Origin of the sequence: Paeniroseomonas aquatica (genome assembly GCF_030409335.1) — a bacterium.
GTDB lineage: Bacteria > Pseudomonadota > Alphaproteobacteria > Acetobacterales > Acetobacteraceae > Belnapia > Belnapia aquatica.
In genome coordinates this window covers 1-55038 of the sequence record NZ_JAUFPN010000205.1, presented here as the reverse complement: position 1 = coordinate 55038, position 55038 = coordinate 1, and the positions used below count along the sequence as shown (strand labels likewise).

51 protein-coding genes and 2 tRNA genes (1 of these 53 only partly in view) are annotated in these 55038 nt (G+C 72.2%); 23 read left to right on the top strand and 30 right to left on the bottom strand.

Annotated features, from left to right (window positions below):
• Window positions 1-846 carry the 5' portion of an oxygen-dependent coproporphyrinogen oxidase gene (gene hemF, locus QWZ14_RS28110; protein WP_408903753.1) on the bottom strand. It extends 90 nt beyond the left edge of the window, so the window shows 846 of its 936 coding nt (coding positions 1-846); the start codon lies at window positions 844-846; its stop codon lies off the left edge, out of view.
• 249 nt (window positions 847-1095) lie between these two features.
• Here hemF and petA point away from each other — a divergent pair, with 249 nt between their 5' ends.
• From petA to QWZ14_RS28095, 3 genes are read left to right on the top strand one after another with little or no spacing between them, the layout of a single operon-like run.
• On the top strand, window positions 1096-1659 hold the full coding sequence (gene petA, locus QWZ14_RS28105) for a ubiquinol-cytochrome c reductase iron-sulfur subunit (RefSeq protein ID WP_290320362.1): 564 nt from the start codon (window positions 1096-1098) through the stop codon (window positions 1657-1659).
• Between the two features lie 10 nt (window positions 1660-1669).
• The gene (locus QWZ14_RS28100; RefSeq protein ID WP_290320361.1) at window positions 1670-2941 is read left to right on the top strand and encodes a cytochrome b; all 1272 of its coding nucleotides are present in this window, start codon (window positions 1670-1672) and stop codon (window positions 2939-2941) included.
• Complete coding sequence (locus QWZ14_RS28095; RefSeq protein ID WP_290320360.1) at window positions 2941-3723, top strand: cytochrome c1; 783 nt, start codon at window positions 2941-2943, stop codon at window positions 3721-3723. Before QWZ14_RS28100 ends, QWZ14_RS28095 begins: the two co-directional genes overlap by 1 nt.
• 78 nt (window positions 3724-3801) lie before the next feature.
• Here QWZ14_RS28095 and QWZ14_RS28090 read toward each other — a convergent pair whose 3' ends face one another.
• Window positions 3802-3942: a hypothetical protein gene (locus QWZ14_RS28090; protein ID WP_290320359.1), complete on the bottom strand. Its 141-nt coding sequence runs from the start codon at window positions 3940-3942 to the stop codon at window positions 3802-3804.
• Window positions 3943-4091: 149 nt separating this feature from the next.
• Here QWZ14_RS28090 and QWZ14_RS28085 point away from each other — a divergent pair, with 149 nt between their 5' ends.
• The 3 genes from QWZ14_RS28085 (at window position 4092) to QWZ14_RS28075 (ending at window position 7187) form a co-directional block, all read left to right on the top strand.
• On the top strand, window positions 4092-4979 hold the full coding sequence (locus tag QWZ14_RS28085) for an S-methyl-5'-thioadenosine phosphorylase (protein ID WP_290320358.1): 888 nt from the start codon (window positions 4092-4094) through the stop codon (window positions 4977-4979).
• Window positions 4980-4996: 17 nt separating this feature from the next.
• A complete protein-coding gene (locus QWZ14_RS28080) occupies window positions 4997-5977 on the top strand; it encodes an aldo/keto reductase (protein ID WP_353959354.1) in 981 nt (326 codons plus the stop codon).
• Between the two features lie 235 nt (window positions 5978-6212).
• Window positions 6213-7187: a glycosyltransferase family 2 protein gene (locus tag QWZ14_RS28075; protein WP_290320357.1), complete on the top strand. Its 975-nt coding sequence runs from the start codon at window positions 6213-6215 to the stop codon at window positions 7185-7187.
• On the opposite strand, the gene QWZ14_RS28070 is transcribed toward QWZ14_RS28075, so the two are convergent.
• Together QWZ14_RS28070 and rpsD are read right to left on the bottom strand one after the other, a co-directional pair.
• Complete coding sequence (locus tag QWZ14_RS28070) at window positions 7175-7933, bottom strand: hypothetical protein (RefSeq protein WP_290320356.1); 759 nt, start codon at window positions 7931-7933, stop codon at window positions 7175-7177. The two genes, QWZ14_RS28075 and QWZ14_RS28070, sit on opposite strands and share 13 nt — an antisense overlap.
• A gap of 92 nt (window positions 7934-8025) precedes the next feature.
• Window positions 8026-8643: a 30S ribosomal protein S4 gene (gene rpsD, locus QWZ14_RS28065; RefSeq protein ID WP_290320355.1), complete on the bottom strand. Its 618-nt coding sequence runs from the start codon at window positions 8641-8643 to the stop codon at window positions 8026-8028.
• Between the two features lie 191 nt (window positions 8644-8834).
• On the opposite strand from rpsD, the gene QWZ14_RS28060 reads away from it, so the two are divergent.
• Entirely contained in the window at window positions 8835-9050 is a 216-nt protein-coding gene (locus QWZ14_RS28060; protein ID WP_290320354.1) for a hypothetical protein, read from the top strand.
• Here the strand turns inward: QWZ14_RS28060 and QWZ14_RS28055 are convergent.
• The 5 genes from QWZ14_RS28055 to QWZ14_RS28035 form a co-directional block, all read right to left on the bottom strand.
• A complete protein-coding gene (locus QWZ14_RS28055; RefSeq protein ID WP_290320374.1) occupies window positions 9047-9805 on the bottom strand; it encodes an RNA methyltransferase in 759 nt (252 codons plus the stop codon). The two genes, QWZ14_RS28060 and QWZ14_RS28055, sit on opposite strands and share 4 nt — an antisense overlap.
• Before the next feature lie 332 nt (window positions 9806-10137).
• Window positions 10138-11562, bottom strand: coding sequence for a cysteine--tRNA ligase (gene cysS, locus QWZ14_RS28050; RefSeq protein WP_290320353.1), 1425 nt, complete (start codon window positions 11560-11562; stop codon window positions 10138-10140).
• A 137-nt stretch (window positions 11563-11699) separates the two neighbouring features.
• Window positions 11700-13046: a glutamate--tRNA ligase gene (gene gltX, locus QWZ14_RS28045; protein ID WP_290320352.1), complete on the bottom strand. Its 1347-nt coding sequence runs from the start codon at window positions 13044-13046 to the stop codon at window positions 11700-11702.
• Window positions 13046-13360, bottom strand: coding sequence for a hypothetical protein (locus QWZ14_RS28040; protein WP_290320351.1), 315 nt, complete (start codon window positions 13358-13360; stop codon window positions 13046-13048). Before QWZ14_RS28040 ends, gltX begins: the two co-directional genes overlap by 1 nt.
• On the bottom strand, window positions 13357-13776 hold the full coding sequence (locus tag QWZ14_RS28035) for a hypothetical protein (RefSeq protein WP_353959353.1): 420 nt from the start codon (window positions 13774-13776) through the stop codon (window positions 13357-13359). Before QWZ14_RS28035 ends, QWZ14_RS28040 begins: the two co-directional genes overlap by 4 nt.
• A 230-nt stretch (window positions 13777-14006) precedes the next feature.
• Here QWZ14_RS28035 and QWZ14_RS28030 point away from each other — a divergent pair, with 230 nt between their 5' ends.
• Window positions 14007-14780 carry a class I SAM-dependent methyltransferase gene (locus tag QWZ14_RS28030; protein ID WP_290320349.1) on the top strand — a complete coding sequence of 258 codons (774 nt, stop codon included), beginning with the start codon at window positions 14007-14009 and terminating at the stop codon, window positions 14778-14780.
• Between the two features lie 14 nt (window positions 14781-14794).
• Here QWZ14_RS28030 and QWZ14_RS28025 read toward each other — a convergent pair whose 3' ends face one another.
• The 5 genes from QWZ14_RS28025 to QWZ14_RS28005 form a co-directional block, all read right to left on the bottom strand.
• Window positions 14795-15982 (bottom strand): beta/alpha barrel domain-containing protein, encoded by a 1188-nt coding sequence (locus QWZ14_RS28025; protein ID WP_290320348.1) that lies wholly within the window; start codon window positions 15980-15982, stop codon window positions 14795-14797.
• 1 nt (window position 15983) lies between these two features.
• A complete protein-coding gene (locus QWZ14_RS28020; protein ID WP_290320347.1) occupies window positions 15984-17363 on the bottom strand; it encodes a class II 3-deoxy-7-phosphoheptulonate synthase in 1380 nt (459 codons plus the stop codon).
• Window positions 17364-17433: 70 nt separating this feature from the next.
• On the bottom strand, window positions 17434-18810 hold the full coding sequence (gorA, locus tag QWZ14_RS28015; protein ID WP_290320346.1) for a glutathione-disulfide reductase: 1377 nt from the start codon (window positions 18808-18810) through the stop codon (window positions 17434-17436).
• Between the two features lie 76 nt (window positions 18811-18886).
• Window positions 18887-20119 (bottom strand): YeeE/YedE family protein, encoded by a 1233-nt coding sequence (locus QWZ14_RS28010; protein WP_290320345.1) that lies wholly within the window; start codon window positions 20117-20119, stop codon window positions 18887-18889.
• 144 nt (window positions 20120-20263) lie between these two features.
• Window positions 20264-21742 (bottom strand): NAD-dependent succinate-semialdehyde dehydrogenase, encoded by a 1479-nt coding sequence (locus tag QWZ14_RS28005; protein WP_290320344.1) that lies wholly within the window; start codon window positions 21740-21742, stop codon window positions 20264-20266.
• 113 nt (window positions 21743-21855) lie between these two features.
• Between QWZ14_RS28005 and QWZ14_RS28000 the strand changes: the two genes are divergently transcribed.
• Together QWZ14_RS28000 and QWZ14_RS27995 are read left to right on the top strand one after the other, a co-directional pair.
• Window positions 21856-22644 carry a cyclase family protein gene (locus QWZ14_RS28000; RefSeq protein ID WP_290320343.1) on the top strand — a complete coding sequence of 263 codons (789 nt, stop codon included), beginning with the start codon at window positions 21856-21858 and terminating at the stop codon, window positions 22642-22644.
• Window positions 22645-22915: 271 nt separating this feature from the next.
• A complete protein-coding gene (locus QWZ14_RS27995) occupies window positions 22916-24244 on the top strand; it encodes a BamA/TamA family outer membrane protein (RefSeq protein ID WP_290320342.1) in 1329 nt (442 codons plus the stop codon).
• 6 nt (window positions 24245-24250) lie between these two features.
• Here QWZ14_RS27995 and glmS read toward each other — a convergent pair whose 3' ends face one another.
• Entirely contained in the window at window positions 24251-26074 is a 1824-nt protein-coding gene (gene glmS, locus QWZ14_RS27990) for a glutamine--fructose-6-phosphate transaminase (isomerizing) (RefSeq protein ID WP_290320341.1), read from the bottom strand.
• A 5-nt stretch (window positions 26075-26079) separates the two neighbouring features.
• Complete coding sequence (gene glmU / locus QWZ14_RS27985) at window positions 26080-27387, bottom strand: bifunctional UDP-N-acetylglucosamine diphosphorylase/glucosamine-1-phosphate N-acetyltransferase GlmU (RefSeq protein ID WP_408903752.1); 1308 nt, start codon at window positions 27385-27387, stop codon at window positions 26080-26082.
• Between the two features lie 213 nt (window positions 27388-27600).
• Between glmU and QWZ14_RS27980 the strand changes: the two genes are divergently transcribed.
• Window positions 27601-28299 (top strand): HAD-IA family hydrolase, encoded by a 699-nt coding sequence (locus QWZ14_RS27980; protein ID WP_290320339.1) that lies wholly within the window; start codon window positions 27601-27603, stop codon window positions 28297-28299.
• Here QWZ14_RS27980 and QWZ14_RS27975 read toward each other — a convergent pair.
• Window positions 28231-29085 (bottom strand): DUF3108 domain-containing protein, encoded by an 855-nt coding sequence (locus QWZ14_RS27975; RefSeq protein WP_290320338.1) that lies wholly within the window; start codon window positions 29083-29085, stop codon window positions 28231-28233. The genes QWZ14_RS27980 and QWZ14_RS27975 overlap by 69 nt on opposite strands.
• A gap of 36 nt (window positions 29086-29121) precedes the next feature.
• Entirely contained in the window at window positions 29122-30453 is a 1332-nt protein-coding gene (locus tag QWZ14_RS27970; protein WP_290320337.1) for an LLM class flavin-dependent oxidoreductase, read from the bottom strand.
• 219 nt (window positions 30454-30672) lie between these two features.
• On the opposite strand from QWZ14_RS27970, the gene QWZ14_RS27965 reads away from it, so the two are divergent.
• The 5 genes from QWZ14_RS27965 to QWZ14_RS27945 all read left to right on the top strand — a co-directional run bounded on the left by QWZ14_RS27965 (window position 30673) and on the right by QWZ14_RS27945 (window position 35834).
• Window positions 30673-30747 (top strand) — tRNA-Val (locus QWZ14_RS27965).
• 172 nt (window positions 30748-30919) lie between these two features.
• Window positions 30920-32053, top strand: a complete 1134-nt coding sequence (locus QWZ14_RS27960) for a thiolase family protein (RefSeq protein ID WP_290320336.1) — start codon at window positions 30920-30922, stop codon at window positions 32051-32053.
• 12 nt (window positions 32054-32065) lie between these two features.
• Entirely contained in the window at window positions 32066-32488 is a 423-nt protein-coding gene (locus QWZ14_RS27955; RefSeq protein WP_290320335.1) for a Zn-ribbon domain-containing OB-fold protein, read from the top strand.
• Entirely contained in the window at window positions 32485-35055 is a 2571-nt protein-coding gene (locus QWZ14_RS27950) for a CaiB/BaiF CoA transferase family protein (protein ID WP_290320334.1), read from the top strand. The genes QWZ14_RS27955 and QWZ14_RS27950 overlap by 4 nt, the downstream gene beginning before the upstream one ends.
• Window positions 34998-35834: a metallophosphoesterase family protein gene (locus tag QWZ14_RS27945; protein WP_353959355.1), complete on the top strand. Its 837-nt coding sequence runs from the start codon at window positions 34998-35000 to the stop codon at window positions 35832-35834. The genes QWZ14_RS27950 and QWZ14_RS27945 overlap by 58 nt, the downstream gene beginning before the upstream one ends.
• Here the strand turns inward: QWZ14_RS27945 and QWZ14_RS27940 are convergent, their stop codons facing one another.
• Window positions 35835-36710: a TauD/TfdA dioxygenase family protein gene (locus QWZ14_RS27940; RefSeq protein ID WP_290320333.1), complete on the bottom strand. Its 876-nt coding sequence runs from the start codon at window positions 36708-36710 to the stop codon at window positions 35835-35837.
• Between the two features lie 65 nt (window positions 36711-36775).
• Window positions 36776-37813, bottom strand: coding sequence for an amidohydrolase family protein (locus QWZ14_RS27935; RefSeq protein WP_290320332.1), 1038 nt, complete (start codon window positions 37811-37813; stop codon window positions 36776-36778).
• A gap of 260 nt (window positions 37814-38073) precedes the next feature.
• Here QWZ14_RS27935 and QWZ14_RS27930 point away from each other — a divergent pair, with 260 nt between their 5' ends.
• The gene (locus QWZ14_RS27930; protein ID WP_290320331.1) at window positions 38074-39045 is read left to right on the top strand and encodes a Bug family tripartite tricarboxylate transporter substrate binding protein; all 972 of its coding nucleotides are present in this window, start codon (window positions 38074-38076) and stop codon (window positions 39043-39045) included.
• Window positions 39046-39058: 13 nt separating this feature from the next.
• Here QWZ14_RS27930 and QWZ14_RS27925 read toward each other — a convergent pair whose 3' ends face one another.
• The 8 genes from QWZ14_RS27925 to QWZ14_RS27890 all read right to left on the bottom strand — a co-directional run bounded on the left by QWZ14_RS27925 (window position 39059) and on the right by QWZ14_RS27890 (window position 46853).
• Window positions 39059-39580, bottom strand: coding sequence for a DinB family protein (locus QWZ14_RS27925; protein WP_290320330.1), 522 nt, complete (start codon window positions 39578-39580; stop codon window positions 39059-39061).
• Window positions 39581-39586: 6 nt separating this feature from the next.
• A complete protein-coding gene (locus QWZ14_RS27920) occupies window positions 39587-40576 on the bottom strand; it encodes a GNAT family N-acetyltransferase (protein WP_290320329.1) in 990 nt (329 codons plus the stop codon).
• The gene (locus QWZ14_RS27915; RefSeq protein WP_290320328.1) at window positions 40573-41775 is read right to left on the bottom strand and encodes a pyridoxal phosphate-dependent aminotransferase; all 1203 of its coding nucleotides are present in this window, start codon (window positions 41773-41775) and stop codon (window positions 40573-40575) included. The genes QWZ14_RS27920 and QWZ14_RS27915 overlap by 4 nt, the downstream gene beginning before the upstream one ends.
• Before the next feature lie 5 nt (window positions 41776-41780).
• Complete coding sequence (locus QWZ14_RS27910; RefSeq protein WP_290320327.1) at window positions 41781-42983, bottom strand: pyridoxal phosphate-dependent aminotransferase; 1203 nt, start codon at window positions 42981-42983, stop codon at window positions 41781-41783.
• Between the two features lie 63 nt (window positions 42984-43046).
• Complete coding sequence (locus QWZ14_RS27905) at window positions 43047-43859, bottom strand: ABC transporter permease subunit (RefSeq protein WP_290320326.1); 813 nt, start codon at window positions 43857-43859, stop codon at window positions 43047-43049.
• Window positions 43856-44707 (bottom strand): ABC transporter permease, encoded by an 852-nt coding sequence (locus QWZ14_RS27900; protein WP_290320325.1) that lies wholly within the window; start codon window positions 44705-44707, stop codon window positions 43856-43858. Before QWZ14_RS27900 ends, QWZ14_RS27905 begins: the two co-directional genes overlap by 4 nt.
• On the bottom strand, window positions 44707-45753 hold the full coding sequence (locus tag QWZ14_RS27895; protein WP_290320324.1) for an ABC transporter ATP-binding protein: 1047 nt from the start codon (window positions 45751-45753) through the stop codon (window positions 44707-44709). Before QWZ14_RS27895 ends, QWZ14_RS27900 begins: the two co-directional genes overlap by 1 nt.
• A 2-nt stretch (window positions 45754-45755) precedes the next feature.
• Complete coding sequence (locus QWZ14_RS27890) at window positions 45756-46853, bottom strand: extracellular solute-binding protein (protein ID WP_290320323.1); 1098 nt, start codon at window positions 46851-46853, stop codon at window positions 45756-45758.
• A 255-nt stretch (window positions 46854-47108) separates the two neighbouring features.
• On the opposite strand from QWZ14_RS27890, the gene QWZ14_RS27885 reads away from it, so the two are divergent.
• The 4 genes from QWZ14_RS27885 (at window position 47109) to QWZ14_RS27870 (ending at window position 51362) form a co-directional block, all read left to right on the top strand.
• Window positions 47109-47711, top strand: coding sequence for a hypothetical protein (locus QWZ14_RS27885; protein WP_290320322.1), 603 nt, complete (start codon window positions 47109-47111; stop codon window positions 47709-47711).
• Between the two features lie 121 nt (window positions 47712-47832).
• Window positions 47833-50589: a glycosyl hydrolase family 28-related protein gene (locus QWZ14_RS27880; protein WP_290320321.1), complete on the top strand. Its 2757-nt coding sequence runs from the start codon at window positions 47833-47835 to the stop codon at window positions 50587-50589.
• Between the two features lie 43 nt (window positions 50590-50632).
• Window positions 50633-50935: a hypothetical protein gene (locus QWZ14_RS27875; protein ID WP_290320320.1), complete on the top strand. Its 303-nt coding sequence runs from the start codon at window positions 50633-50635 to the stop codon at window positions 50933-50935.
• 52 nt (window positions 50936-50987) lie between these two features.
• Window positions 50988-51362 carry a phage tail fiber protein gene (locus QWZ14_RS27870; RefSeq protein WP_290320319.1) on the top strand — a complete coding sequence of 125 codons (375 nt, stop codon included), beginning with the start codon at window positions 50988-50990 and terminating at the stop codon, window positions 51360-51362.
• A 53-nt stretch (window positions 51363-51415) separates the two neighbouring features.
• Here QWZ14_RS27870 and QWZ14_RS27865 read toward each other — a convergent pair.
• Window positions 51416-51490 (bottom strand) — tRNA-Thr (locus QWZ14_RS27865).
• A 114-nt stretch (window positions 51491-51604) separates the two neighbouring features.
• Window positions 51605-52033, bottom strand: coding sequence for a PaaI family thioesterase (locus tag QWZ14_RS27860; protein ID WP_290320318.1), 429 nt, complete (start codon window positions 52031-52033; stop codon window positions 51605-51607).
• Window positions 52034-52309: 276 nt separating this feature from the next.
• Here QWZ14_RS27860 and QWZ14_RS27855 point away from each other — a divergent pair, with 276 nt between their 5' ends.
• Window positions 52310-53653 carry a glycosyltransferase gene (locus tag QWZ14_RS27855; protein ID WP_290320317.1) on the top strand — a complete coding sequence of 448 codons (1344 nt, stop codon included), beginning with the start codon at window positions 52310-52312 and terminating at the stop codon, window positions 53651-53653.
• The coding region (locus QWZ14_RS27850) for a beta-ketoacyl [acyl carrier protein] synthase domain-containing protein (RefSeq protein WP_290320316.1) at window positions 53650-55038 on the top strand (1389 nt) is incomplete at its 3' end. The genes QWZ14_RS27855 and QWZ14_RS27850, both read left to right, overlap by 4 nt.

Genomic DNA, 55038 nt, shown 5'->3' with positions numbered 1-55038 from the left:
CAGCAGGTTGAACTCGACGTAGCGGCCGCGGCGGATGAGCTGGTGCTCCCGCTCGGCCGCCGTCCAGGGCTCGCGCATCCGGTCGGCGACGATGCCGGCGTAGCTCTCGAGGAAGGCGAGGCCGACATCCTTGGTGAAGGCGAAGTCGGCATCGGCGCCGTGCCCCGGGGTGCGGTCGCCCAGCCAGTCGTAGAAGATCCCGCCGAGGCCGCGGGTTTCCCCGCGGTGCGGCAGGTAGAAGTACTCGTCGCACCACTGCCTGAAGCGGGGGTAGTAGGCCGGGTCGTGGCGGTCGCAGGCCGCCTTGAAGCCGGCGTGGAAGCGGGCGGCATCGGCCAGCGACTCGGGCGCGTCCATGGCCATCGGCGTCAGGTCGCCGCCGCCGCCGAACCAGGCGCGGGAGGTCGACAGGAACCGGGTATTCATGTGGGCGGCCGGGACGCGGGGGCTGCGGAGGTGGGCGACCAGCGAGATGCCGGTCGCGAAGAAGCGCGGGTCGGCCTCGGCGCCCGGGATGTTGCCGCGGAACTCCGGGGAGAACTCGCCGTGGACCGTGGAGCAGTTGACGCCCACCTTCTCGAAGACCCGGCCCTTCATGACCGCCATGGTGCCGCCGCCGCCGCCATCCCGCTGCCAGGGGGTGCGGATGAAGCGGCCGGGCGGCATCCCGGCGTGGGGACCGGTGTCGCAGGCGTCCTCCAGGGATTCGAACGCGCTGCAGATGCGGTCGCGCAATTCCTCGAACCAGGCCCGGGCCGGGGCGGCGAGGCGGTGGTCGCCAGGGGGGGGGCCGATGGGGGCGGCACCCTGGGCTGCCGGGGATGGGCTCTCTTGGGGCTTGGTCACGCGATCCTCCGGGGGTGGCGGCGGCCGCCGGGCTTGGCCGGGGCGAAGGCCGCCGGAAAGATACAGCTTGATTGCGGCCCCGGCGGATTGCCACCCCGCATAGCGTACCTTTATATGCGGCGCGGCGCGTGAGGGAGCGCAGGTTCGGCCTTGGCCGGGCTGGTGGAACCTCGCCGCAGCAGTCGCATATCGGCCCCCGCCCGTCCCGCCCCGGGATGATGGCGTGGCCGCGATCAGGGACGATGAGGCATGGCCGACAGTCTGGCGCCAACGGCGCCGCAGCATGGGGCGCCGCAGGACGGCGAAACCCGCCGGGATTTCCTGCAACTGGTGGCCGGCTCCTTCGCCGCGGTGGGCGTCGGCGCCATGGTCTGGCCGTTCATCAATTCGATGAACCCGGCGAAGGACGTGCTCGCCGTCTCGACCACCGATGTCGATCTGAAGCCGATCGCCGCCGGCGCCGCCATCACGGTGGTCTGGCGGGGCAAGCCGGTCTTCGTCCGCAGCCGGACCGAGGCCGAGATCAAGGCGGCGCGCGACGTGCCGATGTCCGAGCTCAAGGACCCGCAGGCCGACCAGGACCGGGTGAAGAAGGACCAGTGGCTGGTGCTGATCGGCATCTGCACCCACCTGGGGTGCATCCCGCTCGGCCAGAAGGCGACCGATGAGCGTGGTCCCTTCGGCGGCTACTTCTGCCCCTGCCACGGCAGCGCCTACGACACCTCCGGCCGCGTCCGCCAGGGGCCGGCGCCGCTGAACCTGCCGGTGCCCACTTACGCCTTCACCTCCGATACGCAGATCCGGATCGGCTGAGGAGCCATCGATGTCCATCGGCCTTCACAAGAGCGATTTCGCCAACCCGGTCATCCGCTGGGTCGACAGCCGTCTGCCGATCTTCACCATGATGCAGAAGGAGTACGGGACGTTTCCGACGCCCCGTAACTTCAACTACTTCTGGAATTTCGGCGCGCTGGCCATGATCAACCTGCTGATCATGATCGCCACCGGCATCTTCCTGGCGATGAACTACACCGCCCATACCGGCATGGCCTTCGATTCCGTCGAGCGCATCATGCGGGACGTGAACTACGGCTGGCTGCTGCGCTACGCGCATGCGAACGGCGCCAGCATGTTCTTCATCGTGGTCTACATCCACATCTTCCGCGGCCTCTACTACGGGTCCTACAAGGCCCCGCGCGAGCTGCTCTGGATGCTGGGCGTGGTCATCTTCCTGCTGATGATGGCGACCGCTTTCATGGGCTACGTGCTGCCCTGGGGCCAGATGTCCTTCTGGGGCGCGACCGTCATCACCAATCTCTTCAGCGCCTTCCCGCTGGTGGGCGAGACCATCGTCACCTGGCTCTGGGGCGGCTTCTCGGTCGACAACCCGACCCTGAACCGCTTCTACAGCCTGCACTACCTGATGCCCTTCGTGATCTTCGGCGTCGTGTTCCTGCACGTGGCGGCGCTGCACATCACCGGGTCCAACAACCCGCTCGGCATCGACCCGAAGGGGCCGCAGGACACCCTGCCCTTCCACCCCTACTACACCGCCAAGGACAGCGTCGGCATCGTCGCCTACCTCGCGGTCTTCGCGCTGATCGTGTTCTTCTTCCCGAACGCGCTGGGCCACCCGGACAACTACATCCCGGCCAACCCGCTGGTGACGCCGCCGCACATCGTGCCGGAATGGTACTTCCTGCCCTTTTACGCGATCCTGCGGGCGGTGCCGGACAAGCTCGGCGGCGTGCTGATGATGTTCGGCTCGATCGCCATCCTCTTCGTGCTGCCCTGGCTGGACACCTCCCCGGTGCGCTCGATGCGCTTCCGCCCGCTGGCCCGGCCCTTCTTCGCGGTCTGGGTGGTCTCCTTCTTCGTGCTGCTCTGGTGCGGCGGCAAGCCGGCCGAGGAGCCCTACGTGACCATCAGCCGCGTCGCGGCGGCCTACTACTTCCTGTACTTCCTGGTGATCCTGCCGCTGCTCGGGCGGCTGGAGCGGCCGCTGCCGCTGCCGGAGAGCATCTCGCTTCCGGTGCTGCGCGGCGGCGGGCCGCTGCCCGCCGGCGCCATGAGCAAGCCGATGGAGAAGGCCTGATGGTCGGTTTTCGCAGCCTGAAGGCCCTGGTTCTCGGCGCCGGCCTGGTGGCCGGCCTCGGGGTCCAGGCCCCGGCCCTCGCCGCCGGCGGGGAGATCCACCTGCCGGATACCCGCTTCTCCTTCGATGGCCTGTTCGGCCACTTCGACCGCGCCTCGGCGCAGCGGGGCTTCCAGGTCTACAAGGAGGTCTGCTCCTCTTGCCACGGCATGCACCAGCTGTCGTACCGCAACCTGCGTGACCTCGGCCTGTCGGAGAACGAGGTCGCCGGCATCGCCGCCACCGTGCAGGTGATGGACGGGCCGAACGACGAGGGCCAGTTCGTCGAGCGCGCGGGCCGGGCCTCGGACCGCTTCCATGCGCCCTTCCCCAACGAGAAGGCGGCCCGGGCGGCGAACAACGGCGCCTATCCGCCCGACCTGTCGGTGATCGCCAAGGCCCGGGAGGGCGGGGCGGACTACCTCCATGCCCTGCTGGTGGGCTACGAGGAGCCGCCGGCCGGCATGCAGCTCGGCGCGGGGATGCACTACAACAAGTACTTCCCGGGTCACCAGATCGCCATGCCGGCGCCGCTGAACTCCGACGGCCAGGTGGAATTCCACGACGGGACCAAGTCGACCATCGACCAGATGGCCCGCGACGTGTCCCAGTTCCTCACCTGGGCGGCCGAGCCGGAGCTCGAGCAGCGCAAGGCGATGGGGGTGAAGATCATCCTCTTCCTCACCGTGCTGGGCGGCCTCGCCTATGCGGTGAAGCGCAAGGTCTGGGCGGACGTCCACTAGCCCCGCCGGCACCGCATTATCGGCAGGAGCCGCCCTCGGGCGGCTCCTTTCAATTCCGGCGTCGGCCGGGCGGGCGGCTCAGCGGGGCGCCGCAAGCCCGGGCGGCGGCAGCGCGGTGCCGCGCTCGACCCGGCTGCTCTCGACCGGGGCGACGGTCGGCGAACAGGCGAGCAGGGCGGCCCCCAGCAGGGGCAGCAGGAGGGCAAGTCGGGGGATCATGGCGGGCTCCGGTCAGGCGTCCCGCCCAGTCGCGGCACCGGGCCAGGATGCGCGCTCCGGCCGGCACTGGCCATCGCCCTGCCGCCGCCTGCGGTTGATCCCGGCGCCACCGTGTTCCAAAAGCCGCTGAACGCCCGCAGGAGCACCGCATGTCCGCGCTTATCGAACCCGTCATCGGCCTCATCGGCGGCTCCGGCCTCTACGACATCGACGGCCTGGAAGACCGTGCGTGGCGGAAGGTGGAGACGCCCTGGGGGAATCCCTCCGACGAGCTGCTGTTCGGCCGGCTCGGCGGGGTGCGCTGCGTCTTCCTGCCGCGGCACGGCCGCGGGCATCCGACGCCGCCCTCGGCCCTGAACTACCGCGCCAACATCGATGCGCTGAAGCGCTCGGGCGTCACCGAGATCCTGTCGCTCTCGGCCGTCGGCTCGCTGAAGGCGGAGCTGCCGCCGGGGCATTTCGTCATCGTCGACCAGTTCATCGACCGCACCTTCGCCCGGGAGAAATCCTTCTTCGGCTGCGGCTGCGTCGCGCATGTCTCGGTGGCGCATCCGGTCTGCTCCCGCCTCGGCGATGCGCTCGAGGATGCGGCGCGCGGCCTCGCCCTGCCGGTCACCCGCGGCGGCACCTACCTGGTCATGGAGGGCCCGCAGTTCAGCACCAAGGCCGAGAGCGAGCTGTACCGGTCCTGGGGCTGCAGCGTCATCGGCATGACCAACATGCCGGAGGCCAAGCTCGCCCGTGAGGCGGAGCTCTGCTACGCGACCGTCGCCATGGTCACGGATTTCGACTGCTGGCACCCCGACCACGACCATGTCACCGTGGACCAGGTGGTGAAGGTGCTCTTCGCCAATGCCGACAAGGCGCGGGCGCTGGTCAAGGCGGTGGTGCCGAAGCTGGCCGCGCCGCGCGGCCCCTGCCCGGCCGGCTGCGACCGGGCGCTGGACCATGCGCTGATCACCGCGCCCGAGAAGCGCGACCCGGCGATGCTGGCGAAGCTGGATGCGGTGGCCGGGCGGGTGCTGCGGGCCGCCTGACCCGACAGGAGAGAGCGATGGCGACCATCCCGAAGCGCAACCTCGGCGGCCTCGCGGTCGGCACCATCGGGCTCGGCTGCATGTCGCTCTCGGGCGTCTATGGCGATGCCGACGATGCCGCCTCCGAGGCGCTGATCCGGGATGCCGTCGCGCTCGGCGTCGACCACTTCGACAGCTCCGACATGTACGGCTGGGGCCACAACGAGGGGGTGCTCGGCCGGGCGCTGCGCGGGCTGCGGGACCAGGTCGTGCTGGCGACCAAATTCGGCCAGGTCCGGAACCCCGGCGGCCCGAACGGGGTCGATGGCTCCCCGGCGCATGTGCAGGCGGCCTGCGAGGCCTCGCTCGAGCGGCTCGGGGTCGAGGTGATCGACCTCTACTACCAGCACCGGGTGGACCCCGGGGTGCCGATCGAGGAGACCGTCGGCGCCATGGCGCGGCTGGTGGAGCGGGGCCTGGTGCGCTTCCTCGGCCTGTCCGAGGCGGCGCCGGAGACCATCCGCCGGGCGCATGCGACCCATCCCATCGCCGCGGTGCAGACCGAGTATTCCCTGCTGTACCGGCAGGAGGCGGAGGAGACCCGGGCCACCACCCGGGCGCTCGGCATCGGCTTCGTCGCCTATGCCCCGCTCGGCCGCGGCTTCCTGACCGGGGCGATCCGGGATCTCGCCCAGGTCGACGGCCGCCGCGCCGCGCATCCCCGCTTCCAGGAGGCGAATTTCGCCGCCAACCGGGCGCTGGCGGCGCAGGTGGAGGCGATGGCGGCGGCCAAGGGCTGCACCCCGGCGCAGCTCACCCTCGCCTGGCTGCTGGCGCAGGGGGAGGATGTGGTGGCCATCCCCGGTACCCGCTACCTGCCGCGGCTGCAGGAGAACCTCGGCGCGCTGGCGGTGACGTTGAGCGCCGAGGAGGTGGCGCGGATCGGCGCCGCGGTGCCGGCAGGCGCGGCCGCCGGCACGCGGTATCCGGCAGGGGGCATGAAGGGCGTCTACCTGTGACGCAGTGTTGAAGGAAAGGTTGAGGCGGCTTCGCCGCCTTAAGCGCCTCCACCAAGGGCCGAGGCCCTTTGCAGCCCAGGTGTTAACCCCTTGGTTTCCAAAGGCCCTTCGGCCTTTGGTCGGGAGAGCCCGAGAGGGGCAAAGCCCCTTTCGGCCTTTCATGGCCGACCGCCCCCACCCCGGCAGCACGCGCCCGTGACCCCACCACAACCCCAGCCCATGGCACCCCCGCGCGATGATCCGTGACCTGGCAACGCCGGCGCCCGCCGTCTCCATCCTCACCCCGGCCTATGACGTCGCCCGCTTCATCGGCACGGCGGTCGACAGCGTCCTGGCCCAGAGCTATCCCAACTGGGAGATGCTGGTGGTCGACGACGGCTCGCGCGACGGCACCGCCGAGCAGGTCACCGCCCGGCAGGACCCGCGGCTGCGGCTGCTGCGGCAGGACAACCAGGGCGTCTCGGCCGCCCGCACCCGGGCCATGGCGGAAGCCCGCGGCGAGGCGGTGGTCTTCCTCGATGCCGACGACTGGCTGGCCCCCGATGCGCTGGAGCGGATGGTGACCGCCCTGGCCGGGATGCCGCAGGCGGTGGGCGCCTATGGCGCCTATGCCGTCATGGCCGAGACCGCCGTGCCCGACGACCTGCCGCTGCGCCGCAAGGCCGGCCCCTTCGCCAGCGGCGACCTGCTGGAGCGGCTGCTGATCCAGAACCTCTTCGTCAACGGCGGGCACCTGCTGCTGCGGCGGGATGCGCTGCTGCGGGCCGGACCCTTCCTCGCCAAGCTGCGCTACGGCGAGGATTGGGAATACTGGATCCGGCTGGCGCTGCAGGGCCCCTTCGTGGCGATCGAGGGGACCGAGCCGCTGCTCTACGTGCGGGAACGCCAGGGCAGCGCCTACCGGCGGATGGCGCATGATCCGGCGGCCTTCGCCCCGGCCATGGCAGCAATCTACGGCAACCCGGCACTGGCGGACCGGCTCGGCGCCGGGCGGCTGGCCCGGATGCGGCGGCGGGCCGAGGCGGAGAACGCCTGGATCGTCGGGCGGGAGCTGATCCGCCACGGCGAGCGGGCCAGCGGGCTGGAGCGGCTGCGGGCCTCGGTGGCGGCGGCGCCCTCGCCGAAGCGGGCGCTGCTGCTGGCGGCGGCGCATGCCATGCCGCTGCTGCCGCGGCCGCTGCACGGGCCCTTCGCCGCCTACCCGGGATAGCCCTCGGGCGGCTGCCGCCCGGCGAGGAAGCTGGCCACGGCGACCATGACCATGCCGAGGCCGGCGACCAGGGCCACGGCCGGGTCCGGCGCCCGGGCGGCCGCCTGGGCCACGACGATGGCGGCCAGCGCCCAGAGCACGGCGCCGGCGTACCAGCGGTCGCCACGGGTGCGGCGAAGCACGGCGGTGGCGATCCAGGCGGCGACCAGCACCAGGCCCATGGCGACGAAGCCGGGGGCGATGCCGAACCACGCGAAGCCCTCGGCCGCGGCGGCGCCGGAGAGGTTCACCACCGCCGCCGCCGAGATCCAGCCCGCGAGCAGCCCAAACAGCGGCCTGACGATCCAGCGCCAGCCGGCGGTGGCCGCCGGCAAGGCGACGGCCCGGGTACAGGCCAGCAGCGCGGCCGCCAGCAGGGCGAGCATGATGGCCAGCAGGTGCCAGCCATTGGGCGTGAGCTGGGCCGCGACCATCCAGGCGAGCATCAGCGCGAAGGCCGCCGCCGCCGGTCCGCGCAGCCGCGCCACCCGCGGCTCGGCCCGCTGCTGCGCCGGCCGCGCCTGCCAGAAGCCCCAGGCCAGGGCGAGGGCGAAGATCGGCCCCCAGATGCTGAAGGCATAGGGCGCCGGCACCACCAGCGTCCGCACTCCCGGCATGGCCCAGAGCGGATGGCCGATGCCGAGCAGGCTGGAAAGGACGCCGGCGACCGGCAGCAGGGCGGCAAGGAGCAGGTTGAGCAGGCGCATGCCGCCGAGATGGCCCGGAGGCGCCGGGCCGCCAAACGAAAAACGCCGGCCCCTTGCGGGGCCGGCGCTGTCCGGTCGGCGGTGCGGCCGATCTAGCGGGAGTAGAACTCGACCACCAGGTTCGGCTCCATCTGCACGGGATAGGGCACATCGGCCAGCTTCGGCGCGCGGAGGTAGCGGCCGCGCATCGCGCGATGGTCGATCTCCAGGTACTCCGGCACGTCGCGCTCGCCGCTCTGGGCGGCATCGAGCACGGCGGTGAGCTGCTTCGACTTCTCCTTCACCTCGATCAGGTCGTTGTCCTTGACCTGGTAGGAGGGGATGTTGAGCCGCTTGCCATTGATGGTGACATGGCCGTGGTTGACGAACTGCCGCGCGGCGAAGGGCGTGACGGCCAGCTTCATGCGGTAGATGACGCAGTCCAGCCGGCGCTCGAGCAGGGCGATCAGGTTCTCGGAGGTGTCGCCCTTGCGGCGCACGGCCTCCTCGTAATACTTGCGGAACTGCTTCTCGCCAATGTTGCCGTAGTAGCCCTTGAGCTTCTGCTTCGCCATCAGCTGCACGCCGAAGTCGGTCGGCTTCTGCTTGCGGCGGGCGCCGTGCTGGCCGGGGATCGTCTCACGCTTGTTGATCGGAGACTTGGCGCGGCCCCAAAGGTTGACGCCGAGGCGGCGGTTGATCTTGTACTTGGATTCAGCGCGCTTGGTCATACGGTTCGTTGTGCCGTGCCGGTTTGCCGGTGCGGCCCCTCATCGCAATGTTGTCCCGGTAGGCCCAAGCCCCGAACAGGCAAGGACGGGCGCACGGCCCGAAGCCGCGTCCACGTTCCCAGGAAGAGGCGGGCCTATAGAAGGCAGCCGGTGGCTTGTCAAACCGCGCCACCGGCGCCTAATCCCCGGGCATGGTGACACGCGAAGAGATCCTGGTGCTCGGCCTGACGGCGGGGGTGGTGGGCAGCCTGGTCGGCGGGCTGATGCTCGGCGTCGGGCTGGGGCTGGTGGTGAACAACGTCCATGTCGGCTGGCTGCTGGTGCTGCCGGCCGGGCCTGTGGCCGGGCTGCTGGGCTACGCCCTGGCGCGGAAGCTGGCGAAGAAGCTGGCGCCCACGCCGCGCTAATCGGGGCGGCCGCGCCGCATCCGGCCGACCGACAGCTCGGTCACCACCCCATGGAGGGTGCGGAGCTCCTGCTCGGTCACCTCGCCGCGCTCGAACCAATGGCGCAGGTTGCGGACCATGTTGGCCCGCTTCTTCTCCGGCTCGAGGAAGCCGGAGGCATCCAGTTCGCTGACGAGGCGGTCGAGGAAGGCCTCGAGCAGGCCCTTGGTCGCCACCGGCGTGCCGTTGGTGATGAGCTTGCGGGCCGGGGTCGGCTCGGTCGCGGTCCACCATTCATAGGCGAAGATCATCACCGCCTGGGCCAGGTTCAGCGACATGTGGGCGGGGTTGAGGGGGTAGCGGACCAGCGTGTCGGCATGCGCCATGTCCTCGGCCTCGAGGCCGGCGCGTTCCGGGCCGAACATGACGGCGCAGCGCAACCCGCGGCCGTTGATCTCGCGGGTATCCTCGGCGGCGGCGCGGGCGGTGCGCAGCGGCTTGATCATGTGGCGCGGCCGCGGGCAGGTGGCGAAGACCCGGTGGCAATCGGCGAGGGCGCTGGGGACGTCGGGGAAGACCTCGGCGGCCTCGAGGATGGCGTCGGCGCCGGAGGCGGTGCGCCAGGCGCGGTCCTGCGGCCAGCCGTCGCGGGGCGCCACCAGCCGCAGGTGGAACAGCCCGCCATTGGCCATGGCCCGGGCGGTGGTGCCGATGTTCTCGGCGAGCTGCGGCCGGACCAGCACGACGATGGGGCTCTCGCCCGGCGCCGGCTGCAGCCTGGCCGCCTCCTTGCCGCCGCGGGTCCAGGCATCCGGCACCACGCGGTGGATGCCCAGCGCGAAGGCGAGCGGGGTGCGGAGGCGCCAAGCCTCCCCTGCCCTTTCGGCCAGCAACGCGATCGGCGGCGAAGGCAGGTCGACGTCCAGTGCCACGGCAAATTCGGCGGCCAGCGCATGGTAGTCGCCGATGGGCTGGCCGGCGGCTTCGGCCAGGGCTGCCTCGGTCGCGGTGCAGTCCGGCGCGTCGAGATGGGCGCGGAGCCAGGCCCGCTTCGGGTCGGTCAGGGCGATGCGCTTGAGCGCATCCATCCAATCCTCGGCGGTCTGGCTCACGCGCGGCGCCAGGTGGTTCCCTGCGGACCGTCCTCGAGGATGATGCCCTTGGCGGTCAGCTCGGCACGGATGCGGTCGGCCTCGGCGAAATCGCGCGCCTTGCGGGCGGCGAGGCGGGCGGCGATGGCGGCCTCGACCCAGGCGTGGTCGTCGCCGCCGCGCAGCCAGGCCTGCGGCTCGGAGGCGGCGAGGCCGAGCACGCCGGCGACCTCGCGGAAGGCGCTGGCGGCGAGGCCCGGGACCACCGGCCAGGGCTTGCCGGCGCGGGCGAGCACGGTCGCGGCGCTGCCGCCGACGCTGGCGACATTCTCAAGCGTCCGGAGGTCGCGCAGCCGGGTCAGCGCCAGGGCGGTGTTGAGGTCGTCGTGCAGCGGCTCCAGCGCCCAGGCCACCATCTCGGCGCGGGGCACCTCGAGGTCGGGCGCGGTCACGGCGCGGGCCAGCATCGCATAGTCGTCGTCGAGCTCGGCCTTGGCCTCTCTAAGCAAGGGAAAATTGAAGTCCAGATCTTGTCGGTAGTGCGTCTTCAAGACCAACAGGCGGAAGGCCTCGCCGGCCCACGAACCGAGCTTCAAGATATCTCGCACCGTGAAAAAGTTTCCGAGCGACTTCGACATCTTCTCGCCGCCGACCCGCAGCATGCCGTTGTGCAGCCAGGTCGTGGCCATGGCGGCGGTGCCGAAGGCGCAGCGGCTCTGCGCCACCTCGTTCTCGTGGTGCGGGAAGAGCAGGTCGTGGCCGCCGCCGTGGATGTCGAAGACCTCGCCCAACGCCTGCCAGGACATGGCGGAGCATTCGATGTGCCAGCCCGGGCGGCCGCGGCCCCAGGGGCTGTCCCAGCCGGGGGTCGCCTCGTCCGAGGGCTTCCACAGCACGAAGTCGCCGGCGTCGCGCTTGTAGGGCGCGACCTCGACGCGGGCGCCGGCGACCAGCTCGTCCGGGGTGCGGCCGGAGAGGGCGCCGTACTCCGGGTAGGAGGCCACGCTGAACAGCACGTGGCCTTCCGCCGCATAGGCATGGCCCCGGTCGATCAGCTTCTCGATCAACGCGATCATCGGCGCGATGGCGGCGGTGGCGCGGGGCTCGGCCGTCGGCGGCAGGTTGCCCAGCGCTTCCATGTCGGCGTGGAAATCCGCCGTGGTGCGGGCGGTGATGGCGGCGATGGGCTCGCCGCTCTCGGCCGCGCGGGCGTTGATCTTGTCGTCCACGTCGGTGATGTTGCGGATGTAGCTGACCCGCGGATACAGCCGCCGCAGCAGGCGGAAGACCAGGTCGAAGACGATGACCGGCCGGGCATTGCCGAGGTGGGCCAGGTCGTAGACCGTCGGGCCGCAGACATACATCCGCACATGCGCGGGGTCGATCGGCGCGAAGGCTTCCTTGGCGCGGGTCAGGCTATTGTGGAGCAGAAGGTCGGGCATCGGGGCATCCATGGCGCTTGGTCGCAACGGGCACGCGGCTGGGCGCGCGGGTCAGGCCCGCGCGCGGGGTGAGATCAGCAGCGGCAGCGACAGCCCTGGAACATGGCTGACATTCTACGCAGCTTGGGGGCGGAAACTCAAGCCTCGGCGCCGAGCCTGAGGCGCAGCGCCGCCCGCTCCCGGCCGATCAGCGGCAGCAGGGCCTTGAGGTCGGGGCCATGGTCCTCCCCGGTCAGGGCCAGGCGCAGCGGCAGGAACAGCGCCTTGCCCTTCCGGCCGGTGCCGGCCTTCAACGCCTCGGTCCAGGCGCCCCAGGTGGTGGCATCCCAGGGCTCGGCCGGCAGGGCGGCCAGGGCGGCGTGGAGGAACTCGGCCTCGCCCGGCTGGACTGGCGGGACCACGGTGCCGTTCGTGACCTCGAACCAGCCCTTGGCCTCGCCCAGCAAATCGAGGTTGCCGCGGACGACCTGCCAGAACGCCTCGTCGGCGCCCTCCGGCAGATGCGCCCGCACCGCCTCGAAAGGAGCCGCATGCAGGTGCTTGCGGTTTAGCGCCAGCAGCTGCTGCACGTCGAAGCGGGCCGGCGAGTGGGAGATGGCGGTCAGCGCGAAGCCGGGGACCAGCGCGGCCGGCATGCCGACCACCGGGTCCTGCGAGGTGCCGAGCGCGGCGAGGTAACCGGCCAGCGCCGCCGGCTCCACCCCGTCGCGGCGGAGCTGGCGGAGCGAGAGGCTGCCGAGGCGCTTGGACAGCGGCCCGCCATCGGCATCGGTCAGCAGCGGCAGATGGGCGAAGGACAGCGCCGTGGCCCGGATGTCCTTCGGCCCGGCGAGGGCTTCCCAGATATCGAGCTGGACGCCGGTATTGGTGACATGGTCCTCGCCGCGGATGATGTGGGTGACCCTGCTGTCGAGGTCGTCCACCACCGAGGTGAAGGTATAGAGCGGCGAGCCGTCGGCGCGGATCAGCACCGGGTCGGACAGGCTGGGCAGCTTCACCCCGCGGCGGCCGAGCACGCCGTCCTGCCATTCCACCGTGCGGTTGTTCAGCTTGAAACGCCAATAGGGCGACTTGCCGTTGGCGACGGCCTTGGCGAACTGCTCCGGCGTCATCTTCAGGGCGCCGCGGTCATAGAGCGGCGGGCGGCCCTGCTTCAGGCGCAGCTCCCGCTTCACCCGCAGCTCGTCCTCGGATTCGAAACAGGGGTAGAGGTGGCCGCTGGCCTTCAGCCGCTCGGCGGCGGCGGCATAGAGCGGCAGCCGGTCGGACTGGCGGAAGCTCTCGTCCCAGTCGAGGCCCAGCCAGCGCAGATCCTCCTCCAGCGCCTGGGCATATTCGGCCTTGGAGCGTTCGAGGTCGGTATCGTCGAGACGCAGCAGCACGGTGCCGCCGCGCTGCCGGGCGAACATCCAATTGACCAGGGCGGCGCGGGCATTGCCGACATGCAGCAGGCCGGTCGGCGACGGGGCGAAGCGGAGCTTCATCACGCCCGCCCCCGCGGCTCGGCCGCGGCATAGTCGACCTCGGCCTTGCGGCCGGCCGGCGTCGCGATGCAATGGGCGACCCAGGCCGCGTGGTCGAGCCCCGCGGCGAAGGCGTATTCGCCGAAGCGGAAGTACATGGCTCTCAATTCCTCGGCGGTGCCGGCCTCGGCCCGCAAATCCTCGATCTGGGCGCGGACGAAGCGGCGGGCATATTCGGCGGCGGCCTCCGGGCTGGGGAAGCCCTCGACGGTCCATTCCTCCTCCGCATCGCCGAAGTCGGCGTAGTCGCCGCAGCGGACCGCGTGGCGGGTCACTCTCCCTCCTCCTCCGCCGGATCCCCGGGCGGCGCGTCATCCTCGTCGCGGCGGGGGTCGAGGGCGCGCCAGTTTCGATCCTCGGCGTCGCGCACCGGCTGGCCGGCGAAATCGGCCAGCTCGCTGCCGCTGGTCCAGGCATGCTCGCCGGCGCCCTCCACCGTGGCATCCTCGCCGAAGGCGAACCAGGTGGACATCACCTCCTCCGGCTTGAGGCCGGGGGCGCGGCAGCGCTCGACGCTGTCCCGGACGTAGCGGCGGGCGAAGGCATTGGCGTGTTCCAGGGTGCGGAAGCCGGTCACGGTCTCGACCGGCTCGGCGCCGTTGGCGCCCGAGAGGTCCATGATCCGTACCGAGAGCCCGGCCTGCAGGAAGGGGTTGGGCTGGAAGATCGGATCCTCGTCGTCATCGCTCACGATGGCAGCCCCGCATGGCAGTTGATGGTGGGATGGGGCCAGCCAGGCCCCGAGGCGCGCGGCCGGATGGCGTGCGCGGGTTGTATTCGGCGCGGTCCATCCGGGTCAACGCAGGCGGCCCGGCACGGGCGGCGGCGACCAGGCGTGACGCGCCACGCCTGGACCTTCCGGCACAACGCATGATAGCAGCAGGCTTCAGCAATTCACCGCCCTGACCCGCCGGAGCGCGCATGAGTACCCAATTCCAGTACGTGCAGAGCTACGCGGCCATGGTGCGGGCCTACCTGGCCGCCTTTCCGGAAGACGAGGCGGTGGCCCGGTCGGTCGGCGGCGCCTTCGAGCATTTCGGGGTCCTGGAGCACAGCCTGCTGCTGCAATACGGGCTGCAGCCCGACAGCCGGGTCATCGATGTCGGCTGCGGCGCCGGGCGGCTGACCAAACAGCTGGTGGGCTACCCGAAGCTGCAGTACATCGGCCTCGACGTGGTGCCGGAACTGCTGGACTACAACCGGCGGAAGGCGGCCCGGGCGGACTTCAGGCTCGAGCAGGTCGCCGGCAACACCATGCCGGCCCCCGACGGCTGGGCCACCCTCGTCACCTACTTCTCGGTCTTCACCCATCTGCTGCACGAGGAATCCTACGCCTACCTCGAGCAGACCTACCGGGTGCTGGCGCCGGGCGGGCGGGTGGTCTTCTCCTTCTTCGAATTCGCGGTCGAGGATCAGTGGAGCGTCTTCGAGGGCAACGTCGACTGGGTGCGCAAGCGTTCCTACCTCGGCCACATCAACGTCTTCATGCATGCCGGCGACATCGAGATCTGGGCCCGGCGGCTGGGCTTCCGGGTCGTCGCCATCAGGCGCGGCGACGAGCCCTCCATCCAGGTGACGCCGGAGACGGCGACCGAGGCGGTGCCGGCCGGGCTGCATGTGCTGGGCCAGTCCTACTGCGTGCTGGAGAAGCCCCGGCCGCCGGCGGCCGAGCCAGCCGCCGTGCCGCCGGGCTGACCGGCGCCCGGGCTTCAGCCCGGCGCGACGGCCCCGGTGCGCTTGCGCTCGCCGTTGCGGCGCAGCAGGAATTCGCGGCCGAGCTTGACCCGCGGCACCCCGTCATAGGCGACGATATCGGCGGTGGCATAGGTCTCGGACCAGGTGTCCGGGATGAAGCTGCCGGTGCCGACCACGTCGATCGGCGCGCGGGCCTCGGCCATCACCCGGCACTTCTGCACGCCGAAGCCGGAGGAGGCGACGATGCGGACCTTGGGGAAGCCGGCGGCGTCGAGCGCCTCCCGCATCTTCCAGACGGCGGCGGCGGAGACGCCGGTGCCGACCAGGTGGCGCAGCTCGGTCTCCGACCGGTAGCGGCGGATGGCGCCGGGGGCATGGCGTTCGAGCACGGCATAGCTCTCGGCCGGATCGAGCCCCTCGAGGAAGCGGCCGCCATGGGTGTCCAGCCGGAAGGCCAGGCGGCCGGCGGCGCCCAGCTCGGGGAAGCGCTGGCAGACGCCGAGCGCATCGGTCACCTCCCGCCCGAAGTAGTCGACCAGGACGGTGAGGTTCTCCTCCGGGTAGTTGGCATGGAACATCTCGGCGGCGCGGAGGGTGCTGCCGGCATAGCCGATCAGGGCATGCGGCATGGTGCCGAAGCCGCGCGAGGCGCCGAACCAGTGGGCGGTCGCGTCGGTGGCATTGCCGACGAAGCCGCGGGCCCCTTCCCGCTTGGCCGCCTCGCTGCCGACGCTGGCGGCATAGGCCATCATGTTGGCCATCTCGGCCCCGGCGCAGTGCCGGGCATCCATCGCCAGGAAGGCGACCGCCGGCAGTTCCAGGCACATCTGGTAGGCATTGTGCGCGGCGACGCAGGGCGGGCCGAGCTTCTGCAGATACAGGGTCTCGAGGTCGGCGAGCTGGGCGAAGGAGCCGGTGAGGTAGAGGATCGGATCGCCCGCCCCCACCCAGGTGCCCTCGGGGTGCATCACCTCGATGCCGAACTGGGTGCCGCGGTCCCGCGCCACGCCTTCCAGCCATTCGAGCATCAGCCGCGGCGCGCTGACCACCGGGCGGCGGAGGAAGACCGCATAGGTGACTTGGCAATCGCCGAAGCGCTGGACGATCGCCCGGGTGCGGTTGAAGTAGACGTCGGTATGGCTGGTGATCGCCGCATCCGGGCCTTCCGGTGGCGGGTCGCCCGGGGGAGGCAGCGCGTCCATGCTACTGCGCGGCCTGGGCCGGCAGCGAGGCGCTGGGCGCGCGCCGCGCCTTCAGCTCCGCCGCGATGAGGAAGGCCAGCTCGAGCGACTGCTCGGCGTTCAGCCGCGGGTCGCAGAAGGTCTGGTAGCGCAGCGCGAGGTCGGCCTCGGACAGGCGATGGGCGCCGCCGAGGCATTCGGTGACCTCCTGCCCGGTCATCTCGACATGCACGCCGCCGGGCTGGGTGCCTTCGGCCGCATGGGCGTCGAAGAAGCGGCGGACCTCGGTCAGCACCGCGTCGAAGGGCCGGGTCTTGTAGCCGCCGACGGTGGTGGTGTTGCCGTGCATCGGGTCCGAGAGCCAGACCACGTTGCGGCCGGCCCGCTTCACCGCGCGCAGCAGCGGCGGCAGCTTGGCCTCCAGCTTGTCGGCGCCCATGCGGGTGATGAGCGTGAGGCGGCCCATGGCATTGGCCGGGTTCAGGATCTCGGTGAGCTTCACAAGCTCATCCGCTTCCATGCTCGGGCCGACCTTCATGCCGATCGGGTTCTTCACCCCGCGCAGGAACTCGACATGGGCGCCATCAGGCTGGCGGGTGCGGTCGCCGATCCAGAGGAAGTGGGCCGAGCAGGCGTAGCTATCGCCGGTGGTGCTGTCGACCCGGGTCAGCGCCTGCTCGTAGGGCAGCAGCAGGCTTTCATGGGAGGTGTAGAAGTCGGTTTCCCGCACCTGCGGGCTGTCCGACATGCCGCAGGCCTGCATGAAGCTCAGCGTCTCGTCGATGCGCGAGGCGAGGTCCTGGTAGCGGGAGGCCAGCGGGCTGCGCTCGACGAAGCCGAGGTTCCAGCGATGCACCTGGTGCAGGTCGGCGTAGCCGCCGGTGGCGAAGGCGCGCAGCAGGTTCAGCGTGCCCGCCGACTGCATGTAGGCGAATTCCATCCGCGCCGGGTCGGGCAGCCGCGAGGCGGCGCTGAACTCCGGGCCGTTGATGATGTCGCCGCGGTAGGAGGGCAGGCTGACGCCGTCGACGGTTTCGGTATCGGAGGAGCGCGGCTTGGCGAATTGTCCCGCCATGCGGCCGAGCTTCACCACCGGGGTGCCGCCGCCGAAGGTCAGCACCACCGCCATCTGCAGCAGCACCCGGAAGGTGTCGCGGATGATGTTGGCGGTGAAGTCCTCGAAGCTCTCGGCGCAATCGCCGCCCTGCAGGACGAAGCCCTGGCCATGGCCGGCACGGGCCAGCGCGGCCTCGAGCCGCCGGGCCTCGCCGGCGAAGACCAGCGGGGGAAAGCGGGCGAGACGGGCCTCGACCTCGGCCAATTTCGCCATATCGGGGTAATCCGGCACCTGCCGGATCGGCATGTCCCGCCAGCTACCGGGGTGCCAACCGCGCGCGACCATTACTGCTTTCTCCCTTGGAATTGGCCAGCCTAGCCCATGCCGCGGCCCGGGTGAACCCAGGCGCGGGCCGCTATTCCGCCGCGGCCTGCAGCCCGGCCTGCCGGGTGCGGGTGCGCAACGTCACGAATTCCTCGGCCGCGGTCGGGTGGATGCCGATGGTGCGGTCGAAATCCTCCTTGGTCGCGCCCATGACTACGGCGATGCCGATGCCCTGCATGATCTCGGCCGCATCCTCCCCCAGCATATGGGCGCCGAGGATCTTCCGGCTTCGCTGGCAGACGACCAGCTTCATCAGGGTCTTGCGGCCTGGGCGACCGGTCATGACGTGCCGCATGGTGTTGAAGCGGGTGAGGTAGATGTCGACCGGGCCATGGATGACGGCATCCGCCTCAGTCAGCCCCACCGTGCCGATCGGCGGCGAGGTGAAGACGGCGGTGGGCACGTTCTCGTAGCTCGCCCGGCGCGGCATGTTGCCGAAGAGGGTATCGGCCAGGGCGTGGCCGACGGCGGTCGCCATCGGGGTCAGGTTCAGCTTGTCGGTCACGTCGCCGATCGCCCAGATGTTGGGGGCGGTGGTGCGGTGGTCGTCGTCGATCTCGACCGCGCCGAGGGCGGTGCACTCGACCCCGGCGGCGGCCAGGTTGAGACCCCGGGTATTGGGCGCCCGGCCGGTGGCAAACAGCACCGCATCGGCCTCCAGGCTGGCGCCGCCGAGCAGGCTGAGGCGGAGGTGGTCGCCCTGGCGGTCGAGCCGGGCGGGCGTCGTGTTGGGGTGCAGGCGGATGCCCTGGGCCTCCAGCGCCTCGGGCAGCGCCTCGCGGATGTCCTGGTCGAAGCCACGCAGCGGCAGGGCGCCGCGGAAGACCACGTCGACCTGGGCGCCGAGGGCCTGGAAGACGCAGGCGAACTCGAGCGCGATGTAGCCGGCGCCCACCACCAGCAGCCGCTTCGGCACCGACTGCAGGTCGAAGACGTCGTCCGAGAGCATGCCGAGCTCGGCGCCGGGCAGGTCCGGGCGGGTGGCACGGCCGCCGGTGGCGATGATGATCCGCTCGGCGGTGACGCGCTTGCCGCCGACATCCAGCGTATGCGCGTCGATGAAGGTGGCGCGGGCATCGAAGCTGGTGGCGCCAGCGCCGCCGAGCAGCCGGCCGTAGATGCCGTTCAGCCGGGCGACCTCGGCATCCCGCCGCGCGGCCAGCCTCGCCAGGTCGAAGGGACCCTTCGTCACCTCCCAGCCGAAGGCGGCGGCGTCGTCGGCCCAGAGGCCGTATTCGGCGGCATTGACCATGATCTTCTTCGGCACGCAGCCGACGTTGACGCAGGTGCCGCCCCAGAAGCGCTCCTCGGCGATGCCGACCCGGGCGCCATGGGTGGCGGCGATCCGGGCGGCGCGGACGCCGCCGGAGCCGCCGCCGATGACGAAGAGGTCGAAGTCGTAAGCCATGGTCAGCCCTCCGTTTCGGCGATCATATGCGATGGAAGGCCGCTCAGGGTAACCCCGGCCCGTCGGGAGAGCCGGTTCAGCAGCCGGTCTGGCGCGGCAGCCGCTCGACCTCCAGCCCGAAGACGGGGCGGATGCGGGTGCCGAGCACGTTGCCGAAGAAGGCGGCGACCATCCAGGCCCAGCCGTGCAGGCTGCCCGAGGCGATGCCGGAGAAATAGGCGCCGATGTTGCAGCCATGGGCCAGGCGCGCCCCATAGCCGAGCAGAAGCCCGCCGAAGACCGCGGCCAGGGCCGAGCGCAGCGGCACCCCCCATTTCGGGGCGAAGCGGCCGGCCAGGGCCGAGGCCAGCAGGGCGCCGAAGATGATGCCGAAATCCATGACCGAGGTGACATCGTTGAGCACGCTGCCCTCGAGCGCGGCGCGCTGGGCCGGGCTGGACCAGAAGGGCCAGCTCGCCGGGTCGAAGCCGATCAGCGCCGCGGCCTTGGAGCCCCACAGGGCGAAGGCGGAGGTGATGCCCCAGGGCCGGCCGGCCAGCGCCAGGGTGGCGAAGTTCAGCAGCGCCAGGGCGACGGCGCCGGCGACCAGCGGCCAGGGGCCGCGCAGCAGCCGGGGCAGGCCCTGGCGCGGGGCGGCATCGGGCTCGACCAGCCGGCCATGGCGGCGGCGCTCCAGCACCACGGTCAGCCAGGCGATGCCGGCGAAGACCGCGAGGTTGACGGCGATGGCAGGCACCGGGCCCCAGAGCTGCACCAGGGAGATGGGCGGCAGGTGCGGCAGCGCCGACCACCAGTGGAGGTGCGCCGCGCCGAGGGCCGAGCCGGCGACGAAGGCGGCAAGCGTCAGCAGCATCCGCACCGAGCCGCCGCCCACCGTATAGAGCGTGCCCGAGGCGCAGCCGCCGCCCATCTGCATGCCGATGCCGAAGATGAAGGCCCCGACCAGGACCGAGACGCCGACCGGCGCCACCAGCCCCTGCACCGGCTGGCCGAACAGGCTGCCGGCGGCCAGCACCGGGAAGAACAGCAGCACCGCGACCGCCAGCATGACCATCTGGGCGCGCAGGCCGGCCCCGCGGCGGTCGGCGATGAAGACCCGCCAGGCCGAGGTGAAGCCGAAGGCGGCATGGTACAGCACCAGGCCCAGCGCCGCCCCGAGCAGGTACAGCACCGCCTGGCGCGGGCTGACCACCTGGCCGAGCAGCCCGGCGCCGAGCAGCAGGATGGCGCCCGAGGCCAGCGCGGCGGGGGTATTGACGGCGACCCGTCGCGCCGGCAGCGGCGCGGCGGCACAGGTGGAGGCGGACATCGGCGCGGCTTCCCTGGCGTGACGCCGGGGAAATGGGACAGCCGAGGTCCGGTTTCCACCAGGAAAGGCAGGGCGGGGCACGAAACCCCGCCCTGCTATCCGTGCATGGCTAGCGATCCACGCCGAGGCGGCGTGGATCCCGGCTCAGGTGCCGATGCCGCCGAGCGCCAGGTACTTCACCTCGAGGTATTCCTCGATCCCGAGGTTGCTGCCCTCGCGGCCCAGGCCGGATTGCTTGACGCCACCGAAGGGGGCGACCTCGGTGCTGATCAGCCCCTCGTTGATGCCGATCATGCCGGCCTCGATCGCCTCCGCCACCCGGAAGATGCGGCCGACGTCGCGGGCGTAGAAATAGGCGGCCAGCCCGAAGGGGGTGTCGTTGGCGAGCTTGATGGCTTCCGCCTCGTCCTTGAAGCGGAACAGCGGGGCGACCGGGCCGAAGGTCTCCTCGGTGAAGATCATCGCGTCATGCGGGACATCGGCGAGGATCGTCGGCTCGAAGAAATTGCCGCCGCGGCTGTGGCGCTTGCCCCCCGTGACGATGGTGGCGCCGCGCTTGGTGGCGTCGGCGATGTGCTCCTCGACCTTCTCGACCGCCTCACGGTTGATCAGCGGGCCCTGGGTGACGTTGGCCTCCATGCCGTCGCCGACCTTCAGCGCCTCGACCGCGGTCTTCAGCTTGGCCGAGAAGGCGTCGTAGACGCCGTCCTGGACCAGGATGCGGTTGGCGCAGACGCAGGTCTGGCCGGTGTTGCGGTACTTCGACGCCATGGCGCCCTGCACCGCGGCGTCCAGATCCGCGTCGTCGAAGACGATGAAGGGGGCGTTGCCGCCGAGCTCCATGCTGGTCTTCTTGATGGTCGGCGCGCATTGCGCCAGCAGCAGGCGGCCGACATCGGTGGAGCCGGTGAAGGTCAGCTTGCGGACCAGCGGGTTGCTGGTCAGCTCCTTGCCGGTTTCGCCCGAGGGGCCGGTGATGACGTTGCAGACGCCGGGCGGCATGCCGGCGCGCTCGGCCAGCACGGCCAGGGCCAGGGCGCTGAAGGGCGTCTGCGAAGCCGGGCGGATGACGCCGGTGCAGCCGGCGGCCCAGCCGGGGCCGGTCTTGCGGGTGATCATCGCCGCCGGGAAGTTCCAGGGCGTGATGGCCGCGAAGACGCCGATCGGCTCCTTCGTCACGATGATGCGGCGGCCCTTGGCGTTCTGCGGAATGGTCTCGCCGTAGACGCGCTTGCCTTCCTCGGCGAACCACTCGATGAAGCTGGCGGCATAGGCGATCTCGCCCTTGCTCTCGGCCAGCGGCTTGCCCTGCTCGGCGGTCATGATGGCGGCGAGGTCGTCGGTATTCGCCAGCATGAGGTCGAAGAGGCGGCGCAGGATGGTGGCGCGGTCCTTGGCCAGCATGGCGCGCCAAGCGGGCTGGGCGCGGTTGGCGGCCTCGATGGCGCGGCGGGTCTCGGCCTGGCCCATGGCGGGCACGGTGCCGACCGCCTCGCCGGTCGAGGGATTGCGGACCGTCAGGGTCTTGCCGCTGTCGGCCTGGACCCATTGGCCGTCGATGCAATTGGCCTGGCGGAACAGCTCCGGGTCTTTCAGCGGCAGCTTTGCGAGGGCGTCGAGCATGATGGTCTCCTTCCCGAGGCCCGGAAGATAGGGCGGGGCATCCGCCGTGTCATCGCGTTGCCCGAAATCGCCTGCGCCCCTAGGCTTTCCGCAACCGGGGGGAGAGAACGTCCATGCCGCGCCGCATCATCGACATCTCGGTCCCGCTCAAGGCCGGGATCAGGTCCGACCCGCCCTGGGCGCTGCCGAAGATCGAGTACCATGACCACGACATGACGGCGCCGCCGATCGCCGCCTATTTCGGCATCGGCCTCGAGGCGCTGCCGGAGGGCAAGTACGCGGCGCGGGAGCAGGTGCAGATCTCGACCCATGCGGGCACCCATCTCGACAGCCCCTATCATTTCTTCCCACGCATGAACGAGGCATTGGTCCCCGGCGGCGAGCCGTCGATGCGGATCGACCAGGTGCCGCTCGACTGGTGCTTCCAGCCCGGGGTGAAGCTGGACTTCCGCCACCTGCCCGATGGCTACACCGTGCAGCCGGACGACGTGGCGGCGGAGCTCCGGCGGATCGGTCATGTGCTGGCGCCGCTCGAGATCGTCGTGGTGAACACCGCCGCGGGGCGGCGCTACGGCGAGGACGACTACGTCGACGTCGGCTGCGGCATGGGCCGCGCCGCGACGATGTTCCTGCTGGAGCAGGGCATCCGGCTCTGCGGCACCGATGCCTGGTCCTGGGACGTGCCCTTCAGCGTGACCAAGCGGCGGCTGGCCGAGGGCGCCTCGCCCGACATCATCTGGGAGGGGCACCGGGCCGGGCGGGAGATCGGCTATTGCCACCTCGAGAAGCTGCACAACCTGGAGGTGCTCCCGGCCGATGGCTTCATGGTCTCCTGCTTCCCGGTGAAGGTGCATGAGGGCTCGGCCGGCTGGACCCGGGCGGTGGCGATCCTGGACGGCTAGGCCGCCATGGGTGCCGGCGGCGGCAGCCGGCACGCCTTTCCCGGTGGCGCGGGCGCGGCGCTCCGAGCGGTAGCCCTGATCCGGATCAAGGACGGGGCGCCCGGAGTCTGTCAGGGGAAGGCAGCATCGCTGTCGGCTGGACGCGCCCCCGACAGCCCCGTGGAGCAAGGATGCAGCCTCGGTCCAGCCGATGCGCCCGCATGCCCGGAGGCAGGGACGCCGGCCGGGCATCGGTGATCCGGGCCGTCCTGCGGACGGCGGGCGTCCTGTGATGCGTGGGGTCCTGTCCGGGCATTTCCGAGGGGCGTGCGGGCGTCTCGTCGCCGGGACGCCCGGACTCCGCTGCCTCGCCGGGTCGCTGCTCGGGTGGATCCTCTGCCTGGCCGGTGCCTTCGCCCAGCCGGGCGCACCGCAACCCGGCGGTCCCGTGCAGGCGCCAAGCTTCCTCAACGCCCTCAACTTCCGCGACCTGCCTTTCATCCCCATCCCGGAAGTCGGTACCGACCCCAACAGCGGCACGACCACCGGGCTGCTGTCGGTGTTCCTGACCACCGACGAGCAGCGGGAGATCCGGCGCATCCTCGCGCCGGATGTCATCCATCATCCGGATTTCGGCTTCGGCAGCCGCGGCCGGATCTTCAGCTACCCTTCGGAGGATACCCAGTGGTACGTCGTCGGCGGGCTGAAGCAGCGGGTGGAGCGGGAGTTCGACGCGCTCTACACCACCGGCCGGCTGCGCCAGGAGGCATGGTCCTGGTCTGTCCAGGCAGTCTACGACCGCAGCGGCACTTCGCGCTTCTTCGGTATCGGCAACGGAGCGCGGCGTGCGGACCAGACGAATTTCGTCACCGGGCAGGCCTTCGCCGAGGTCAGGGTCGGCTGGAATGCGAGCCATGACTGGCAGGTCGCCTACCTGCTGCGTCCGCGCTGGGTCGATGTCGAGGCCGGCGTGTCCCGGGAACTCCCTTCGATCCAGGCCGTGTTCCCCGGCACCGGCCGGCTCGGCGCCGGCTACGATCTGCTCAACCTGCTCTCCGTCACCTACGATACGCGTGATTCGCTCGATGTCCCGACCCGCGGCGTCGCGCTCGCGGCCTATGCCGGCGTGTCGCCCCCGGTCGGCAGTGCCGCCTCCTATTCCGTCGCAGGGATCGACGCCCGGCACTTCTGGCCGGTGGCGCGCGACCTCATCGTCGCCAGCCATGCCGCCTTGCGCACCATGCCGACCGGCGTCACCCCACCGTTCTGGGCCCTGGGCAGCCTGGGCGGCGACCGCAGCGTGCTGGCCGGCGCGCAGCCGCTGCGCGGGTTCGGCGCCGGCCGCTTCATCGACCGGAATGCCGTCTCGGCAAGCCTGGAGCTGCGTTACACCATGCTCGACCTGGATCTGTTCAAGACGACCCTGAGCGTCGAGCTGGCCCCGTTCGTCGAGGTCGGGCGCGTGTACCACGACCTCACGGGCAACCCGCTCGCCTCGCTCCACGCCGTGGGCGGGCTCGGGTTCCGTGCCGTGGCCCGGCCGTTCATCGTCGGCTATGTCGATATCGGCTATGGCAGCGAGGGCCTCGCCGTCTTCTCCGGGATCAAGTATCCGTTCTGACCGCCGCTATTCCACCGTCACGCTCTTCGCCAGGTTGCGCGGCTGGTCCACGTCGGTGCCCTTCAGCACCGCCACGTGATAGGCCAGCAGCTGCACCGGGATGGCGTAGAGGATGGGCGTCGAGAATTCGCCGACCTTCGGCAGGATGATGACCCGCTCGGCGAAGCGCGAGAGCGCCGCGGCACCCTCGGCATCGGTGAAGGCCATGACCCGGCCGCCGCGCGCCGCGGCCTCCTGCAGGTTGCTCGCGGTCTTCTCGAACAGCGGGCCCGAGGGGCAGAGGGCGATGACCGGCACCTCGCTGTCGATCAGCGCGATCGGGCCGTGCTTCATCTCGCCGGCGGCATAGCCCTCGGCATGGATGTAGCTGATCTCCTTCAGCTTCAGCGCGCCCTCGAGGGCGATGGGGTAGAGCGCGCCGCGGCCGAGGAAGAGCACGTCGCGCGCCTTGGCCACTTCGACGGCGAGGGCCCGGATCTGCGCGTCCTGTTCCAGGATGGCGGCGGCGTGGCTGGGCACTTCCAGCAGGGTCTGCGCGAGGCGGCCTTCGTCCAGCGTCGAGAGCTCGCGCCGGGCACGGCCGAAGCCGATGGCGAGGCAGGCGAGCACCGCGAGCTGGGCGGTGAAGGCCTTGGTCGAGGCGACGCCGATCTCGGGCCCGGCGACGGTCAGCAGCGCGCCATGGCTCTCCCGCGCCATGGAGGATTCCGGCACGTTGACCACCGAGAGCACGTGCTGCCCGGCGTCCTTCAGCAGCCGCAGCGCGGCCATGTTGTCCGCCGTCTCGCCGGACTGGCTGATGAGGATGGCCGCGCCCCCTTCGGCCAGCGGCGGGTTGCGGTAGCGGAACTCGGAGGCGACATCGGCATCGACCGGCAGCCGGGCGAGCTGCTCGATCCAGTAGCGCCCGACCATGCCGGCAAGGAAGGCGGAGCCGCAGGCGGAGATGGTGAGGCGGGTGATCTTGGCGGGGTCGAAGGGCAGCCGCGGCAGGCGCACCTCCAGCGTCTTCGGGTCGAGGTACTGCCGCAGCGTGTCGCCGAGCACCGCGGGGTGCTCGTGCAGCTCCTTCTCCATGAAGTGGCGGTAGTTGCCGCGGCCGACGGCGGCGCCGGAGACGGCGGTGACCACCACCTTGCGGGAGACCGGCTGATGCGCCGCGTCGTAGAATTGCGCGCCGTCGTCGGTCAGCTCGGCCCAGTCGCCTTCCTCCAGGTAGGCGATGCGGCGGGTGAGCGGGGCGAGGGCCAGCGCGTCGGAGCCGACGAACATCTCGCCCTCGCCGTAGCCGATGGCGAGCGGCGCGCCCTGGCGCGCGGCCAGCAGCAGGCGCGGATGGCCGGCGAAGATGGCGGCGAGCGCGAAGGCGCCATGCACCCGCTTCAGCGCGGCGGCGAAGGCGGCCTGCGGCGTGCGGCCCTGGTGCAGGAAGTCGTCGACCAGGCGGACGAAGGTCTCGGTGTCCGTCTCGGTCTCGAAGACCGCGCCCTTGCCTTCGAGTTCGGCGCGCAGCTCGGCGTGGTTCTCGATGATGCCGTTGTGCACCACGCTGACCCGGGCGGTGCTGTGCGGATGCGCGTTGCGCTCGGTGGGGGCGCCATGGGTCGCCCAGCGGGTATGGCCGATGCCGGTGGTGCCGGGCAGCGGGTCGCGCTCCAGCACGGCCGCGAGGTTGCCGAGCTTGCCCTCGGCGCGGCGGCGGTCGATTGCGCCCTCCACCAGGGTGGCGATGCCGGCGCTGTCGTAGCCGCGGTATTCCAGGCGCCGCAGCGCTTCCAGCAGCAGCGGGGCCGCGCTTGCCTTGCCGATGACGCCGACGATGCCGCACATGATGATTAGCCTTTCTTGCCCTTGAAGCCGCGCCCGGGCTTGTTCGCCTGCCGGCCGCGGGCGATGCCCATGGCGTCGTCCGGCACGTCCTCGGTGATGACGCTGCCGGCCGCGACCAGGGCGCGGTCGCCGATCCGCACCGGGGCGACCAGCGCGGTGTCGCTGCCGATGAAGGCGCCGGCGCCGATCTCGGTGCGGTGCTTGGCCACGCCGTCGTAGTTGCAGGTGATGGTGCCGGCGCCGATGTTGGACCCGGCGCCGACGGCCGCATCGCCGAGGTAGCTCAGGTGGTTGGCCTTGGCGCCGCGGCCGAGGGTGGTCGCCTTCAGCTCGACGAAATTGCCGACATGCGCCGCCTCCCCCACCTCGGTGCCCGGGCGCAGCCGGGCATAGGGGCCGATGACGGCGCCGCGGCGGACCAGGCAGCCCTCGAGGTGGCTGAAGGCGCGGATCTCGACCTCGTCCTCGACCGTCACGCCGGGGGCGAAGACCACGTTGGGGCCGATGGTGACGTCCTGGCCGAGCACCGTGTCCCAGGCAAGGAAGACGGTCTCCGGCGCGACGAGGGTGGCGCCGCCGGCCATCGCGGCGGCGCGCAGGCGGGACTGCATCCCGGCCTCCAGCACGGCGAGCTCGGCCCGGCTGTTGGCGCCGGCGAGGTCGGCCTCGGCGGCCTCCTCGGCCACCACGCGGCGGCCGTCGGCCACGGCCAGCGCCACGATGTCGGTCAGGTAGTACTCGCCCTTGGCGTTCTCCGGCCGCACCGCGTCCAGCCAGCGGAACAGGTCGGCGGCGGGGGCGCAGACGACGCCGGCGTTGCAGAGCGGGATGGCGCGCTCGGCCGCGTCGGCATCGGCCCATTCGACCACCCGCGCCACGTCGCCCGCCGCATCGGCCACCACGCGGCCGTAGCGGCCGGGGTCGGCCGGGCGCATCGCCAGCAGGGCCAGCCCGGCCTCGGCCCGGCGGGTGACCAGGCGGTGCAGGGTCTCGACCGGGATCAGCGGATTGTCGGCGTAGAGCACCGCGACGTCGCCGGGGAAGTCCCGCAGCAGCCCGGCCGCCTGCGCTGCGGCATGGCCGGTGCCCAGGCGCTCGGCCTGCACAACCGTCGCATGCGGCCGGGCGGCGGCCTCGAGCGCCGGCATCCCCGGCCCGACCACCACCACGATGCGGTCGAAGACCTGCTCGCAGGCGGCGATCAGGTGGTTGAGCATGGGCCGGCCGGCGACCGGGTGCAGCGCCTTGGGCAGGCTGCTGCACATGCGGGTCCCGAGACCGGCGGCGAGGATGATGGCGGCGGGCATGGGCATCTCCGGTAGTCGCTGGCGGGTGGTGGCGGCAAGCCCCCCGGGGAGGGGAAGGGGGCCGAAGGAGGTCAAGTCGGATTGCCGGATGTGACACCGATACACTATCCGAACGGTGAAACGGGAAACGGCCCGCGGCAACCGTCGGGACGCCGCGCAGGCCTCCGCCCCGGGGCCCGCATGGATTGCCCTCGGACCGCCGGCGCGGCAGGGTGGGGCATGCATCCTGTAGCCGTATTCGACCTCGATGGCACGCTGGTGGACAGCGCGCCCGACATCCATGCGGCCCTGGACCGGCTGGCGGCCGGCCTCGGCCTGCCCGGCTACAGCCGGCCCGAGGTCGTCGGGATGATCGGCGACGGGGTCCGGAGGCTGGTGGAGCGTGCCCTGGCCGCCCGCGGCCGGCCCTTCGAGGAAGCGGCGCTGGACGCCTTCGCCGCCGACTACACCGCCCGCGCGGCGGAGCGGACCGCGCTGTTTCCCGGCATCGCCGCGGTGCTGGCGGGGCTGGAGGCAGCGGGCTGGCGGCTGGCGGTCTGCACCAACAAGCCGGCGGCGGCGACCGCGGCGCTGCTCGGGGCGCTCGGCCTCGCCGGGCGATTCGCCGCGGTCGGCGGCGGCGACAGCTTCCCCACCCGCAAGCCGGACCCGGCGCATGTGCAGGCGACGCTGGCGCTGGCCGGGGGCAGCCCCGACCGGGCCATCATGATCGGCGACCACCGCAACGACGTTATCGCGGGCGCCGGGGCGGGCCTGCCCTGCATCTTCGCCGCCTGGGGCTACGGGACCCCGGCCATGGCCGAGGGGGCCACGGCGGTGGCGGCACGGCCGGAGGAGCTGGCCGAACTGCTACCGGCCCTGCTGGCCCGGCCGCGGACCGGCCTCGGGGGCGCCGCCCTGGGCCACCGCCTGGCCTGAGCCGGCCGAGGCGATCGAGACCAGCGTCGCCCGGACCGGGCCGAACCAGCGGGTCGGCATCTCGATCAGCACCGGCACCGGCCCTGCCCCCGGCCAGGGATGGCCGAGCCAGGCGGTGGCGGGGTGCGGGATCTTCGCCTCGGCCTCGCGGTCCTGGTCGAGCCGGAAACCGGCGAGGATGCGGCTCTCGAAGGCGCAGCGGAGCGCCGGGCCGGCATAGCCCGCCGAGGCCGGCATGACGTCCTGGCTGACGGTGCGGACACTGTAGTTGGACCGGCGACGGCCGTCGAAGACCTGGGCGGTGGTGTCGCAGCGGCCGGTGCGGGACACGCTGCGGACCAGCTTGGCCAGGGCCGAGAGCCCATCCATGGTGTCCTGCCGCAGCGCCGCGGGCACCGGCTCCCGCTCGCCGTCGTTCGGCGGCTCAAGGGCGCGGAGCTGGGGCATGCCGGCGGGGGCATAGTCGATGGCGACCACCCGGCGCTTGCCGCGGAAGGTGCCCTCCTGGCGGTAGCGGTCGGGGATGGGGTGGTTGCCCTCCCAGCGGCCCTCGACCGAGGTCACCTGCTCGCCGCTGGCGAGCCAGGCGGCGACGCCGCGCATCCGGCTCTGGATGCGGATGGCGTAGCGCGGGCCCTCGAGGTCGAAGGTGGCGTCGAACTGCATGATGGTCATGCCGCCGGCGGTGGCCTCGTAGCGGGCGACCAGCGGCGTCGCCCCGGCATCGGCCGGTGCCAGGGTGGCGAACAGGGCGGAACAGCCGGCGAGCAGGTGTCGGTTTCCCATGCCGCTGGATATGGCCCCTGCCCGCCCCGCCGCAACTCAGCCGGCGGGGAAGAAGCGGCTCTTCGGCCGTGGCAGGCCGAGGTTCTCCCGCAGCGTGCGGCCCTCGTATTCCCGGCGGAAGATGCCGCGACGCTGCAGCTCGGGCACCACCTGGTCGACGAAATCGTCGAGCCCGCCGGGCAGCCAGGGGAACATCACGTTGAAGCCATCGGAGCCGCCCTCGACCAGCCACTGCTCCATCTCGTCGGCGATGGTCGCGGGGGTGCCGACCATGGCGAGGCCGCCGTAGCCGCCGAGGCGCTGGGCGAGCTGGCGGACGGTCAGCCCCTCCCGCTCGGCCAGGGCGATGGTGCGCTCGCGGCCGCTCTTGCTCTGGTTGGTGTCGGGAATGGGCGGCAGCGGGCTGTCCGGGTCGAAGCGGCTGGCATCGGTGCCGAGGGCGATCGAGAGCGAGGCGATGGCGCTGTCGTAGTGCACCAGGCTGTCGAGATGGGCGCGCTTGGCGCGCGCCTCGGCCACCGTGTCGCCCACCACGACGAAGGCGCCGGGCAGGATCTTCAGGTGGTCCGGGTCGCGGCCGAGCCGGGCCATGCGCCCCTTGATGTCGGCGTAGAAGGCCTTCCCCTCGGCCAGCGTCGCCTGGCTGGCGAAGACCGCCTCGGCGGTCTCGGCGGCGATCTGCCGCCCGGCCTCGGAGGCGCCGGCCTGGACGATGACCGGCCAGCCCTGGACCGGGCGGGCGACGTTCAGGGGGCCGCGGACGCTGAACTCGGGGCCCTTGTGGTCCAGCACATGGACCCGGTCGGGGTCGAAGTAGATGCCGCTGCCCGCGTCGCGGATCAGCGCGTCGTCGGCCCAGCCGTCCCAGAGGCCGGTGACGACGTCGAAGAACTCGCGGGCGCGCTGGTAGCGCTCGCCATGCGGCATGTGCTCGTCATGGCCGAAGTTCTTGGCCGCGTCGGGGTTCGAGGTGGTGACCAGGTTCCAGCCGGCGCGGCCGCCGCTGATGTGGTCGAGCGAGGCGAATTTCCGGGCGATGTGGTAGGGCTCGTTGTAGGTCGTGCTCGCGGTGGCGATCAGCCCGATGTGCTCGGTGACGGCGGCGAGCGCCGGCAGCAGGGTCAGCGGGTCGAAGCTGCTGACGGTATGGCTGCGCTTCAGCGCCTCGACCGGCATGTTCAGCAGCGCCAGGTGGTCGGCCATGAAGAAGGCATCGAACCGGCCGCGCTCCAGCGTCTGGATGAAGCGCTTGTAGTGGGCGAAGTTGAAGTTGGCGTCCGGGAAGGCGCCGGGGTAGCGCCAGGCGCCGGTATGGATGCTCACCGGCCGCATGAAGGCGCCCAGGCGCAACTGCCGTCTGCTGCTCATCGAAGGGACCTTTCGCGGGCCGGTCATCGTCGCCGCCGAAGTTGCGGCGGCGGCGGCCCGCCCGCAAGGCTCGGCGGCATCCATCCGGCGGATACGATCCATCCAGCGAATGCGGGGGCGACCCGTGGCGCCGCGGAGCCAATATCCACCCGGAACGGCGGCGGAAGGGGCTTGCGCCGGGGCGGCGTTGCCCTTACTAACCCGCTCCCAACACGGTTCGGGCGCGTAGCTCAGCGGTAGAGCATTCGCTTCACACGCGAAGGGTCACAGGTTCAATCCCTGTCGCGCCCACCACCGGTTCCCTCCCCTTCCAGCCGATGCGACGACGTCCCGGCCGCTATTGCCGGCCGCGCGGGCTGCACGCTAGCGTGGCGGCGAGACGCCCTGGTCCGGGGGCGCCGCCGAGGGGAAACGCAGGAATGAACGAACTGCCGCCAGGGCGCCCTGCGTCCCCGGTCTCCGGCGCATGACCCCCGCCTTCCATCGCCTCAAGGACCGGATCGCGGTCGTCGGCGTCGGCAATACCGCCTATGGCAACTTCCCGCATACCGACGACTACGGCCTCGGCGCCGAGGCCTTCCGCCGCGCCGTCGAGGATTGCGGCCTGGACAAGAACCAGGTCGACGGGCTCGGCGTCTGCCGCCTGCCCTACTACGCGCGCATGGGCGAGATCCTCGGGCTGAACCCGCGCTGGACCGTGCAATTCCCGGCGCATGGCCGGATGTCCGCCATGGCCATCATCGAGGCGGCGGCGGCGCTCGAGGCCGGGCTCTGCGACTATGCCGCGCTGATCTACGCCAATATCGGCCGCTCCCGGCGGGTGAACTACGGCGGCGAGGAAAGCCCCGGCGTCTGGGACCCCTATGGCTACACCTCGCCGGGGGCGGCGCATGCGCTGATGTTCCAGCGGCACATGGCGCTCTATGGCACCACCACCCGGCAGCTGGCCGAGGTCTCGGTCGCCATCCGCCACCATGCCTGCCTCAACCCCGATGCGGTGATGAAGCAGCCGATCACCATCGAGGACCATGAAGCGGCGCGGCCCATCACTGCGCCGCTGCGGCTGCTGGACTACTGCCTGATCAACGACGGCGCGGTCTGCCTGATCCTGACGACGAAGGAGCGGGCGCGAGACCTGCGGAAGCGGCCGGTGATGATCTCCGGCATCGGCGCGCGCGAGGCCTACACCAATGCCTCGCTGCCCAATTTCGACCGCAACTTCTGGTACGACGAGGTGCGCGACGTCGCGGACCAGGCCTATGGCATGGCGGGCGTCGGGCCGGGGGATGTCGATGCGCTGATGTGCTACGACAATTTCAGCCCGACCGTGCTGTTCAGCCTGGAAGGCCTCGGCTTCTGCAAGCAGGGCGAGAGCGGCGGCTTCGTCGAGGGCGGCACGCTGCGGCTCGGTGGCAGGCTGCCGACCAATACCGACGGCGGGCATCTGTCCAATTCCTACATGCAGGGCTGGGCGCTGAACGTCGAGGCGGTGCGGCAGATCCGCGGCGAATGCGGCGCCCGCCAGGTGCCGGATGCGCAGGTGGTGCAATTCGCCGCCACCACGCCCTGCTCGCGCTCCATCATCTACACCCCCGGCTGAGCGGAGGCCCCGATGCACGATACCCCTCCCGCCAAGCCGCGGCCGATGATCGACGCGACCAACCGCGGTTTCTGGGATGCCGCGCGGGCCGGCACGCTGACGGTGCAGCGCTGCGACGACTGCGGCCACAGCCACTACCCGGGCTCGCCGGTCTGCCCGAACTGCCTCTCCTCCCGGCAGAGCTGGGCGCCGGTGTCGGGCCGCGGCGAGCTGCTGTCCTGGGTGCGCTTCCACCGCGCCTATTGGGACGGCTTCCGCGAGGAGGTGCCCTACAACGTCATCCTCGTCGGGCTTGAGGAAGGCCCGATGATGATCAGCAACCTGCTGGGCGCCGAGCCGGAATCGCTGCAGGTCGGCGAGGCGCTGGAAGTGGTCTTCGAGGCGGTCGACGACACGCTCACCTTGCCGAAATTCCGCCCCGCCGGCGCTGCGTGACCGCGCCCCTCCCCGGGCAGCTGCCCGCCGATGCGCCCGGCCTCCTCAGCGGGATGCGGGTGGTGGAGATCGCGGACGAGACGGCGGAATACTGCGGGCTGATGCTGGCCGGCCTCGGCGCCGAGGTGGTGAAGCTGGAGCCGCCGGAGGGTGCAGCGACGCGGCGGATCGGGCCCTTCCTCGACGACGTCGCGGGGCCGGAGCGGTCGCTGCATTTCTGGGCCTACAACCGGGGCAAGCGCTCGGCCGCCCTGGCGCTGGAGAGCGCGGAGGGCGAGGCGCTGCTGGCGCGGGCCGACATCCTGCTGACCTCGCGGCGCGACCTCGATGTCGCGGCGCTGCGGGCACGGCATCCGCGGCTGGTAGTCGCCCGGATGACGCCCTTCGGCGATACCGGGCCGTGGCGGGACTTCAAGGGCAGCGACCTGGTGCATCTCGCCCTCGGCGGGATCATGATGAACTGCGGCTACGATCCGGATCCGGCGAAGCGCTACGACCTGCCGCCGATCGCGCCGCAGCTCTGGCAGGCCTATCACATCGCCGGGGAGCAGCTGATGGTCGGCATCCTCGCCGCGCTGCTGCACCGGCTGCACACCGGCGAAGGCCAGGACCTCTCCTGCGCGGTGCATGAGGCCGTCTCGAAGAACCCCGAGCTGGACGTGATGTCCTGGGTGATGCGGCGCGCCCCGCTGTTCCGCATGACCTGCCGCCATGCCGGGGAGACGCCGACGCATGTGCCGAGCATCGGCCATACCAAGGACGGCCGCTGGTGCATCGCGACAGGGGTCTCGGTGCGGGACCAGGCCAACCTGGTCCCCTTCCTCGCGCGCTACGGCATGCAGGCCGACCTGCAGGCACCGGGCGACGGCGCCGATACCCGCGCCCGCAACGTCCCCGGCTCCGGCACCGCCGGCGAGGCGGCGGCGCATATCACCGAGGTGGTCCAGCGCTTCATCCGCGCCCATACCTGGGAGACCCTGCCCTGGCGGGAGGCGCAGGGGGCCGGGCTGCTCTGGGCGCCGCTGCGCAAGCCGCACGAGAATGCCGGCGACCCGCACTGGCAGGCGCGTGGGACCTTCGCCGAGGTGGAGCATCCGGAGCTGGACCGCCGCTTCACCTATCCGGTGAGCCGCTGGCTGAGCACCGAGACCCGCTGGCAGGCCGGGCGGCGGGCGCCGCTGCTGGGCGAGGATACGGCGGCGGTGCTGGCCGAGATCAAGGCACCCTCCCCCGCCACGGCCCTGCCTGCGCGGCCGCGGGCCGCGGCGCCTACGCGGCTTTCGGCGCATGGCAAGGCCTTCCCCCTGCAGGGGGTGCGGATCTTCGACTTCTCCTGGTTCCTCGCCTCGGCCGGCGGCACCCGGCTGGCGGCGGCGCTCGGCGCCGACGTCATCAAGGTGGAGTGGAAGGAGAACCCGGACACCCGCCTCGCCGCCATGGCACCGGTCGGTGGGCGGGAGGCCCGGCGGGCCGCGACGGCGCCGCTGCCGCCGGTGACCGACCCCGACATGGGCGGGCAGTTCAACAACAAGAATGCCGGGAAGTCCGGCCTCTCGCTGAACATCCGCCATCCCAAGGGCCTCGAGATCGCCCGGCGGCTGATCGCCCAGTCCGACGTGGTGGCCGAGGGCTTCTCCCCCGGCGTGCTGGCCCGCCTGGGCCTCGGGTATGAGGCGCTCCGCGCGATCAGGCCGGATATCATCTATGTCCAGCAATCCGGGATGGGCGGCGTCGGCAGCTACGGGCGGTTCCGCACCATCGGCCCGGTGGCGGCGGCCTTCGCCGGGACCTCGGAGATGTCCGGCCTGCCGGAGCCGGCGATGCCGGCGGGCTGGGGCTATTCCTTCCTCGACTGGATGGGCGCCTATGGCTTCTCCATGGCGATCCTCGGGGCGCTGCTGCACCGCGACCGGACCGGACGCGGCCAGTGGATCGACGGCTCCCAGTGCGAGTCCGGCATCTTCCTCGGCGCGGTGCCGGTGCTGGATCATTCGGCCAATGGCAGCATCTGGCAGCGCATCGGCAACCGCTCGCCCTACAAGCCGGCGGCGCCGCACGGGGCCTTCCGCTGCATGGGCGAGGATCGCTGGCTGGCGATCGCCTGCTTCACCGACGGGGAGTGGCGGGCGCTGGCCGCGGTCGCGGGCCAGCCGGGCTGGCTGGCCGACCCGCGCTTCGCCACGCTTGAGGCACGGCTGGCGCATCAGCCGGCGCTGGAGGCCGCCGTCACCGCCTGGACCGTGACGCAGCGGGCGCCGGCCGCCATGCTGGCCCTGCAGGCGGCGGGCGTGGCCGCGGGCGTCTGCCAGGATGCCGAGGACCGCTGCGAGCATGACCCGCAGCTGGCGGCGCTCGACTGGCTGACCGAGATCGAGGGCACCCGGATCGGCCGGTGGCCGGTGACCGAGCTTCCCGCGGTGAAGCTCTCGACGACGCCCGGCCATGCCGGCGGCATCACCCGCCGCGGCGCTCCCGGCTATGGCGAGGACAATGAGCGGCTGCTCGGCGAATTGCTGGGCTATTCCGGCGCCGAGATCGCGGCGCTGGCGGCGGAGGGCGTGATCTGACCGGCTTCGCGCATGAGGGCATCGTCTTCGTCGGCGACATCCACCGGCGCTGGGACCATGTGGCGCGCGGCCTGGCGGCCCTCGCCCGGCCGCCGGAGGCGGTGGTGCTGCTCGGCGACATGGAATGCACCGAGCCGCTGGACCGGCTGGCGGCGCCGATCCTCCAGACCGGCGCCGAATTGCACTGGATTTTCGGCAACCACGACTACGACGGCGGGCCGGAGATGTGGGCCAACCTCGCCGAGCCAGCGCTGAACCCGGCCACGACAGCCGGGGCGCTGCACGGCCGGGTGCGGGAGATCGCGGGCGTGCGGATCGCCGGCCTCGGCGGCACCTTCCGGCCGCGGGTCTGGCACCCGCCCAACCCGCCGCGCATCCGCCGCCGGGCGGATCTGGCCGCCGACCTCGCCACGCTGGGTCCGGGCTGGAGCGCCGAATCCACCGCGGCGCTGGCGCATTCCCTCTCGGTCATGGCGATCTGGCCGGAGGATGTCGAGGCGCTCGCCGGCCAGCGGGCGGACGTGCTGGTGACCCATGAGGCGCCGACCTCGCACCCCAGCGGCGTCGCCGTGCTTGAGGACCTGGCACGCGCCATGGGCGCCCGGCTGGTGGTGCATGGCCACCACCATATCGGCTACCGGGCGGAGGCGGCGGATGGCCTTCGCGTGCTCGGCGTCGGCGCCGCCTGGGGCGTGTCGCTGGCCGGCTCCCCGCGCTGGCCGGGGGAGCCGGAGCGCTGGCTCGGCCGCGCCCCGGCGGGCTGGAGCTTCAGCCCCTGATCAGAAGGGCACGTCGCCGCAGATGGTGACGCGGTGCATGATGCGCGTCTCGGCCGGGTAGTCGTTGATGGCGTAGTGCTGGGTGCAGCGGTTGTCCCAGAAGGCGACGGAGCCGCTGGCCCAGCGGAAGCGGCAGGTGAATTCCGGCCGGGTCGAATGCGCCATCAGGAAGTCGATCAGCGGCTTCGCCTCGGCCTCCGTCATGTCCTCGAGGCCGTGCACATGGCCGCCGATGAACAGCGCCTTGCGGCCGGTCTCGGGATGGGTGCGGATCAGCGGATGCAGGGTCGTGGTCTGCACCTTGCCGGGGTCCTTGGCCTTCATCGAGACGCTGTTGCTGCCGTGGAATTGCTGCCGCGTCTGGCCGCCCTGGCTGGCGAGGCGGTCGCCGCGGCTGATCGCCTTCAGCGGGTCCAGCATCGCCCGCATGCCGGGGCTCAGTGCCTCGTAGGCGAGGTACTGGTTGGTGAAGAGGGTATCGCCGCCGGCCGAGGGGACTTCCTTGGCGTAGAGCATGGTGCCCATGGCCGGGCGCTCGGTGAACATCTGGTCGGAATGCCAGTCGCCGCCGAAGTTCTTCTTGTCGGCCGGCGTCTTCTTGATCTCCAGCACTTCGGGGAAATCCGCCATGCCCTGCATGAAGGGGTGCAGGTGGATGTCGCCCCAGCGGCGGGCGAAGGCGAGCTGCCGGGCCGGCGTCAGCGCCTGGCCGCGGAAGAAGATCACCAGATTGTCGAGCAGGGCCTGGCGGATCTCGGCCAGCACCTCGTCGTCGAGCTCCTCGGACAGGTCGGGGCCGGAGACCTCGGCGCCGAGCGAGCCGGCGATGCGGTGGACCTCGATGTGCCGGAATGGCCGGTTGCGCAAAGCGTTCATCAGTCCCCTCCCGTGCCGGTCCGGGGAGCATGCGCCCCGGCGGCGCCCGCGGTAAAGCCGCTTGCCTAGAGGCGATAGACCCGCTCGGCGGTGTCGCTGAACAGCGCCTGCTTTTCCGCCGCCGAGGCGCCTTGCGCCAGCCGCTTGAAGGCGTTCCAGATCTCGCCGTAGCCGATGCCCATCTTCTCCACCGGAAAGTTGCTCTCGAACAGGCAGCGCCCGGCGCCGAACAACTCGATGCAGGTGGTGATATAGGCGTCCCAATGCGCGGCCAGCTCGGCCGAGGTCGGTGGCCGCTCGAGCGCGCCGTAGTCGTAGGCGGCGAGGCGCATCAACATCCCGCCGAGCTTCACCACCACGTTGGGGCAGCGCGCCAGCTCGGCCATGCCGGACCTCCACTGCGCGAAGACCGCGTCCCGCCGCCCGGCATAGGGGCCGTAGCCGAGCGGGCCGCCGCAATGGCCGAGGATGAATTGCGTCGCCGGGCAGGCACGGACGAGGTCGATCGCCTCGGCGTGCTGGGTGTGGAAGACCCAGAGGTCGAAGGCGAGGTCGCGCTTGGTCAGCTCGGCCAGCCCGGCGCGGAATTCCGGCCGCAGCAGCAGGCCTGGCGCGTGGTGGCCGTTGCCGATGACGGGGTCGGCGTCCCAGGCGGCGGAGTGGCGCACGCCGCGGAAGCGGCCGCCGCCGGCGCGGATATGCGCATCCAGCACCGGCCCCACGCCGGCGCCCAGGGTGAGGTCGGCGAAGCCCACGATGCCGGCGGCGATGCGGGTCGGGCCATAGCCGCCGCTGTCGCTCATCGCGGCGATGCCGGCGACGAATTCGGTCTCCCCAACCGGGCGCAGTGCTTCCGGCCCGGTAGCGCGGTGCATGGCGTGGCACTGGACGAAGACGGTGGCGGCGATGCGATGGCCGGTGCCGAGGTCGGCGCGGAATTCCTCCAGCAGGTAGCGCTGGTCCGGCCGGTCCCAGAGGTGGTGGTGGGCGTCGATGATCGGCAGGTCCGGCTCCAACGCCGGCTCCGGCGGGCGCTGCGCCAGCCAGGCGGGGTTGGGCGGGAAGATCCGGCCGTAGCGGGTGGGCTGGGCGAGGTTGCGCATGGCGATGGCTCCTTGTCGCACGGCATCGCCCCGGCCGGGCGGCATTCCGGGCGGCGTGCCCCGGGGTTCCCGGCCGAAAGGCTAGCGCCCCGGCGGGGAATGTCGAGTGCGCCGGGCCGAAGGGCATGGGTGCCGCGGTCCCGCGCGCGGGTGCCGGTGCCGCCGTTGACGGCATCGCGCCAAGCCGGGAAGCTCAGGCTAGGAGCGCCGTGGCGGTGCCCGGCACCGCCCGCGGCACGACGGCCAGTGAGGACACGAGCATGCCCAGGATCCCGCGCCGCAGCCTGCTTGCCGCCGCCGCGCTGACGGCGCCCCTCGCCGCATGGGCGGAGGCCTGGCCGGCCCGGCCGATCACCCTCGTCGTGCCGAACCCGCCCGGCGGCGGCACCGACTTCGCGGCACGGCTCTACCAGGACACGCTGAGCCGGCTGCTGGGCGTGGCGGTGGTCATCGACAACAAGCCGGGCGCCAACGGCAACATCGCCATCCAGGCGGTCACCCGGGCGGCACCGGATGGCTATACCCTTCTGCTGCAATACTCCGGCTACCACGCCGGCAATCCGGCGATGATGCCGAACCTGCCCTGGGACCCGAACCGGGACCTGGTCGCGGTCGGCATGGCGGATGTGGCGCCGCACGGCATCTTCGTCGCGCCCGGCCTGCCGGTGACCACATTGGCCGATTTCATCGCCTATGCCAGGGCGCGGCCGGGCCGGCTGAACTACAGCTCCTCCGGCAACGGCTCGATCCAGCATATCGCCGGGGTGCTGTTCAGCCAGGCGATCGGCGTGCCGATGGTGCATGTGCCCTACCGGGGCGCGGCGCCGGCGCTGCAGGACGTCGCCGGGGACCGGGTGGAGATGCTGATCACCACGCCCTCCTCGGCGATCGGGCTGGCGCAGGCGGGCAAGGTGAAGGCGCTCGCCATCGCCAGCGCCGCCCGCATCCCGGCGCTGCCGCAGGTGCCGACCACCGCCGAGGCGGGGATGCCGGGCTTCACGGTGGATGCCTGGTTCGCGGTATTCGCCCCCGCCGGGACCCCGACCGGGATCGTCCAGCGCCTCAACCAGGCGCTGCGCGAGGCGGCGGCGACGCCCGAGGTGCAGCGCCGGGCGGAGGAGGGCGGCGTCCTGCTGCGGCCGCTGAGCGCGGCCGAGATGGATGCCCTGGCGCGGCGGGAGGTCGAGGTGCTCGGCCGCACCATCCGCGAGGCCGGCATCACCATGGAGTAGCGACGGCCCGGCCTCAGCCGATGCCGAGCGCCTTGAGATCCACGATCCAGGGCAGGTCGGTATCGGCCGGGCGGATGCCGGCCTGGGTGATCAGCGCATGCGCCTGGCCGCGGTGGTGGGTCTGGTGGTTGAAGACATGGGTCAGGGTGACGGCGCGGGGCGAGGTCATCTCCGTCCCCGAGGCGCCGCTGAACCAGACCAGCGTGCCGGCCAGCCACTCCGGCGTCAGCCCGGCGGCCCAGGCCTCGATCCGCGCATCCAGCGCGGTGCGGGCGGCGCGCATCTCGTCCCAATCCGCGATGAGGGCGGGGCTGCCCTTGATGCCGGGCGGCGGCGGGTCCCAGCCGGCGAAGCGGCTCATCCATTGCCGGTCGCCCCAGACCAGGTGGCAGAGGGTGCCATGGATGGAGCCGAACCAGGCGCCGCGGTCCTGGCGCCGGGCCGCATCCGGCAGCTCCGCCGCGGCGGCATAGAGCCGGCGGTTCATCTCGGCATTGTAGGCCGCCATCATGCGGCACCAGGCGGGGGAGATCATGGCCGGTCAGACCCGCTTCCAGAAGAAGACGGCATCCTGCTCGGTGCCGGCGGCGTCCAGGGCGAAGCCCGGGATGCGCCCGGCCTCCTGCCAGCCGAGGCTGCGGTAGAGCGGCTCCGCCACGTCGCCCGCCCTTGTGTCCAGCACCAGCAGCGGCCGGCGGAGCCGCTGGGCGGCCTGCTCGGCGCGCCGCAGCAGGGCGCGGGCGACGCCGCGGCGGCGGGCGGCGGGGTCGACCAGCAGCATGGCAAGTGCTGCCCGGTGCGGCTGGTTCTGCGGCATGTCGAGGTCGAGCTGCACGGTGCCGACCAGCGCCCCCTCCAGCCAGGCGCCCAGCAGCACCCGGCGGCTGCCGGCGACATCCGCGGCGGCCTTGCGCCAGACGCCGCGCGCCACCTCCGGCGCCAGCGGCCTGAGGTAGGAAACGCTGGCCCCGACCGCGACGCAAGCGATGAGGATCTCGCTCAGCCGACGTTCCGCGCTGGCGGCGGCGGCGGCATCGAGGGCCTCCACCACCAGCCCGGCGGCCGGCTTGGCGTAGCGGAACTCGAGGGATTTCGAGAGGTCGTCGAGGATGCGGATGGCGCCCTGGCGGACGTAGCCGCGCTTCTCGTAGAAGCGGTGCGCGGCATCGAAGCGGGTATCGGTCCAGAGCACCAGGCGGCGGGCGCCGGCGGCGCGGGCATGGGCCTCGGCGGTCTCGATCAGCCGGTGCGCCAGCCCGGTTCCGCGCTGGTCGCGGGCGACGTACATCTTGCAGATCTCGTAGGCGTCGTCGCTGCGCAGCGGCCGGGTGGCGACCATGCCGACCAGCGCGCCCCCGGCCTCGGCGGCCCAGAGGGCGCCGCCGGCATTCCCGAAGTAGCTGGCCAGCGCCCGCAGCTCCGGCACCTCGCCGTCCACGTCGAGGATGCAGCCGGGGAATTCCGCCCAGCAGTCGCCTATCAGCCGGATGAAGCCGGCGGCATCGGCGTCCCGGCCCGGGCGGATGGTCACGCCAGCTCCCGGCAGAACTCCTGGATGCGGCCGCAGGCCTCGGTCAGGCTGGCGGTATCGGTCGCGTAGGAGATGCGCATGTAGGGCGACATGCCATAGGCGGTGCCCTGGACGCAGGCGACGCGCTTCTCCTCCAGCAGGGCCTGGACGAAGTCGGTGTCGGTCTCGATCCGCCGTCCGCCCTTGCTGGTCTTGCCGAGGCAGCCCGCAAGGTTGGGGAAGACGTAGAAAGCGCCTTCCGGCTTGTGGCAGGTGATGCCGGGGGCGGCGTTCAGCATCTCGACCACCATGTCGCGGCGCTGGCGGTAGGATTCGGCATTCGCCTTGACGAACTCCTGCGGCCCGTCGAGCGCGGCCGCGGCGGCGGCCTGGCTGATGGTGGAGACGCCGGCGGTCGCCTGGCCCTGCATGTTGAACATGCCCTTGATCAGCTCGGCCGGGCCGCCGCCGAAGCCGACGCGCCAGCCGGTCATCGCATAGGTCTTGGAGCAGCCGTTGACCGTCAGGGTGCGCGGCTTCAGGGCGGGCTCGACCTCGGCGATGGTGCTGAATTCGAAGCCGTCGTAGAGCAGGTGCTCGTACATGTCGTCGGTCATCACCCAGACATGCGGGTGGCGCAGCAGCACCTCGGCGATGGCGCGCATCTCGGCCCGGGTCGGCACCGCGCCGGTGGGATTGCCGGGGAAGTTCAGCAGCACCCACTTCGTCTTCGGGGTGATCGCCGCCTCGATGTCCTCGGGGCGCGGCTTGAAGCCGTTGTTCTGCGGGCAGGGCACGGTGACGGGAACGCCGCCGGCGACCTTCGCCATGTCGGCGTAGCTGATCCAGAAGGGGGACGGGATCACCACCTCGTCGCCCGGATCGAGCGTCGCCATGAAGGCGTTGAAGATGACCTGCTTGCCGCCGTTGCCGACGATGATCTCGTCCGGCCCGTAGTCGAGGCCGTTGTCGCGCTTGAACTTGCGGGCGATGGCGGCCTTCAGCGCCGGCGTGCCGCCCTGCGGCGGGTATTTGGTATCGCCGGCGAGTGCGGCCTTGTGGGCGGCCTCGATGGCATGCGGCGGCGAGGCGAAGTCGGGCTCGCCGTTCGAGAGGCTGATGACCGCGATGCCCTCGGCGCGCAGCGCCCGGGCCCGTTGGGTCATGGCGGCTGAGGCGGAGACCTTCACCTCCGCCAGGCGCTGGGCGAGTGCGGGCATGGCGGCTACTTCAGGCCCGAGCAGAAGCGGCGGATGCGGACGCAGGCTTCCTTCAGCACGTCGTCGCTGGTGGCGTAGCTGATGCGGAAATGCCCGGGGTACATGAAGGCGGTGCCATGGACGCAGGCGACGCCCTCCTCCTCGAGCAGCGCGGCGCAGAAGCTGTCGTCGTCGGTGATCGCGCGGCCGCCGGCCGAGGTCTTGCCGATGCAGCCCTGCATGGACGGGAAGACGTAGAAGGCGCCCTCCGGCTTGTGGCAATAGAGGCCAGGGGCCTGGTTCAGTTCCTCGACCATCATGTCGCGGCGCTTCTTGTAGGCGGCGCGCATCACGTCGATGGTGTCCTGCGGGCCGGTCAGCGCCTCGACCGCGGCGGCCTGGCTGACGCTGCTGGTGTTCGAGGTCGACTGGCTCTGCAGCTTGTCCATCTGCTTGATGAGATGCGACGGCGCCGCGGCGTAGCCGATCCGCCAGCCGGTCATGGCATAGGCCTTGGAGCAGCCGTTCATGGTCACGGTGCGGTCGCGCAGCCGCGGCTCGACCTCGAGGATGGTGGCCGGCTTGAAGCCGTCGTAGGAGAGCTTCTCGTAGATGTCGTCGGTGAAGACCCAGACATCCGGGTGGCGCAGCAGCACGTCGGTGAGCTGCTTCAGCTCCTCCGCGCTGTAGGCGGCGCCGGTCGGGTTGCAGGGGTTGTTCAGCAGGAACCACTTGGTCTTGGGCGTGATCGCCGCCTCAAGCTGCTCCGGACGCAGCTTGAAGCCCGAGTTCTGGTCGCAGGCGACGATGACCGGCTTGCCCTCGGCAAGTTCCACGATGTCGGGGTAGCTGACCCAGCAGGGGGCCGGGATGATGGCCTCGTCGCCCGGGTTGATGGTCGCCAGCAGGGCGTCGAAGATCACCTGCTTGCCGCCGGTCGAGACGATGATCTCCTCCGGCTTGAAGTCGAGGCCGTGGTCCAGCTTGAAGCGGTCGCAGATCGCCTGGCGCAGCTTCGGCGTGCCGGAGACGTCGGTGTACTTGGTCTCGCCGCGCTCGATGGCGGCGATGGCCGCATCCTTGACGTTGCGGGGGGTGTCGAAATCCGGCTCGCCGGAGGACAGCCCGATGATATCGCGCCCCGCGGCCTTCAGCGCCCGGGCCTTGCTGGTCATCGCGATGGTCAGCGAGGCGGAGATGCGGTCGAGGCGGTCTGCGGTGAGCTTCATGGGGATGGGGTGACCCTGCGGTACTGCGGAGGGTCGGGAAACTAGACCCCGCCCCCCGCGGCTTCAACCCGCGCCATTCGCCCCCCGGCTCGAAATCCGGGCGAAAATCAACCCGGCCACCCCGGTGGCCAGCCCGGCGGCGGCCAGGATGAGGGTCGCCAGGGCATTCACCTCCGGCGTCAGGCCGACCTTGAGGGCGGAAAACACCAGCATCGGCAGGGTGGTGCCGGCCGGGCCGGAGACGAAGCTGGCCACCACCACGTCGTCCAGCGACAGGGTGAAGGCCAGCAGCCAGCCGGCGGCGAGGCTCGGCGCGATCAGCGGCAGGGTGATGGTGCGGAAGACGGTGAAGGGACCGGCGCCGAGGTCGGCGGCGGCCTCCTCCAGCCCGCGGTCGAGGCCGGCGAGCCGGGACTGGACCACCACCGCGACATAGGCGAGGCCGACCGTCGCATGCGCCAGCAGGATGGTGGCGGCACCCCTCCCCAGCCGCCAGCCGAACCAGCGCTCCGCCGCACCCTGCGCCACCACGAAGAGCAGCAGCAGCGACAGCCCGGTCACCACCTCCGGCAGCACCAGCGGGGCGCCGGCCAGCGCCCCGAACAGGGCCCGGCCGCGGAAGACGCCGAACCGCGCCAGCGCCCAGCCGGCGAGGCCACCGAGCAGCATGGCCAGGGTGGCGCTGCCGGCGGCGATGCGGAGCGAGAGCCAGGCCGCCTCCCGCATCCGCTCGTCGGCGGCGAGCGCCGCGAACCAGCGCAGCGAGAAGCCGCCCCACTGGAAGGGGATGCGCCCGGCGCTGAAGGCGTAGCCGACCAGCAGCAGGATCGGCGCCCAGAGGAAGCCGAGGCCGAGCGCCAGGCCGAGGCGACTCATGGCCGCCGGTCCAGCCGCTGGAACAGCCGGATCGGCAGCAGCAGCAGCGCCAGCAGCGCCACCGCCAGCGCGGCGGCCAGCGGCCAGTCGCGGTTCTGGAAGAACTCCCCCCAGAGCACCCGGCCGATGAGCTGCGCCTCGGGCGGGCCGAGCAGCTCGGGGATGACGAATTCCCCCGCGGCCGGGATGAAGACCAGCAGGAAGCCGGCCGCCGCCGCCGGCAGGGACAGCGGCAGGGTGATGCTGCGGAAGACCACCCAACGGCCGGCGCCGAGGTCGGCGGCGGCCTCCTCGAGGCCGAGGTCCCGCCGCAGCAGGGCGGCCGCCAGCGGCAGCACCGCGAAGGGCAGGTAGGCATGGACCATGCCGAGGAACATCGCCGCATCGGTGAACAGCAGCCGCAGCGGCGCCATGCCGAAGGCCGCCAGCACCCCGTTCACCCAGCCGCCGTCGCGCAGGATGCCGATCCAGGCGCCGACCCGCGGCAGGAAGCCGGTCCAGAAGGGCAGCAGCACCAGAAGCAGCAGCGGCAGCCGCCAGGCCGGGCGGGCGGCGGCAATGCCCAGCGCCATCGGATAGGCCAGCAGCAGGCAGAGCGCGGCGGTGACCCCGGCGACGCCGACCGAGCGCAGCAGGGCCTCGGCGTAGTAGGGGTCGGCGACCAGGGCCCGCAGGCTGTCGAGGCTGCCGGCCCAGACCGGGCCGCCGTCCCAGGCCAGCGGCGGCAGGAAGGGCGGCACGCCGGGCCCGGCCTCGGCCAGGGCGACGACGAGCAGGATCGCCACCGGCGCGGCGACCAGCAGCAGCAGCCAGGCGTAGGGCGGCAGCAGCAGGGCGAGGCGGCGCATCATCCGGCCAACGGGACCAGGGCGGCGGCGTCCCAGCCCAGGGTCACGGCGCTGCCGGGCGGCGGCGGCGCGGCCGCGGCCGGCAGCGCGACCCGCAGCTCGGTGCCGTCGGCCAGCGCGACGAGCGCGATCCAGCCGTCGCCGCGATAGGCCAGCTCGCGCAGCGTGCCGGCGACGGCATTGACCGCCGGCGGCGGCCCGGCCAGCAGGCGGATGCGCTCCGGCCGCAGCGCCAGGGCGAGGGCGCCGCCGGGCGCGAGGCCGTGGTCCAGCGCCAGCCGGCCGCCGGCCGCCTCGACCGCGCCATCGGCGGCGACCCGCCCCTCCAGCACATTGGCGGCGCCGAGGAAGCGGGCGACGAAGCGGCTGGCAGGCCGCTCGTACAGCTCGGCCGGCGGGCCGCACTGGGCGACCCGGCCGCGGTCGAGCACCGCGACCCGGTCGGCCAGCGCCAGCGCCTCGGCCTGGTCATGCGTCACCAGGATGAAGCCGGCGCCGGTGGCGCGCTGCAGGGCGCGCAGCTCGAAGCCGGTGCGCTCGCGCAGCCCGGCGTCGAGCGCGCCCAGCGGCTCGTCCAGCAGCAGCAGCGGCGGCCGCTTCACCAGGGCGCGGACCAGCGCCACCCGCTGCCGCTGACCGCCCGAGAGCTGGTGCGGCCGGCGCGCCGCCAGCGCCTCCAGCCCGACCATCGCCAGCGCCTCCGCGACGCGGCGGGCGATCTCCGCCCGCGGCCGCGCCTCGCGCCGCAGCCCGTAGGCGACGTTGTCGAAGACGCTGAGGTGGGGGAACAGCGCGTAGTTCTGGAACATCATGCCGAGCGGCCGGGCCGGCGGCGGCAGGCCGGCGAGGTCGCGGCCCTGCAGCAGGATGCGCCCCGAATCCGGCGCCTCGAAGCCCGCGACCAGCCGCAGCAGGGTGGACTTGCCCGAGCCGGAGCCGCCGAGCAGGGCGAGGAACTCGCCGGGCCGCACCTCCAGGTCCAGCCCGTCGAGCGCCAGCGTCGGGCCGAAGCGCTTGCTGAGGCCCTCGACCCGGAGCAGCGCCAAGCTCAGCGCCCCGCCCGGAAGCGGCTCCAGAGCCGGTTGCGCAGGCGCTCGGCGGCGGCCGGCGGCGTGCCGGGGACGAAGGCCTCGGCCAGGGCGGCGGGGGCGGGATGGACGCTCGGGTCGTCGCGCACCGCCGGGACGATCAGCGGCCGGCTCGCGGGCACCGCATTGGGGTAGCGGACATGGCTGCTGACGGCGGCGATCACCTCGGGCCGCAGCAGGAAGTCGATGAAGGCATGCGCCGCCTCGGGGTTGGGCGCATCGGCCGGGACCGCCAGCATGTCGAAGAACAGGTGCGGCCCGGCCCGCGGCGGCACATAGGCGAGCTCCACCCCCCTGCCCGCCTCCCGCGCCCGGGCCGCCGCCTGGATGACGTCGCCGCTGTAGGCCAGGGCGACGCAGACCTCCCCGGTCGCCAGCATGTCCAGCAGCGCGCCGGAGCCGGGGATGGCGCGGAGATGCGGGCGGATGGCGAGCAGCGCCGCCTCGGCCGCGCGCAGGTCGGCGGCATCGGCGCTGTCGGGGCTGCGGCCGAGCCAGCGGAGGACCGAGGGCAGCACATCCGTCGCGCTGTCCATCACCGCCAGGCCGCAGCCCGCCAGCTTCGCGGCATTCTCCGGCTTCAGCAGCAGGTCGAGGCTGCCGGTATCGAGCTCCGGCGCGATCGCCCGGACCCTGTCCAGCCGCAGGCCCAGACCGACCGTGCCCCAGAGGTAGATGGCGCCATGGGCGTTGCCGGGATCGATCGCGGCGACGCGGGCCAGCAGTGCCGGGTCGAGGTTGCGCCAGTTCGGGATGCGGGCGCGGTCGAGCGGCCGCAGCGCGCCGGCGCGGACCAGCCGGGCGAAGGTCGGCTCGCTGGTCGGGACGATCACGTCGTAGCCGCTGCGGCCGGCGGAGAGCTTGCCCTCGAGCGTCTCGAGGCTGTCGTAGACGTCGTAGCGGATGCGGATGCCCGTCTCCTGCTGGAAGCGCTGAACCACATGGGGGTCGATGTAGTCGGTCCAGTTGTAGACGTTCAGCACCGGCTGGGCCGCCGCGGGCTGCGGCGCCAGGGCGGCGAGCAGCGAAGCCATCAGGGCGAGGATTGGGCGGCGCATCGGGCTCCCGCAAGGTTCGAGGCGGCATCGGAGAGGCGGCAGACTAGGCCGAATGCCGGGCGGGCGAAATCGCCGCCGGAGCTTGGCTTCTAGGAACATTGTCCTTGACATATTCGCAACGATCCGCTACCTCCAGCGGGCCGACGGCAGAGTTGCGCCCGGCGTTCCCCCTCCCCGCACACACCGCATCCGCCCGGCACCGGCCCGTTCCGCGGGTCCGTGCCGCTGCGCGGGCGCCTGCCGACGGAGACCCCCGTGCCCTTCAGCCCGGCCAATCTCGCAGCCCTGATCCAGGGCAATACCTTCACCCTCTGGCAATACCGCACCACCGACACCCGCGCGGCGGTCAGTGCCGGCGGGTATTTCGCCGCCGTCGCCGGCAGCCTGAAGCCCGGCGACCTGATGGTGCTGCAAGCCGCCGACGCCGTGGCCCTGGTGCCCATCCGCAGCGGCCCGGCGCTCGGCACCGGCGTGACGCTGGACGGCGCGGTCGGCCCGCTCAACACCGTGCGCGCCGCGGCGCAGGGCTTCTCGCTCGGCCAGGCGGCGGCGGCGGTGGTGCGCACCATCATCCTCGCCCCCTTCGCCGCCGGGATCGTCACCGGCACCATCATCCCGGTCTCGGCGAGCATCGCCGGGCCGGTCAGCCAGGTGGTGTTCAGCCTGCGGGACGGCAGCGGCGCGGTGGTGCCGCCGGTGCAGGTGGTGACGGTGGTCGCCGGCGCCGCCGCCGCCAGCTTCGCGGCGCCGCCGGTCGGCACCGGCTACCGCATCCGGGTCGAGGATGCGGCCGACCCGGCGCTGGGCGTGGTCTCGCGCAGCTTCAACGTCGGCGCCGACCTCAGGCTGCTGCTGTAGGAAGACGATACCCGCCTGCTCAACGAAGCCGGCGGCGTGCTGAAGCAGTAGCGCGCCCTGCCGCGCCCGACGTCCCCATCACCCCTCGCAGGCCTTGCCTGCCCAGCCGGACCGGAGCCTCATGCCCGACGCAAGGATCAGCGAGCTGCCCCTCGCCACCACCCTGGGCGATAGCGACATCGCCCCGCTGGTACAGGCCAGCGGCGCCACCACCGAAACCCGCCGGGCGACGCTGGCGCAGCTGCGCGGCGCGGTGCTGGCCGACCGCGGCGCGCATGTGCGCGACTACGGCGCCAAGGGCGACGGCAGCACCGACGATGCCCCCGCCATCCAGGCGGCGATCGACGACCTCAAGACCAAGGGCGGCGGCACGCTGTTCTTCGGGCCCCGGGTCTATCGCATCGGCTCCGCCGTGGTGCTGAACGGCGCCACCGTCCGGCTGCAGGGCGCCGGCTTCACCGAGGGCTCCGGTCCCGGCCAGGGCACCTGGCTGCGCATCACCACCACCGGCTTCACCCCCTTCACCTTCACCGGGGCGAACAGCCGGGGCGCCGGCGTCTGCGACATCGCGGTGCAGCAGACCCATGCCGCGGCGCCGACCAGCGGCTGGGCGCCGACCGGCTACGACTATGTTTTCCGGGTCGAGGACTGCTTCGGCGGCATCGACTTCGACAACGTCTTCCTGGCCAACGTCAACAAGGGGATCTACTGCCGCAACTCCGGCCGGCTGGACATCCGCCGGCTGCGCGGCCAGGTCTTCGCCACCGGCGTCGAGATCGACGAGTGCCTCGACGTCCCGCGGATCCACAGCCTGCACTTCTGGACCTTCTGGACCTCGGCCGCGCACGTCATCGCCTGGCAGCAGGCCAATGGCGACGCCATGATCTTCCGCCGCTGCGACGGGGTCTTCATCGACCAAGCCTTCGCCCTCGGCTACCGCAGCCTGGCCCGCTTCGGCAGCTCGGCCACCGGGGTGACGACGAAATTCTACATCGGCCAAGCCTATGCGGATTTCGTCAAATACGGGGTCTGGGTCGAGGCCAGCGGCACCGACGGGCAGATCGCCAGCTTCACCTCGCAGAACGAGGTCTTCGCCGGCAACGGCGCGCCGCTGCCCGGGTCGAGCGCCATCCAGGTCGACGGCTCGAACACCCGGATGCAGGTGGGCAACCTGCGCATCGACGCGGTCGAGGACAACCCGGTGCGGGTGAACGGCGCCGGCAACCGCCTCGACATCTTCGCCCTGCGCTGCCTGCGCTACAACACCCGCGGCAACGGCGCCGCCGCCCTCCACCTCGCCGACAGCGGCGCCGGCACGCCGAATGCCGTCTACCTCGGCTCGCCGGCCCTGCTGGAGCCGGGCAGCGGCGGCGTGCTGGTGAACGACGGGACCAATGCGATCCTGGCCTCCGGCACCCCGCCCGGCCGGGCCGCCAGCCCCGGACTCGCGCTCGGCAGCACCGATACCGGCCTGTTCCTCGCGGCGACCGGCAGCCTGGCCGGGGCGGCCGGCGGCACCGAGGTGCTGCGGGCGACCGCGAGCGGCGGCCTCACCCTGGGCGCGGCCCCCGGCGGCCATGCGCTGGAGGTGGCGACCCCGGTCGGGACGGTGAACCGGCTGCTGCTCAGCGGCGGCGCGACCGGGACCCCGTTGGCCATCCAGGCCCAGGGCGCCGATGCCAGCATCGGCATCACCCTGGCGCCGAAGGGCAGCGGGCTGGTGCGGGCGGTGACGCCGCCGGGCAGCGACAACTCCACCGCGGTGGCGACCACCGCCTACGTGCGGGCGCAGAACTACCTCGTCGCCGCGGCGACCGCGAGCCTGGCCGACGGCACCAGCGCGGCGCCCGGGCTGGGCTTCGCCGGCAATGCCGGCACCGGCCTGTCCCGCCCCGCGGCGGGCGGGCTCTCCGCCTCGGTGAACGGGCTCGAGGTGGTGCGGCTCGCCGCGGTGGCCGGCGCGGTGAACCGCCTCGGGCTCTACGGCAGCGGCGCCGGCGCCGGCGTCGCGGTGCTGGCGGAGGGCGCCGACAGCAGCATCGGCCTGGCGCTCGGCCCCAAGGGCAATGGCGCGATCGCCGCCGCCGTGGCGGACGGCACGGCGACCGGCGGCAATGCCCGCGGCAGCAATGCCGTCGACTGGCAGACCAACCGTGCGACCGCGACCCAGGTGGCGAGTGGGACCAATGCGGTCCTCGGCGGCGGCCAGAACAACACCGCCATCGGCGCCCAGGCGACCGTCGCCGGGGGGTCCTCCAACAGCGCCGCGGCCTCCTTCGCCGCCATCGCCGGCGGCAATGCCAACATCGCCGATGGCTCGCGCGGCTGGATCCCGGGCGGGGCCAGTGCCAGCCTGCGCGGCGGCTTCGGCCGGGGCGCCTGGGCCTCCGGGATGTTCGCCGCCGGCGGCGATGCCCAGGCCGGCGAATTCGTGCTCCGGCGGCAGACGACCGATGCCGCGGCCACCCGGCTCACCGCCGACGGCGGCGCCCCGAGCGGTGGCACCAACAGCGTCAACCTGCCGAACAACGGCAGCTACCGGGTCAAGCTGATGGTGCTGGCGCGGCAGACCGGCGGCGGCGCCGGCACCGCCGGGGACAGCGCCACCTGGGAGGCCGACCTGCTGGTGCGCCGCGGGGCGAACGCGGCCGCGACCGCCTTCGTCGGCGGCCGCACCACGACCGCGGCGATGAGCCCGGCCGCCGTCACCGCGGGGACCGCCTTCGGGCCGGGGATGAGCGACGCCGGCGCCGCCGGCTGGCGGCTCACCCTCGACGTCGACACCGCCAGCGGCTGCCTCGCGGTCAGCGGCACCGGCGAGGCCGGCAAGTCCATCAACTGGGTGGCCCGCATCCTGTCCGTCGAGGCCGTGGGCTGACGCCCGGCCATCCCGCCCAAGCCTGCATCCCAAGGAGCTTCCCATGGCCTTCCTGAAGCCGATCGAGATCCGCAACACCGGCCTGGTCACGGCCTACTGGCGGCTGACCCACAGCCAGACCGACTACGAGGCCGGCATCGTCGAATTCCGGCTCTGCGGCTATCCCGACCAGGACGCCCGGGCGGCGGGGAAGACGCCGCTGCCCTGCATCGCGTTCCGGCTGTCGCCCGAGGCGCTGGCGATCCCGTCGCTGCACGAGGTGACGACGCCGACGCTCTATGCTGCCGCCCGGTGCCAGCCGGCGACCGACGGCATCGTCTGGTTCCGCGACGCCGTCGATTGCTGAGCCGGCGCCATCCGCCGCAGCCGCCCCGTCCCCGCAGCAGAAGGAGTCTCCCATGACCGATCTGACCGATTACGCGAAGAACCTGCTCGGCCGCGCCCTCTGCGCCCGGCTGCCGGCCCTGCCGAGCCAGGTCTACCTCGGCCTCGGCACCGGCGGCAGCGATCCGACCGGGCTGACCGGCGAGCCCACCGGCACCGGCTATGCCCGGCAGCGGGTGACCTTCACCGGCACCGGAGCGCAGCAGAACACCGACGCGATCCGCTTCACCTTCACCGCCGCGGCGGGCACGCTGACCCATGTCGGCCTGTTCGACGCCGCGAGCGGCGGCAACCCGCTGACCTGGTCGCCGCTGGCCAGCGCCGCGGCGGTCTCCGGGGCCGGCACGGTGACGATCAACGCGGCCGGGCTGATGCTGACGCCGAACTGACGGCGACAGGCGGCGGGCAGGCTTCGGGTCGGGGTGTGCCATGCACGGCGGGATGGTGCTGCCAGAGAGGATTGAACTCTCGACCTCTCCCTTACCAAGGGAGTGCTCTACCACTGAGCTACGGCAGCGTACCGGCCTGCGGGCCGGCGCTTCCTAGCTTTCCCGCGAGGCGAACGCAACCCCGGACCAGGGATTTCCGCCATCGATCCGATCCGGCCGGGACGGCGCCCGGGGGGCCGGGCTCATCGCACCTCCCGCACCGCCGTCGTCAGGCGGGAGACGCAGGTCAGCGTGCCATCGCCGCGGCGCAGCTCGATCTGCCAGACCTGGATGCTGCGGCCGAGCTGCAGCGCCCGGCACTCCGCGGTCACCCGGTCGCCGTCCCGCACCGGTGCCAGGTGGCTGGCATTCACCTCCACCCCGACGCAGGTCCGTCCCTCGGCCACCGCCATGCTGCCGCAGAAGGAGCCCAGGGTCTCGGCCAGCACGACGCTCCCGCCGCCGTGCAGTATGCCGTGCGGCTGGATGTGCCGCCGGTCCACCGGCATCGCCGCCCGGGCGAAATCCGACCCGATCTCCACCAGCTCGATGCCGAGGAGGCCCGGCAGGGTCCCCTCCAGCCGGGCGGCGAATTCGGCCGGGGTCACTGGCCGCTGCCAGATGCTCGTCATACGCGTCCCTTCATTTTCCGGTCATGGGCTGGACCTAAGCCTTGCTGCACGGCCTGATCCAAGGGTTGTCAAACAGTTAAATCCGGACAACCGTCAGAGGCTCGCGAATGTGTTGACCGTGTCCTAGACCCTAGGCTACCCAACCCAGGCATGGTATCTCAGTTACGATATTGGAATGATTTGCCGCCGAAGTGTGCAGCGACTGCAGGGCCGGCCTGACGGTCAGCGGTCACGGCACCGGACGGAAAAGGGCAACTTATGGTGGGCGGAGCGGCATTGCACGTCATCCTCGATGTTTCCCGCCTGCTTTCCTGTGTCCACCGCAGGTCCCCCTCCGGCATCGACCGGGTCGAGATGGCCTATGCCAAGCGCTGGCTGCAGCAGCCCGCCGCGCAGTGCAGCTTCGTCGCGCAGACGCCCTGGGGGAGCTTCGCCAGCATCGCCCGCCAGCAGGCCGCCAGTCTGGTCCAGGCCCTGGACGAGGCCTGGACCTTCGGCCCCAGCCACGCGGCGCCCGGCCCGCTGGCCCCGCGCAACCGGGCGCGCCGCGTCGCGGTGGGCATCCTCGCCCAGCTCGCCCTCGGCCGCGGCCGCGCCGCGCTGCAGGCCACCCTCGCGGGCCAGCGCCGTGCCGTCTTCCTGCTGGTCTCCCACCGGTCGCTCGAGCATGAGGCGCCGATCGCGGCGCTCCGCCGGGCCGGCGCCCGATTCGTGCCGCTGATCCACGACCTGATCCCGCTCACCCACCCCGAGTATTCCCGGCCGCGCCAGATCGGCTGCCACGCCGCCCGGGTCGCCACCACCGCCACCCAGGCCGACGGCATCATCGTCAACTCCGCCGCCACCGCCGCCACGCTGCTGCCGCGGCTGGCGCTGCACGGGCGCCCGGTGCCGCCGCTGGTGATCGCCCCGCTCGGCATCGAATCGCCGCCCACCCCGGCACCGCCGCCCCCGGCCGGGCCCTATTTCGTCTGCCTCGGCACCATCGAGCCGCGCAAGAACCACCTGCTGCTGCTGCATGTCTGGCGGGACATGATCAGCCGTGCCGCCGCCGGGCCGGGCGCCCCGCCGCCGCCCCGCCTGCTCCTCATCGGCCGCCGCGGCTGGGAGAACGAGAACGTGGTCGACCTGCTGGAGCGCTGCGACATGCTGCGCGGCACCGTGCAGGAACTCGGCAGCCCGCCGGACCATCAGGTCGCCGCCCTGCTCGCCGGCGCCCGGGCGCTGCTCTACCCCAGCTTCGTCGAAGGCTACGGCCTGCCGGTCGCCGAGGCGCTGGCGCTCGGCGTGCCCGTGCTCTGCAGCGACGTCGCCCCGCTGCGCGAGGTCGGCGGCGCCGTGCCGGACTACCTCGACCCCCTGGACGGCCCGGTCTGGCGCCAGCGGATCGAGGCCTATGCCGCCGCCGGGTCGCCGGAACGCGCCGCCCAGCTCGAGCGCCTGCGCCACTGGACCGCGCCGCGCTGGAGCGACCACTTCGCCCAGGTGGATGCCCTGCTGCAGGCGGTGGTGGGTGCCCCCAGCGCCGCCCCTGCCCCCGCCCCCGCTCCTGCCCCGGCCGGTCCGCTCGCGGCCGCCCTGCCGCGCCCGGCGGCCGCAGCGGAGCCCAGCCTGGCATGACCCGCGGCGCCCCGCCGCGGCTGCGCCGCCGGCCGGACTGCGCGGTCGCCATCCTCGGCGCGGCCTGCCGGCTGGCCGGGGCGGCGGCGCTCGACGCCTTCTGGACCCTCCTCGCCGAAGGCCGGGATGCCGTCACCACCGTGCCGGCCGACCGCTTCTCCCAGGCCGCCTTCGCCCATCCCCGGCGCGGCGAGGCCGGCAAGACCTACAGCTTCGCCGCCGGCACCCTGGGCGACATCGCCGGCTTCGATGCCGCCGCCTTCGGCATCTCGCCGCGCGAGGCGGCCGAGATGGACCCGCAGCAGCGGCTGCTGCTCGAGGTCGCCGCCGAGGCGCTGGAGGATGCAGGCATCCCCGCCTCCCGGCTCGCCGGCAGCGGCACCGGCGTCTTCGTCGGCGCCTCGCTGACCGACTACGGCGACCTGCGCCAGGCCGACGCCGCCGGCGCCGACCGCTACTTCATGACCGGCAGCGCGCTGTCGATCCTGGCCAACCGCATCGGCAACGCCTTCGACCTGCAGGGCCCGGCGCAGACCATCGACACCGCCTGCTCCTCCGCCCTGGTCGCGCTGCACTGGGCCTGCGAGGCGCTGCGCGGCGGCCGGGTGCCGGCGGCGCTGGTCGGCGGCGTGAACCTGCTGCTCTCGCCCTTCCCCTTCATCGGCTTCGCCCGGGCCGGGATGCTCTCCCCCACCGGCCGCTGCCAGGCCTTCGCCGCCGGGGCGGATGGCTACGTCCGGGCCGAGGGCGCCGGGGTGGTGCTGCTCAAGCGCCTGGACGACGCCCTGGCCGACGGCGACGCGATCCGCGCCATCATCCTGGGCTCCGGCGTCAATGCCGCCGGCCGCACCCTCGGCCTGTCGCTGCCGAGCCAGCCCGCCCAGACGACGCTGCTCGAGCAGGTGCTGGCGGAGGCCCGGGTGGCGCCCGACCGCATCGGCTATTTCGAGGCCCATGGCACCGGCACCGCCATCGGCGACCCGCTGGAAGCCGGCGCCCTCGGTGCCGCCATCGGCCGGCGGCGGCGCGAGCCGCTGCCGATCGGCTCGGTCAAGACCAACATCGGCCATACCGAGCCGGCCTCCGGCATCGCCGGCCTGCTGAAGGCGATGCTGGTGCTGGAGAAGGGGCAGATCCCAGCCTCGCTGCATCACGCGACCCCCAATCCGGCGATCGACTTCGGCGAGCTCGGCCTCAGGGTGCCGGTGGCGCTCGAGCCGCTGCGGCGGCGGGCGCGGACGGTCACCGGGGTCAACAGCTTCGGCTTCGGCGGCACCAACGCCTGCGCCCTGCTGGCCGCCGCCCCGGCGCCCCAGGCCCTGGCCCGGCTCGGCCTGCCGGCGCTGGAGGCGGCGCTGCCGCCGCTGCTGCTCTCGGCCCGCAGC

What these genes read in the sequence shown, in the direction of transcription:
- petA (WP_290320362.1), top strand. Translation starts at nt 1,096, where the DNA reads ATGGCCGACAGTCTGGCGCCAACGGCGCCGCAGCATGGGGCGCCGCAG.
- QWZ14_RS28100 (WP_290320361.1), top strand. Translation starts at nt 1,670, where the DNA reads ATGTCCATCGGCCTTCACAAGAGCGATTTCGCCAACCCGGTCATCCGC.
- QWZ14_RS28095 (WP_290320360.1), top strand. Translation starts at nt 2,941, where the DNA reads ATGGTCGGTTTTCGCAGCCTGAAGGCCCTGGTTCTCGGCGCCGGCCTG.
- QWZ14_RS28090 (WP_290320359.1), bottom strand. Translation starts at nt 3,942, where the DNA reads ATGATCCCCCGACTTGCCCTCCTGCTGCCCCTGCTGGGGGCCGCCCTG.
- QWZ14_RS28085 (WP_290320358.1), top strand. Translation starts at nt 4,092, where the DNA reads ATGTCCGCGCTTATCGAACCCGTCATCGGCCTCATCGGCGGCTCCGGC.
- QWZ14_RS28080 (WP_353959354.1), top strand. Translation starts at nt 4,997, where the DNA reads ATGGCGACCATCCCGAAGCGCAACCTCGGCGGCCTCGCGGTCGGCACC.
- QWZ14_RS28075 (WP_290320357.1), top strand. Translation starts at nt 6,213, where the DNA reads ATGATCCGTGACCTGGCAACGCCGGCGCCCGCCGTCTCCATCCTCACC.
- QWZ14_RS28070 (WP_290320356.1), bottom strand. Translation starts at nt 7,933, where the DNA reads ATGCGCCTGCTCAACCTGCTCCTTGCCGCCCTGCTGCCGGTCGCCGGC.
- rpsD (WP_290320355.1), bottom strand. Translation starts at nt 8,643, where the DNA reads ATGACCAAGCGCGCTGAATCCAAGTACAAGATCAACCGCCGCCTCGGC.
- QWZ14_RS28060 (WP_290320354.1), top strand. Translation starts at nt 8,835, where the DNA reads ATGGTGACACGCGAAGAGATCCTGGTGCTCGGCCTGACGGCGGGGGTG.
- cysS (WP_290320353.1), bottom strand. Translation starts at nt 11,562, where the DNA reads ATGCCCGACCTTCTGCTCCACAATAGCCTGACCCGCGCCAAGGAAGCC.
- gltX (WP_290320352.1), bottom strand. Translation starts at nt 13,046, where the DNA reads ATGAAGCTCCGCTTCGCCCCGTCGCCGACCGGCCTGCTGCATGTCGGC.
- QWZ14_RS28030 (WP_290320349.1), top strand. Translation starts at nt 14,007, where the DNA reads ATGAGTACCCAATTCCAGTACGTGCAGAGCTACGCGGCCATGGTGCGG.
- QWZ14_RS28025 (WP_290320348.1), bottom strand. Translation starts at nt 15,982, where the DNA reads ATGGACGCGCTGCCTCCCCCGGGCGACCCGCCACCGGAAGGCCCGGAT.
- QWZ14_RS28020 (WP_290320347.1), bottom strand. Translation starts at nt 17,363, where the DNA reads ATGGTCGCGCGCGGTTGGCACCCCGGTAGCTGGCGGGACATGCCGATC.
- gorA (WP_290320346.1), bottom strand. Translation starts at nt 18,810, where the DNA reads ATGGCTTACGACTTCGACCTCTTCGTCATCGGCGGCGGCTCCGGCGGC.
- QWZ14_RS28010 (WP_290320345.1), bottom strand. Translation starts at nt 20,119, where the DNA reads ATGTCCGCCTCCACCTGTGCCGCCGCGCCGCTGCCGGCGCGACGGGTC.
- QWZ14_RS28005 (WP_290320344.1), bottom strand. Translation starts at nt 21,742, where the DNA reads ATGCTCGACGCCCTCGCAAAGCTGCCGCTGAAAGACCCGGAGCTGTTC.
- QWZ14_RS28000 (WP_290320343.1), top strand. Translation starts at nt 21,856, where the DNA reads ATGCCGCGCCGCATCATCGACATCTCGGTCCCGCTCAAGGCCGGGATC.
- QWZ14_RS27995 (WP_290320342.1), top strand. Translation starts at nt 22,916, where the DNA reads ATGCGTGGGGTCCTGTCCGGGCATTTCCGAGGGGCGTGCGGGCGTCTC.
- glmS (WP_290320341.1), bottom strand. Translation starts at nt 26,074, where the DNA reads ATGTGCGGCATCGTCGGCGTCATCGGCAAGGCAAGCGCGGCCCCGCTG.
- glmU (WP_408903752.1), bottom strand. Translation starts at nt 27,387, where the DNA reads ATGCCCATGCCCGCCGCCATCATCCTCGCCGCCGGTCTCGGGACCCGC.
- QWZ14_RS27980 (WP_290320339.1), top strand. Translation starts at nt 27,601, where the DNA reads ATGCATCCTGTAGCCGTATTCGACCTCGATGGCACGCTGGTGGACAGC.
- QWZ14_RS27975 (WP_290320338.1), bottom strand. Translation starts at nt 29,085, where the DNA reads ATGGGAAACCGACACCTGCTCGCCGGCTGTTCCGCCCTGTTCGCCACC.
- QWZ14_RS27970 (WP_290320337.1), bottom strand. Translation starts at nt 30,453, where the DNA reads ATGAGCAGCAGACGGCAGTTGCGCCTGGGCGCCTTCATGCGGCCGGTG.
- QWZ14_RS27960 (WP_290320336.1), top strand. Translation starts at nt 30,920, where the DNA reads ATGACCCCCGCCTTCCATCGCCTCAAGGACCGGATCGCGGTCGTCGGC.
- QWZ14_RS27955 (WP_290320335.1), top strand. Translation starts at nt 32,066, where the DNA reads ATGCACGATACCCCTCCCGCCAAGCCGCGGCCGATGATCGACGCGACC.
- QWZ14_RS27940 (WP_290320333.1), bottom strand. Translation starts at nt 36,710, where the DNA reads ATGAACGCTTTGCGCAACCGGCCATTCCGGCACATCGAGGTCCACCGC.
- QWZ14_RS27935 (WP_290320332.1), bottom strand. Translation starts at nt 37,813, where the DNA reads ATGCGCAACCTCGCCCAGCCCACCCGCTACGGCCGGATCTTCCCGCCC.
- QWZ14_RS27930 (WP_290320331.1), top strand. Translation starts at nt 38,074, where the DNA reads ATGCCCAGGATCCCGCGCCGCAGCCTGCTTGCCGCCGCCGCGCTGACG.
- QWZ14_RS27925 (WP_290320330.1), bottom strand. Translation starts at nt 39,580, where the DNA reads ATGATCTCCCCCGCCTGGTGCCGCATGATGGCGGCCTACAATGCCGAG.
- QWZ14_RS27915 (WP_290320328.1), bottom strand. Translation starts at nt 41,775, where the DNA reads ATGCCCGCACTCGCCCAGCGCCTGGCGGAGGTGAAGGTCTCCGCCTCA.
- QWZ14_RS27910 (WP_290320327.1), bottom strand. Translation starts at nt 42,983, where the DNA reads ATGAAGCTCACCGCAGACCGCCTCGACCGCATCTCCGCCTCGCTGACC.
- QWZ14_RS27905 (WP_290320326.1), bottom strand. Translation starts at nt 43,859, where the DNA reads ATGAGTCGCCTCGGCCTGGCGCTCGGCCTCGGCTTCCTCTGGGCGCCG.
- QWZ14_RS27900 (WP_290320325.1), bottom strand. Translation starts at nt 44,707, where the DNA reads ATGCGCCGCCTCGCCCTGCTGCTGCCGCCCTACGCCTGGCTGCTGCTG.
- QWZ14_RS27890 (WP_290320323.1), bottom strand. Translation starts at nt 46,853, where the DNA reads ATGCGCCGCCCAATCCTCGCCCTGATGGCTTCGCTGCTCGCCGCCCTG.
- QWZ14_RS27880 (WP_290320321.1), top strand. Translation starts at nt 47,833, where the DNA reads ATGCCCGACGCAAGGATCAGCGAGCTGCCCCTCGCCACCACCCTGGGC.
- QWZ14_RS27875 (WP_290320320.1), top strand. Translation starts at nt 50,633, where the DNA reads ATGGCCTTCCTGAAGCCGATCGAGATCCGCAACACCGGCCTGGTCACG.
- QWZ14_RS27870 (WP_290320319.1), top strand. Translation starts at nt 50,988, where the DNA reads ATGACCGATCTGACCGATTACGCGAAGAACCTGCTCGGCCGCGCCCTC.
- QWZ14_RS27860 (WP_290320318.1), bottom strand. Translation starts at nt 52,033, where the DNA reads ATGACGAGCATCTGGCAGCGGCCAGTGACCCCGGCCGAATTCGCCGCC.